Genomic DNA, 54,991 nt, shown 5'->3' on the forward strand with positions numbered 1-54,991 from the left:
ACCTCCGCATCATGCTCACCGATCCGCTCACCCAACAACGCCGCGGCCTGCGCCTCCAACACCGCGATCCGCCGCCGCACATCCACCCACTCATCCAACAGACGGCCACACTCGACCTTGTCGAGAGGGGGCGCGTCGAGAGCGGCCGTGGCGGTCGATGTCATACCCCGAGTCTAGAACATATATTCGAAACTGGGAAGGGTGAGAAATGCGCCACAAGACCACGTTCAGCCCCGCCCGGTACGCTGAAACCGTGCCCTCCCTCCTCACCGCAGGTTCGACGCGCGCTCCGCGCCGCCTGTCGTCGGCGACCCCGATGGGGGAGTGGATGCGTGTCGTGATGCACCCCGGCACCAACGGATGGACCAGCGTCTGGGGAACGATCTCGCACGGCGAGATCGCCGGCTGCCCACCGCCTCGTCGACCCTAGGCCGCGCCTCTCGAGGGGTGGCCGCGTTCGTCGACCACTCCTACTTCTCGAGGTACACCCATGTCTTCTTCCCGTCTTCGCATCCGCCCCCGCTTCGCCCCGCACGAGCTGTGGCGCGGCATCCGTTCCACCGCCCGTAGCGACGTGCTCGGCGGCGCGCTGCTGCTCGCCGCGACCGTCGCCGCGATCATCCTGGCCAACTCGCCGGCGGCCCCCTGGTACGAAGGCGTCCGTGACTTCACCTTCGGCATCCCCGAACTGCATCTCGACCTCAGCGTCGGCGCCTGGGCGGCCGACGGGCTGCTCGCGATCTTCTTCTTCGTCGTCGGTCTCGAGCTGAAGGAGGAGTTCGTCGCCGGGCGACTCCGCGACCCCCGGCGTGCGGCCCTCCCGATCGCCGCCGCTGTGGGAGGCGTCGCAGTTCCGGCAGTGTTCTTCGTGATCATCAACGCCGCGAGCGGTGCGGAGGCACTGCGCGGCTGGGCGATCCCCACCGCCACCGACATCGCCTTCGCCGTCGCGGTCATCGCCGTGGTCGGCCGCTTCCTCCCGCCCGCGCTGCGGGTGTTCCTCCTGACGCTCGCCATCGTCGACGACCTGATCGCGATCACGATCATCGCGACGTTCTACACCGAGTCGATCGACCTGCCGCTGCTCGTGCTCGCGCTCCTTCCGCTGGCCGGATTCGCGTTCGCCGTGCAGAAGGGCGTGCGCGCGTGGTGGATCCTGCTACCGCTGGCCATCGCGGTGTGGGTCTGCGTGCACGCCGCCGGGGTGCACGCGACCGTCGCCGGCGTGCTGCTCGGTTTCGTCGTGCCGGTACTGCCGACCGAGAGAGCGCGGGTGGCCGTGGGCGAAAACGACGGCGAGACGCAGTACGACGGCATGGCCGCGCACTTCGCCGATCGATGGGGAATCGTCGCGACGCTCTTCGCTGTGCCCGTGTTCGCGTTCTTCGCGGCGGGCGTGAGCATCGGCGGGATGGACGGTCTCCTCTCGGCGCTGCGTGACCCGATCACGATCGGGATCATCATCGGTCTGGTGGTCGGCAAGCCCATCGGCATCCTCCTCACGACCTTCCTGCTCAGTCGCATCCCGGCGCTGCGGCTGGAGGAATCGCTGCGCTGGCCCGATCTGGTGGGCATGTCGTTCCTGGCGGGTATCGGCTTCACGGTCTCCCTGCTCGTCGGCGAGCTCGCCTACGGCTCGGCATCCGTCGCCGATGAGCACGTCAAGATCGGGGTGTTGCTCGGATCGCTGATCGCCGCGGTCATCGGCGGTGTCGCGCTCGCGGTGCGGAACGCGCGTGCACGCGCCGCAGGGAGCGGAGACGGCCCCGATGTCCCCCGCCATCCGTAGGCTGGTCGGAAGCCACTCGACGAAAAGGACATCCTCATGGCAACGACGGCGCTCAGCAGTGCGGACTTCGCGCAGACGGTCGAGAAGGACGGCATCGTGCTCGTCGACTTCTGGGCGGAGTGGTGTGGACCCTGCCGGATGTTCGGGCCGATCTTCGAGGGGGCGTCGGAGCAGCACCCCGACATCACCTTCGCGAAGGTCGACACCGAGGCGAACCAGGACCTCTCGCGCGCCGCGGGCATCGTCTCGATCCCGACGCTGATGGCGTTCCGCGACAACATCCTCGTCTTCTCGCAGGCCGGCGCCCTGCCCGCCCCGGCCCTCGAGAACCTCATCGGCCAGGTGCGCGCCCTGGATATGGATGCCGTGCGCGCTCAGATCGCGGAGGCGGAGGCGGCTTCCGCCGAGTAGAGCCCTCACCGCACGATCGGCGTCTCCGCCGCGATCACCTCTGCCGACATCGGGAGCTCGCCCAGGATGCGGGGCGCGCCGTCGACCCAGTCGACGCGCACGCCTGCGGCCTCGAGCGCCTCGACGTCGATCACGATGTCGAGGAGCGGAAGATCGAGATCGCCGAAGCGGCGTTCGACCACCTCCGCCACGCGCCCGCCCGTGGTCGCGTGGATGAATCCCGCGTCGTCGAGGTGGATCCCGCGGGTTGAGACGACGTACTCGCCGAACCCGCGGCTCATCTCCCAGTCGTCTTGGATGGCGATGTGATGGATCTGACTGCTCAACGCTCCTCCTAAATGAAACGAATGCGTTGCATTAAACGATAGGCTACTCCCATGACCGGAAAGCGCGGGCGCCCCTCCGCCGGAGATAAGGCCGAGCGCCATGAGCGGATCGTCGATCTGGTCGTCGCGATCCTCGCATCCGAGGGATACGACTCGGTGACCTTCGACCGCATCGCCGCCGATGCGCACGTCGCCAAGCGCACCCTCTACGGCGAGTACGGCGATCGGCTCGGACTCGTGCGTGCGGCCGTCCGTCGGCAGCACGCCTACGCCGACGGCGCCTGGCAGTCGGCGAACGGTGTGCGCGCAGCATCCGTCGCCGTGGTGAGCCACCTCCTCGCCGACGAAGCCGTCGCCGTTCATCGCGCGCTGATCGGAGCGGGGGGAGCGGATGCAGCGCTCGCCGCCGAGTTCTACGACGAAGGTCCGGGGCGAGCGCAGCGCTTCCTCAGTGAGCACCTTCCGGCCGACGCGGTCGTTCCCGCCGACCTCCTGTTCGCCGCTCTCCTCGGAGAGCCGCACCGTCGGCGCCTGCTCGGACTCGATCCCGCGCCCTCGACCGAGCTCGTCGCCGCGCACGTCGATCGCACGCTGAAAGTCCTCGGACTCTGACGCGGCGCTTCGAGGATCGGCTTCGCGTCAGGCCCCGGCGCGCCCGACCGATCCGCCGAAATACACCTCGACGGCGTGCACCCGACCGCCGCGCACTTCGAGCGACTCGACGTTGCGCCACAGCACGCCGTCGACGGCATATTCGTAGCGGTGCAGGACCAACCCGTCGATCGGGATGATCTGGAGCGTGTGCGCAGGAGAACTGAAGTGCCCGGCAGTGGGGAAGCACCGCTCCAACCAGGTCGCCTTGTCGATGTGGTCGTCCTGGGGACTCGTGAACACGAAATCATCGGCCATGATGCGCTCGGCCGCCGCGCGATCCTGATCGCGGAACGCGCGCATGAACTCCTGGACGACCCCGACGGCGCTGCTCGACATGTCGCGAGCGTAAGCCGGGACGGATGCCGTGGCAAGCGGTGCCCGAACGGTCGCGACCGTGCGCCCGCTCTCAATCCAGTAGAACGTGATCGAGTGTGACCATCGCCAGAGCGTTCCGTGGGACGACAGTCGTGCACACGGAGTTGTCATCGATGCGGAAGCCGACAGCGTGCACGCAGGGATCGTCGTCGTACTGAACGCCCACGCGCTCCATGCCGTCGACCTGGACGAGCCCCTCGACGACCGCCTCCGGAGTCGGATCCAGACGACGCCTCCCGGAGTCAGGGGCGAATTCCGCTTCTCCACGACGCGTGTTGCGGAGCACATGGTCGACGTGGTCGGCGAGCACGACACGGAGGGATGACCTCGTATCGGTGGGGTTCGCGAACCAGCTCGTACGGGTCGCCTCGAACAGCATCGGATAGAGAAGCATCTTCGACAATTCCGCGACCCACGAAGGGCGGCCATGCGCGGGCTCGTCCTCGATCGCCCGGCGGGTCCGTTCGTCGATCTCGACGCGGTTGCGTGGATCCGAGCGGTCTTCGGGGTACCGCCAGAGCGTATAGCTCGACGAGGCGGCCAGGGACGACACCGCTCCGTCGAGGTGACTCTCCATGAGCGAGTTCATGGAGGATTTGGTCAGCGACGCTTGAGGTCGCAATCGGAAGGGTCGGACGGGCAACGCGCGGATTCGCGCATCGATCTCGATACGGGGATCGGGGGCATCACTGGGGAGGACTCCGTCGAACTTCATCGCGACAGTGTGCGGGAGAACACTGGGTGTCGGCTCTACGGCGCACGGCGGATGTGGTGTCTCGACGCCGCGGGGCCAACGCCGCCGTGCTCAGTCTCGCATCCGCCCCAGCAGCCACACGAAGTACGGCGCCCCGACGAGCGCGACCATCAGTCCTGCCGGCAGCTGTGACGGGGCGATGAGCGTGCGCCCGAGCGTGTCGGCGACGAGCACCATGAGGCCGCCGAGCACCATCGCGACCGGGATCACTCGCCCATTGCGCGCCCCGACCAGGGTGCGCGCGAGGTGCGGTGCCACGAGCCCGACGAACCCGACGGTGCCGATCGCCACCACGGCGACGGATGCGAGCACGGCCGCGAGAGCGAGCACCCCCAACCGTGTGCGCTCGGGCGGAACGCCGAGGATGCGCGGGGTGTCCTCGTCGATCGCGAGCAGGTCGAGCTGACGTCGCATGCCCCACAACAGCGGTGCGGCGATCGCGATCACGACGAGTACGGGCATCACGTCAGGGAGTGAGCGCCCGTAGGTCGTGCCGGAGAGCCAGGTGAGGATCCGCGGGGTCTCCCACGGGTCGGAGCGCAGCAGCAGGAACGTGGTCACGGCGCTGATGGCGTAGCCGGCTCCGATACCGATGAGCACGAACCGGTCGGGCAAGAGTCCGCCGCGCCAGGCGAGAAGAGTGATGAGAGCGAACGTCAAGAGCCCGGCCACGATGGCCATCGCGATGATCGCGGGGCGTGCGCCGCCGCCCACACTCGATGTCACGACGATGACGGCGCCGAGCCCCGCTCCGGCGGTGATGCCCAGCAACCCCGGCTCGGCGAGGGGGTTGCGCACGGTGCCCTGCACGGCGACACCCGCGAGAGCGAGGGCGGCGCCGGCGAGTACCGCGGCCGCGACACGCGGGCCGCGTTCGTCGAGCGCCCGGGTGACGAGGTCGGGGGCGGCCTGTTGCAGCCAGAGAGCGATGTCACCGAGACGCAGCCAGAGGCTGCCGGCGAGAAGGCCGATCACGATCGTGGTGACCAGCAACGCGATCGCGACCAGCGCCACCAGGATGAATCGACTACGCGTACGCAGGGTCGACCGCGCGGTGCGGATCGCCCGGGCGCTCCCCGCATCGCGCATCCGCAACGCGAGGATGATGATGACGACGCCGCCGAGGAGCGCGGTCGGGATACCGGTGGGAATCGAGGTCGCCCCCTCGGCGCCCAGGATCGCCCGCAGTACGGCATCCGCCAGCAGGATGAGGAGGGCGCCCAGCAGGCCGGAGACCGGCACCAGGAAGATGTGGCGACGCAGTGCCGTGACCCGCGTCGCGAGCAGCCGCGCGAGCACCGGAGCGCCCAGGCCGACGAAGGCGATGGGGCCGGCGAGGGTGACGGCCGTGCTGGTGAGCAGCACGGCGCAGAGGACGGCGACCGCGCGGGTCGAGCGCACGGGGACCCCGAGTGATGATGCCGTGTCCTCGCCGAGTCCGAGCACATCGAGGCGCCGCGACAGCAGCAGAGCGATCAGCAGCACGGCGACGATCATCGGTGCGGCCCGGGCGGAGGCGTCGAGGTTGAGCTGGCCGAGCGAGCCGCTGCCCCAGGCGAAGAGCCCGGTGGTGTTCTCTTTGAAGAGGATGAGCAGCATCGCGGTCCCGGAGTCGAGGGCCATCGCGATCGCGGAGCCCGCGAGGATGAGGCGAGTGGTGGTGGTACCGGCCGCGCGCCCGGTGAGGGCGAGCACGAGCGCCGCGGCGAGCAGACCGCCGACGAAGGCGACCCCGCTCGATGCCCACAGCGGCACCGAGAGACCGAATGCCGCGACGGCGGTGAGAGAGAAGTAGGCGCCGGCCGTCACCGCGAGGGTGTCGGGCGAGGCGAGGGCGTTGCGCGTGATCGACTGCAGCAGCGCGCCGGCGACGCCGAGGGCGAAGCCCACCGCGATACCCGCGAAAAGGCGCGGCAGGCGCGAGCCGGTGAAGACGTCACCGACCGGCACTCCGCCGACGCTGACGTCTTCTCCCGCAAGAGCCCGCAGCAGATCGGTCGCGCCGATCCCCGACGTTCCCTGCGTCAGATGCCACAGCCCCACGCCGACCACGGCGAAGACGAGCGCGACCAGCAGGCCGAGGCCCCCGAGCATCCCTCGGCGAGCAGCGGCCCCGCCGTCGACCGGCTCCCCGCTTTCGGGAAGCCGGCCGACGGGCGCGAAGCTGGTCGGTGCGGTCACTTGCCGGTGATGACCTCGACGAAGGCGTCGATGGCCTGCTCACCCGAACGCGGGCCGCCTGCTCCCCAGACACCCGGGGGGAACTCGAACGCGCGGCCCTCCTTCACGGCGGGGAGCGAGGTCCAGATCGAGCTCTTCTCGAGTTCGGTCACATAACTGTCGGCCGTGCCGTCGTTCGAGTAGACGAGGTTCGCCTCGCCGACCGCGGTGAGTCCCTCGATGTCGGTCTGCGCGAGACCGTACGCCGGGTCGACGCCGCCGCTGCCGTAGGAGTCGTTGATCTCGTCGGTCCAGGCGCCGGTGAGTCCCAGCTCCTCGCCGAGCTCGGTGAACAGGGCGCCCTGACCGTAGGGGCGGATGACGACGTTGCCGCCCTCGATCCAGCCGTCGAAGAAGACGAAGTCGGTGGTGGCGAGGTCGGCGTCGGCCACCTTCTCCTTAGCGTCGGCAAGGTGCCGGTCGAACTCGTCGAGCACCTGGTCGGCACGCTCGGTGCGGCCCGTCGCCTCACCGATCATCGAGAACACCTCCTTCATGTTCGCGATCTGACCGTTGCCGTCGGCGCCGATCGTCGCGAGCACGGGCACGTCGCGCTCTTCGAGCTTCTTCAGCAGCTCATCGTCGGCGCTGTACGCCTCGATGACGATGAGGTCGGGATCGGCTCCGTAGACGGCGTCGAGGTCGGGCTCGCCGCGCTCGCCGACGTTGGCCACGCCGTCGGGCAGCGTCTCGGCGCTGACGTAGGTCTCGTAGCCGTCGATGGATGCCGCGCCCACGGGCGTGACGCACAGCGAGAGCAGGTCTTCGGTCTGCTGCCACTCGAGCACGACCACGCGCTCGGCGGGCTTGTCGAGCTCGACCGTGCGGCCGAGGCTGTCGGTCATCGAGACGGCGTCGGTCGAGGTCGTCGTGGTGTCGTCGGTGCAGCTCTGCGACGACACGGCATCGGCGGTGTCGCCGCCGGCCGAGACATCGGTGGTACCACAGGCGGTCAGCGTCAGCGCGGCGATGCCGGCCACGGCGACGGCCGCGAGGCGGGTAGCGCGGGTCATGGGGTGTCCTCTCGAGAACGGTCGGTGGAAGGGGGGACGGAGGCGGCATCGTGCAGGCGCGGGGCGTGGCGGCCGACGGGGTCGATCCGCAGCCGGTGCGTGCGCGGGTCGACGCTGACCTCGACGCGGAGCTGATAGGCGGCGCCGATGTTCTCGGCTGTGAGTACCTCGCGCGCCGTGCCCGAGGCGAGCACGCGTCCCCCGGCCATGAGCAGGAGGTCGTCGGCGACGCGCGCCGCGTGATCGAGATCGTGGAGGACCACGCCGACCGCGACGCCGTGGGCGTCGGCGAGGTCGCGGATCAGGTCGAGGGTCTCGACCTGATAGCGCAGGTCGAGGTGGTTGGTGGGTTCGTCGAGCAGCACGACGCCGGTCTCCTGCGCGAGGCAGGCGGCCAGCCAGACCCGCTGCAGTTCTCCGCCGGAGAGTTCGCCGGCGGCGCGGTCGGCCATCGAGGCCACGCCGGTCGCATCCAGCGCGTGCTCGACGGCGGCGCGATCGTCGTCGCTCATCCCAGCGAAGCGGCGGCGATACGGATGCCGTCCGAAGGCGACGACTTCGCGCACGCTCAGCCCCTGCGGCGCGACGCGCGACTGGGCGAAGAGGGTGACTTGCTGGGCGAACTCGCGTGCGCTCAGAGTGGCGATCGGTCGCGCCTCGGCATCCGCTCCGTCATCACTGTCGAGCACGATCCGACCGCCGGTCACGGGGTGCAGGCGGGCGAGGCTCCGCAGCAGCGTGGACTTGCCCGAGCCATTCGGGCCCACGAGGGCGGTGACGCGACCCGGGCGCAGTGTGACGGAGACCCCGTCGACGACCGTCGTGCGCCCGAAACCGAGCGAAAGATCTTCGCCGGAGAGACGAGAGGCGACGCGCTGTCCCGCGAGGGGGGAGGGCGTGGAAGAGCGTGCGGCAGTCATGAGGGTCCTGCGTCGGAGGGGGTGGATGCAGGGTTCCTCGGTCGTCGGAGGCGACGGGCGGATGCGCGGGAAGACACGTTCTTAGGGTTACCTTGCCTCACCAGGCTAGATCGGCGCGCCCGGGTCCGCAATCGAGGTCATCCGCCACTCGATACGGCGTTCCGGACATCTCAGGCGCGGTACGTTCTTGCGGGAGTCGCCGATGTCGATGTGTAGGCACCCGGAGTCCTGCCCATGACCCGCTTGAACGAGGCGATGAACGTGCTCGGCTGCGCGTACCCCATCACCTCGGCGACCTCGTGCACCGACAACCCCTCGGCCAGCAGCGCCAGGGCCTGATGGACGCGCAGCACCTGGCGCCACTGCAAGAACGAGAGCCCCGTGTGCGCGCGGAAAAGCCGAGTGACGGTGCGTTCGCTGATGCCGAGCAGCGCTGCCCACTCGGTCAGGGTGCGGTCGTCGGTCGGATCATCGAGCAGCGCCGCCACGATCGGCCCGACGCGTTCGGCATCCGGCACGCGGAGTGACAGCTGGCCCTCGGCGGGGGCGAGTACGTCGAACACGACCGATTCGGCGCGCAGGCGCTCCTGCTCGCTGAGGTCGTCGCGCTCGAGGTGGGTCAGCAGCGAGGCGAGGATCGGAGTCACCTCGACGGCCGACGACGCGGCGAACGCCGGGGCGCCGAGGCGTGAACGCTGCGGGTCGAACAGCGCATCCGAGAGGATCGTGCGGGCGGTCGTGCGCCCCGAGTGCACGACGCCCGCCGGAATCCACAGGCCGTGCCCCTCGGGCACCGTGATGACGGCATCCGCGAGGCGCACCGTCATCGTTCCGCCGCGCACCCACACGAGTTCGTGGACGGGGTGCGCGTGCGGTTCGAACTCCAGCGGTACCGTCACGAACACGCTTTCGGTGGAGATCGCGAACGGGGGAGGCACGGCATCCGGCACCTGGATCTCGTCGAGGATGACGGTGTTGTCCTCGCGTCGCCACGCGCCGCGCGAGGGCACGGGGGCGGATGCCTGCTGCATGCTCCGAGTCTACGAAGTGACGTCTCACGAAAGATCGGGTGTTTCGACCGCGCGCGGCGGCTTCGATGTCGGCGGATCGGCTAGAGTGACCGAGCCTCTCCACTCCTCGGGCGGAGACGAGGTGATGGGGGATGTACGCCCGGTATCCGTCCGGCTTTACCCGAAGCCATGAAGGAGAACCCCGGTGGGGAACACTCGCGTCCGCGCGCGCCTTCGGCGCACCCTTTCGACTCTTGCTCTGGCCGCTGCGCTCGTCGCAGGGCCGGTGCTCGCCGCACCCGCGGAACCGGCGGCCGCAGCATCCGCGATCACCGTCGTCGACGCCGAGCGGGCACTCAGCGGTGAGACGCCGTCGCCCCGCACGGAGGTGACCGACACCACAGTGCTGACGCCCGTGCACCTCGCCATCGGCGGCGTCAGCGTTGCGTTGCTGCTCGCCGTGGTCTGGGGTCTCGTGCTCGACGTGCGTCGTCGGCTCCCGCATCGCAAGAGTCGGATGCCGGGCATCTGAGAGCCCGACGCCCACCCGGTTTCGTCCGTGCGCACGCGGCGATGTATTGGAAGCGAACCGATTCGATGCGGGATGCCGGAGGGGCCGAGGGCGTTGCGCGCGGCTACGCGCCGAACGGATGCCTGTCAACGGGCATCCCTTCGGCCGCGGTCGCGGGCACCCTGGAGTGCACCGACGACGAGAGGAGCACGACATGTCGAATCCTGAAGGTCTCATCACCTCCTTCGGCACGGAGGAGTCCGCACACCTTCCCCCTAAAGAGGACCTGGCCGAGGAGAACGCACTGCGGGAGGAAGAGCTTGCAGAGGAGGAGATGATCGCGGATCAGGACGCGGCGGGCGCCGTCACCGCCGACCCCGATTTCGGCCTCGAGAGCGCCCCGTCGGACATCACGACCGCCGACACCGGCCACGGCACCCTTTAAACGCCTCGAGCGGACTCTGTCAACGGGCATCCGCTCGGGCGAGGTCGCGGGCACTCTGGGAGCCTGACGACCGACGACGAGAGGAATCACCGTGTCGAACCCCGAAGGCATCATCAGTTCCATCGGCTCGCAGGAACCCGGCATCCTCCCCGAGGAGGAGGACCTCGTCGAAAGCGACGACTCCACCCTCCCCGACGACGACGTCTCGGCCGAGACGCGTCTTGAGGGGCAGGACGCGATCGGCGGTGCCGTGAACACCGACCCGGATCTCGGCATCGCCGACTCGCCCGACGACGTCGAGGAGGAGGGCGCGTGAGCGACGACGGCCGCGCTGGCGACACGCACATGCCCACCGGCGCCGATGCCGAGGAGCGGATCCGCGAGCTGCTCGACCAGCGGCAGCGCGACGGTGTCGGTGTGGATGACGTGCCCGCCGGCCATGCGGGTGCCGATTCGGGCTCCGCGGCGACGGTCGGCGTCGACGAAGCGACCGACGAGGCGGCCGCGGCCGAGAACGAGTCGTACAATTCCGAGCACAACGACGAACCCGGGATCGGAAACCGCGGCCGCTGACCCGCCCCGGGGAACTAGACGGTCGACGGGTTCAAGATCACCTTGATGCAGCCGTCCTCCTTCTTCTGGAACGTGCGGTACAGGTCGGGGGCGTCGTCGAGCGGAGCGCGGTGCGTCGTCATGTCCATCACACCCAGCGGATCGCTGATGTCCTCCACCAGCGGCATGATGTCGTCGATCCAGCGCTTGACGTTGCACTGCCCCATGCGCAGGCTGATCTGCTTGTCGAACAGCGTCTTCATGGGCATGATGTCGGCGTCGCCGGCGTAGACCCCGCTGATCGAGACCGTTCCGCCGCGGCGCACGGCGTCGATCGAGGCGTAAACGGCCGCGAGGCGGTCGATACCGGCCTTGTCGAGCAGCTGGCGCGCGGCTGCGTCGGGTAGCAGGCCCACCGCCTTCTGGATGAACTCGACGCCGGCGTTGCCGTGCGCCTCGAGGCCCACGGCATCCACCACGCCGTCGGCACCGCGGCCGTCGGTGCGATCGCGCAGCTCGTCGACCACGGTGTCGGTCAGGTCGAGGGTGTCGATCCCATGGCGTTCGGCCATCGCGCGCCGCTCCGGCACAGGGTCGACCGCGAGCACCCGATAGCCGCGGTGGCGACCGATGCGGGCGACGAACTGGCCGACCGGCCCGAGGCCCATCACGGCGAGCGTGCCGCCCTCGGGGACCTGCGCGTAATCGACCCCCTGCCATGCCGTGGGCAGGATGTCGCTGAGGAACAGGTAGCGCTCATCGGGGAGATCGGATGCGACCGGGATGTGGTTGTAGTCGGCGAGCGGCACACGCAGGTACTCGGCCTGCCCGCCCGGCACCTGCCCGTAGAGCTTCGTGTACCCGAAAAGCGCCGCTCCGCTTCCGTACTCGCGCACCTGCGTGGTCTCGCACTGCGACTGGAAGCCGTGGGTGCACATGAAGCACTCTCCGCACGAGATGTTGAACGGGATCACGACGCGGTCGCCGACCTTCAGCTTCGTGACGCTCGCGCCGACCTCGACGACCACGCCCATCGGCTCGTGGCCGAGGATGTCGCCGCGATCGAGGAACGGCCCGAGCAGCTCGTAGAGGTGGAGGTCCGACCCGCAGATCGCCGACGAGGTGACACGGATGACGGCATCCGTCGGTTGCTCGATGACGGGGTCTGGCACCTCCTCGACCGTCACGTTGCGGGTGCCCTGCCAAGTGAGTGCCTTCATGGTGTGCTCCGATCCGTGGGTGTCGTTCCACGGTGTGCGATCGTCACGTGCGGGCATACCGGGTTGACAGGCTCGCGGGGTGGGTGCTCGTCGCTGGGTCCCTGAGCCTGTCGAAGGGTCCCCGCCCGCAATACGCTGGTCGGGTGCTCACCGGTCTCAGTGCTTTTCCGCTCACCCCGATCCGCTACGACCGCGTCGATCTCCCCGCCTACGCCGGGCTGATCGACCGGCTCGCCGACGCGGAGGTCGACTCCATCGGCGCCCTCGGTTCGACCGGGTCGTACGCCTACCTCGACCGTGCGGAGCGCCGGGCGGTCGCCGTCGCCAGCGTCGAGCGCGCGCGAGGCATACCCGTGGTCGTCGGCGTGGGCGCGACGCGCACCTCGCACGTGCAGGCGCTCGCCGACGACGCGCAGGATGCCGGGGCATCCGCCGTTCTGCTCGCCCCCGTGAGCTACCAGCCCCTCACCGACGACGACGTCTTCGGACTGTATGCCGACGTCACCGCGGGACTCTCGGTGCCGCTCGTCGTCTACGACAACCCCGGCACGACCCGGTTCACCTTCTCACTCGAGCTGTATGCGGGGATCGCGGAGCTTCCGCGGGTGGCGGCGATCAAGATCCCGCCGGTGGGTGGAGTCGAGGCTTCGCGGGCGCGGGTCGCCGAGATCCGCGCGGTGGTGCCGGAGCACGTGCGCATCGGCATCTCGGGAGACGGTGCCGCCGCCGCCGGGCTCCTCGGCGGATGCGACACGTGGTTCACTGCCGTCGGAGGGGCCCTGCCCCGCGCGATGCAGGAGATCGCCCGGCCCGCGCTCGCCGGAGACGACGCGGCGCTCGCGGCATCCGCCCGCCTGCAGCCCCTGTGGGATCTCTTCGCCGTGCACGGGAGCGCACGCGTGACGGCGACGATCGCCGAGCATCTCGGTCTGGTCGTCGCACCCTCGCTGCCCCGCCCGCTGCGCGGACTCGGCGGGGCGGAGCGGCAGCGCGTGATCGACGTCGTCGAGCGTCTCGGCCTGCGCGACTGAGGGGGCGCCGTCGGCTGCGGGCGGGTGCTTCGACAGGCTCAGCAACCCAGTTTCTCGGCTCAACAACCCAGTTTCTCGGCTCAGCAACCCAGTGCGCGTGACTGGGTCCCTGAGCCTGTCGAAGGGTCCCCCGTGAGATGCATCCGCACGGCTTCGTCACACTTTCCGCTCCACATCGTCTTACTCAGGGGGCGGGTCCACTCGGCCGCCCGATGACTGCAGAAAGGCACCCAATGGATCTCACCTCGGCCACCGACGACCCCATCTTCCTCGCCGTCATCGGCGGGCATGTGCTCGTTCTCGTGCTGGCGGTGCTGTTCACGCTGCTCCGTCGGTACTCGGTGGGCGGGTTCTTCGCCTGGGTCGCGACGATCGCCTCGCTGCTGTTCGGTGCGTTCTGGTTCCTCGTGCTCGGAGGCGGCCGGGGCAACTCCCGGGCCGACGAGTCGGTGCAGTTCGCTCTCGACCCGAACGGTGGCCTCTGGATCACGCTGTACATCGTGGTCGCGCTCGTCATCGCGCTCGTGATGGCCGCGATCTGCCGCCGCGGGCGCGCTGCGCGCCACACCGCGGCGGGATCGCAGGCCGCGGCCTGACGTCACGGAGCCAGGCGGGGGCTCAGGGTGCCGGTCGCGCTCAGCCCAGGGCGGCCGTCACCGCCGCTTCGACGTGCAGCGCAGTCGTCGGGAACACCGGCACGGGTGCGTCGGCGGCGGTGATGAGCAGCTCGATCTCGGTGCATCCGAGAATGACACCCTCGGCACCGCGATCGACCAGGCGCTCGATCACGTCGATGTAGCGCTGCCGCGACTCGTCGCGCACGACGCCGTGCACCAGCTCGCTGTAGATGATGTCGTGCACGGTGCGGCGGTCGTCGGCATCCGGAACGATGGTGCGGATGCCGTGCTCGTCGAGCTTCTCGGCGTAGAACGGCTTCTCCATCGTGAACGCGGTGCCCAGCAGGCCGACGGTGGTGAGCCCTGCTTCGGTCACCGCATCGCCGGCGGCATCGGCGATGTGCAGGAAAGGGATGCCGACGGCATCCGTGATCCGGTCGGCGACGAGGTGCATGGTGTTCGTCGCGAGCACGAGGATCTCGGCGCCGGCGGACTCGAGCGCGCGGGCGCGATCGGCGAGGAGGGTGCCGGCGGCATCCCAGTCGTCCTGCGCCTGCAGCGCTTCGATCTCGGCGAAGTCGAGGGAATCGAGCAGGATGCGGGCCGAGTGATAGCCGCCGAGCCGTGCGGCGACCCGTTCGTTCGCCAGGCGGTACCACTCGAGGGAGGACTCCCAGCTCATGCCGCCGAGAACGCCGATCGTCTTCATCTGATCAGGGTATCCGCGCCCTTCGTCTCGCTTCGCCGGCTCAGGGACCGAGCCTCTTGTGCGGGGCCTTTCGACAGGCTCAGGGACCCAGCCTCCGCAACTGGGTCGCTGACTCCGAGACTGGGTCGATGAGCCTGTCGAAGCGTCTTGCCTCGCACTACGCCAGGGCCGAACTCCCCTGCAGGGCGTGCACGACGGGGGCGAGCTCGGGCTGCTCCATCGCGTCGCCGAGCGTGCGTTCGAGAGTCTCGTCGTGGATCGGGTGTGCCTCGTCGTAGAGCGCGCGCCCGGCGGCGGTGAGCTCGGTGTAGATGCCGCGACGATCATCCGCGCAGAGGATGCGGGTCAGGAGTCCGCGGTCCTCGAGGCGCGTGACGAGGCGGGTGGTAGCGCTGGGGCTCAGTGCCGTCGCTCGCGCGAGCTGCTGCATCCGCATGTGCCAGCCGTCCTGGCGGCTGAGCGCGTCGAGCACGGTGTACTCGACGACCGACAGCCCGACGGACGCTCCGAGTGCGCGTTCGAGCTCGGCCTCGATGATGCCGTGCAGAGCGGCGAGCGTGCGCCACCCGCGCGCGCGGATCTCGACAGCGTCGTCTGAGATGCCCATGGTGACCTCCGAAAGTCGTTGCTTGCGCAAACTACTTGCGCGTGCAATCATTGTGTTCTTGACACAATATCCCGCGTCTGCAACTAATCCTACCAGAGCACCACGGAGCACCACCATGCCACTCGGACTCATCGCACTCGCCCTCGGGGCCTTCGGGATCGGACTCACCGAGTTCGTGATCATGGGCCTGCTCCCCGAGGTCGCCGCCGACTTCGCCGTGAGCGAGGCGACGGCGGGCTGGCTCATCTCGGGCTACGCGCTGAGCGTCGCGGTCGGCGCACTCGTCGTCACCGCCGCCACGGTGCGGCTACCGCGCAAGGCCGTGCTGATCGGGCTGCTCGTGCTGTTCATCGCCGGCAATGCCCTCACCGCGATGGCCCCCGACTACACCGGCGCGATGATCGGGCGCATCGTCGCCGCCCTGTGCCACGGCGCGTTCTTCGGGATCGGGTCGGTCGTCGCCTCCGAGCTCGTCGCCCCCGACAAGAAGGCGGGCGCGATCTCGATCATGTTCACCGGCCTCACCGCCGCGAACGTGCTCGGCGTGCCCCTCGGCACCTTCATCGGCCAGCAGTTCGGATGGCGCGCGACATTCTGGGTCATCACCGTGATCGGCGTGGTCGCTCTCGTCGGCATCGCAGCGGTCGTGAAGGCCCCCCGCTCCGCCGACGCGGTCGTGAGCCTGCGAAGCGAGCTCTCAGCCTTCCGTTCCGGACAGGTGTGGCTGTCGCTCGTCGTCACCATCCTCGCCTTCGGCGGCATGTTCGGCGCCTTCACCTACATCGCCTACACCCTCACCGGCGTCGGCGGATTCGATGCGGCCGCCGTGCCGTGGCTGCTCGTGCTCTTCGGCATCGGTCTCGTCGCCGGCAACGTCATCGGCGGACGCCTCGCCGACCGCTCGATCGACCGCACCCTGCTGATCTTCATCGCTGCGCTCGTCGTGGTGCTCGTGGCCTTCGGCCTGCTCGCCTGGTCGCAGCCGGCGACGATGGTGATCCTCGTCGTGATGGGCGGATTCGGCTTCGGAACCGTGCCCGCGTTGCAGAGCCGCATCATGCAGTTCGCGGGTGGGGCACCCACGCTGGCCTCCGGTGCGAACATCGGAGCGTTCAACCTCGGCAACGCGCTCGGCGCCTGGGCCGGAGGCGTGGGCATCGCGGCCGGACTCGGCTACACCTCGCCCATCTGGATCGGCGCGGCGATCACGGCATCCGCCTTGGTGATCATGGTGTTCGCGGCGTCCGCCACGCGGCGGACGCACGGTGCGCGGCGCGCGGAGGAGAGCGAACTCGTCGGGGTCTGAGTATCTCGGGGTGGACCCTTCGACAGGCCCAGGGACCCAGTGACTGGGGCCCTTCGACAAGCTCAGGGACCCAGTGGCGGGGGCCGTTCGACAGGCCCAGGGACCCAGAGCCTGTCGAAGCGTCCCGCCACACACGCGCTACTGAGCCCGCATGAACTCCTCGGCCTGGCGCACCAGCTCGACCGACGGCCGTATCCCGGTGTACAGCACGAACTGCTCGAGCGCCTGCCGCGTCGCGACCTCCGCTCCGCTGATGACCGTCTTCCCCGCCGCACGCCCCGCCCGCACGAGCGGCGTCTCGGCCGGCAGCGCGACGACGTCAAACACGACGGATGCCGCAGCCACCGCCTCCTCCGAGAACGACAGGGTGTGCTCGTCCGCCCCGCCGGCCATGCCGATCGGGGTGATGTTCACGATGATGTCGGCGGCGGTGTCTCCGGCATCCGCCTGCCAGGCGAAGCCGTACAGCTCTGCCAGGGCGCGACCCGCCGCCTCGTTACGGGCGATGATCGTCACGTTCGCGAACCCGGCGTCGCGGAACGCGGCAGCCGTCGCCTTGGCCATGCCGCCCGATCCCTTCAACAGGACGGATGCCGCGGCATCCAGCCCGTTCTCCTCGATGAGCTGTGCGATGGCCGAGTAGTCGGTGTTGTGGGCGGTGAGCACGCCGTCGTCGTTCACGATCGTGTTGACGGAGTCGATCGCCGAGGCCGAGGCGTCCATGTGGTCGACGAGCGCGATGACGTCCTCTTTATAGGGCATCGAGATCGCGCACCCCCGGATGCCGAGGCCCCGCACGCCCGCGATCGCCTGAGCGAGGTCGGTCGGCGCGAAGGCCTTGTAGATCCAGTTGAGGTCGAGCGCCTCGTAGAGGAAGTTGTGGAAGCGCGTGCCGTTGTTGCTCGGTCGAGCAGACAGCGAGATGCACAGCGTCATGTCCTTGTTCAGCATGGTCACCCGCTCAGGCTACTCAGCTTCGAGCGACCCGCGGATTCGGGAGAGGCGGAACGCCGGAGGTGCCTCCGTGCTGTCCGCCCCGCCTCTTCCCGAAACCTGCGATCCTCCCAGGATCAATCCCCGATCTTCACCTTCACCGCCACGGTTTTCGCCGTGGCGGGATCGTTCATCCTCCCCTATGGTGAAGTTGCATGCACATGGGGATCGATCGTCTCCGTCTTTCCCCAGAAGACGGGAAGCCTTCCCCAGAGGCAAGACGATCCGTGCATGTCACTGGGTCCTCTCGAGTAGTTCAGTCCCCAATGGGCTACTCGAGAGGGCCGCTATCGACATGATTGCACTTTTTTTGAGATTTGTCCCCCAAATGGGGGACACGGATCCCAAAAAAGAGGTACAGTGGACTCTGACGCACCCTCCGGTCGTCTTCGGCCCTCATCGCTCCCCCCGCGGTGAGGGCCACACCATTTTCTGAGCGAGGGTCCGTCTTCGGGGGCGTCGCCGGGCGGCGCCCCCGCCACGACGCTCATGCAACATTTGGGTTACCTTCTGATTGCGTCTATTGCCCTCGGGGCCTCCTCCACTAGCGTTAGCGGTGTCGGTGCATCCCTGCGTCGGCTATTTTTTCCAGCAGAACAGGCAGTACATGAGCACCCAGGGCACCGTTAAGTGGTTCAACTCGGAGAAGGGCTTCGGCTTCATCTCCCCCGACGACGGAGGCGCCGACGTCTTCGCGCACTACTCCGCCATCGACTCCTCCGGCTACCGGTCTCTCGAAGAGAACCAGCGGGTCGAGTTCGACGTCGCGCAGGGCCCCAAGGGCCTGCAGGCCGAGAACATCCGCGCTCTCTGAGCGACCAGGAGCAGAACTCCCCGACCGGATCCGTCACCCTTCGGTGACATCCGGCGGGGAGTTCTGTGCTTTCCGGGTGGTGGTCGGTTCTCGACGCTGGGTCCCTGAGCCCGTCGAAGGGTCCCGCCCCGCACATTCTCCGGAGTTATGAACCGGCGGGCGTCACGCCGTGAGCAGCAGGGCCCGCAAATCGTCAACGGATGCTGCGCGGAGCGCCGCGTCGTCGCCCTCGTGCGTGTCGCTGAAGCCCCACTCGACGAAGATCACCGGCACACCGTTCGCGTTGCCGCCCTCGACGTCGTGGTGGCGATCGCCGATCAACACCGGGCGCGACACGTCGGCGCCGCGATCCTTCAACCGGCGCAGCGCCTCGGCCACGATGTCGGTCTTCGAGGCGAGGGTCGACTCGTCGGGCGTCGCGCCGACCGTGGTGACGAAGTCGGCGCGCAGATCGAAGTGGTCGACGAGGGCGTCGACCTGGTTCTCGGGCTTCGAGCTCGCCGTAGCCTGCGGGATGCCGGCGGCGTGCACGTCGTGGATCAGATCGGTCACGCCCGGGTAGGTGGTGACATCGGTCGTGTAGCCGTCGGCCTTGCCGAGCGTGCGGTAGAACGAGACGGCCTCGGCGGACTGCTCGGGCGTCATGCCCGCCTGGTCCTGGAACGACTGGAACATGGGCGGCCCGATCCAGTGCACGAGCTGCTCGCGCGTCGGCGCCGGGTGCCCGAAGTGGGTGAGGGCGACGTTCAGGCGGCGCAGAATGCCGACCGAGGCGTCGACGATCGTTCCGTCGACGTCCCACAGCACGCAGGAGTAAGGGGAGGAGGCCATGCCCTCCAGCCTATGGGCACGCGGGGTGCGTGCCGCGCGCGGTGCACGGACGTGCAGCGGTGGGTCAGAAGAGGCGGGGGATGCCTGACTCGATGCCCTTCATGTCGTCGTAGTCGAGCACGAGGCAGCGGATGCCGCGGTCTTCGGCGAGAACGCGGGCCTGGGGCTTGATCTCCTGCGCGGCGAACACGCCCTGCACGGGGGAGAGGTGCGGGTCGCGGCCCAGCAGTTCGAGGTAGCGGGTGAGCTGCTCGACGCCGTCGATGTCGCCGCGACGCTTGATCTCGACAGCGATGGCGGCGCCGTCGGCATCCCGCACCAGCAGGTCGACCGGACCGATCGCCGTCGGGTACTCGCGGCGCACGAGCGTCGCGCCCTCGGAGATGCGCTCGACCTGTTCGGCGAGAAGGCGCTGCAGGTCGGCCTCGACGCCGTCCTTCTGCAGACCGGGGTCGATGCCGAGATCGTGCGAGGTGTCGCTGAGCACATCGTAGATCTGCACGCGCAGCGCATCGCCGGTCTTCTTGTGGCTGACCCGCCACACCTCGACGACGCCGGCGGATGCCTCTTCTTCGCCGGGCTCCTCGGTGGTGAGGGTGCACGGCGGGCTCATCCAGTTCAGCGGCTTGTAGCTGCCGCCGTCGGAGTGCACGAGCAGACTTCCGTCTCCCTTGTGTACGAGCAGACGCGTAGCGAGGGGCAGGTGGGCATTGAGCCGGCCGGTGTAGTCGACCGAGCAGCGGGCGATGACGAGACGCACCCGACGAGCCTACTTCGTCGGGGCGGGGTTCTCGGCCGACGCCTTCGCGAGTCTGCGGGAGGCGCGGGTGAGACCGTTCACCTTCGTCGAAACCCACCGTCGCCGTCTCGACGCGAGTGGTGGGTTTCGACGAACGGACGGATGCTGCGCAGCCGGGCTGTCTACTTCGTCGCCGCGACTTTTTCTTTGGCGTGGTCACTCGAGGAGGCGGACGTACTGCGGACGGGCCTTCATCGCATGAATCAGTTCTTCCGTGCCGTCGTCCCAGACGAGAACCACCAACTCGAGTAGGCGGCTGTTCGTGTCGAACCCGATGCGCAACTGACGTCCGGGGTTGTCGTCGTCGAGGGAGATATGCCGACTGGCCCAGGTCGCGGCCTGAACCGCGTCGTCCTCGGAGATTCCGTGCTTGAGAGCGGACGCCCGAACGATCATGCAGCCGGGGCTGCCCACGCCGCGAGGGCAGCGCGAATCGCTTCGGAACGATTGAGATTCTCCTTCTCGGCGCGACGCATGACGGCGTCGAGCTCGGCCGTCGTCAGTCGAACGGGAACGACCTCGGATGCCACCCCTCCGCGCGAGGGGCGGCCGCCCATCCGTCGTCTCAGGTCGTCGACGTCGTAGCCCGCCTCGGCTTCGTCGACCCAGCGGTCGACCTCTGCCTCGGACACCTCGCGGCCCTGCATCTTCCTCGCCATGACAGGTATCGTAATACGAAACAGGCATGATGGGAAGGTGCGCACATTGCGCAGGAGATCTCGCTCTCCGCAGGAGCGGAAGCGGCATCCGCTCCTGCGCTGCGCGAGATCTCCTTTCGCACGGCGGACGGATGCTGCGGACGGATGCTGCGCAGCAGCGGCGTCTATTTCGTCGCCGCGACCTTCTCGTCGGCGCGGAGGGGGCGGGCGGCGCCCGAGAACAGGCCGGATGCCACGATCAGCGCGACCAGGATGTACAGCGTGTTCAGCAGCCCGATGTGCTCGCTGATGAAGCCCAGAACGGGAGGCCCGCCGAGGAAGGCGACGTAACCGATGGTCGCGGCGGCGCTCACGCGGGCAGCGGCCTTGGCGGGGTCGTCGGCCGCGGCCGACATGCCGATCGGGAAGCCGAGCGACGCGCCGATGCCCCAGAGTGCGGCGCCGAGGAGCACGAGGGGCAGGTTCGGTCCGAGGATGAACAGCAGAACACCGCTCGCCGCCGCGACCGAGAGCACGCGCAGCACCAGCACGCGGCCGAAGCGGTCGACGATCGGGCCGCCGAACAGGCGCACCACCGTCATGCCGACCGAGAAGACGGCCAGGGCGACGGCTCCGGTGCCGGTCGTGAAGCCGTGGCCCTGCTCGGCGCCGAGGGCGATCCAGTCGTTCGCGCCGCCCTCCGCGAAGGCCATGCCGAGCATGACCACGCCGAGCAGATAGGTGCGCGGCTCGCGCCAGGCCTCGAGTGCTGTGTGCATCCGCTCGCGGAAGGCGGGCTTCTCGGCGGGTTCGGGGTCGAGCGCGGCCTCGCGCACGGGAACCTGCAGGAAGGTCGCGACCGCGACGAGGGCGAGCAGCATCCCCATGATGCCGGCGTGGGTGGCAACCGTGAGCTGCAGCCAGGCGGCCAGGGCGCCGATGCCCGCGCCGATCACGGTGCCGAAGCTGAAGAACGCGTGGAACACCGGCAGCACGGTCTTGCCCATCTGCTGCTCGATCGCCGTCGCCTCGACGTTCATCATGACGTCGAGGCATCCGTTGCCGTAGCCGAACAGCACCATGCCGATCAGCACGACCGGCACCGACGCGAACATGGTCGACCCGAGACCGACGAGCGCGATGCCCGCCGAGAACATGAGCATGGTCGCGAGCATGCCGACGCGAGCGCCCGTGCGGGCCATGACGGCGGGGCTCGTCGAGATGCCGATGATCGAGGCGATGCCCATGCCGAGCAAGATGAGTCCGACCTGCGCGTTGTCGAGGCCGAGATCGGCCTTGATGCTCGGCACGCGCGACGCCCAGGTCGCGATCGAGAGGCCGCTGGCCATGAAGATCGCGAAGATCGCGGCACGCCAGCGGACGAACTGCGAACGGGTGAGGACGGCATCCATGGGCGTTATCCTATCGAATCGATTCGACGCGCGGAAAGGCGGGCGGGCTATTCTCGAAGCATGACCAGTCAGGAGCCGCCCCGGCGCGCGACCATCGCCGACGTCGCCCGTGAGGCCGGAGTCGCGACGTCGACGGCATCCGTCGTCTTCAGCGGTAAGGCCAAAGTCGCCGACGCCACCCGCGAGCGGGTACTCGCCGCCGCCGCCGAACTCGGCTACGCGGGTCCCGATCCCCGCGCCGCCTCGCTGCGGCTCGGACGCAGCGGTATCGTCGCCGTCGTCTTCGAAGGCCACCTGCGCAACGCCTTCCTCGACCCCGTGACGACCGCGATGATGGACGGTCTCGCCGACGGTCTCGCCGAGCTCAGCGCCGGCATCCTGCTCATGCGCGACGAGCCGGGCGAAGACGGGCCCGGTCTCGCGGGTGCCCCCGTCGACGCGTATGTGTTGATCGGATGGTCGGGCCGTACGCGCGAGTCGGTCGAGGTGCTGCGCGGTCGCGGCCTGCCGGTCGTCGTCATCGAGGGCGACCCGGGCGATGCGAGCATCCCGCGCATCGCGCTCGACAACGCGGATGCCGCGGCCGAGGTCGCCCAGCACGTCTACGATCTCGGGCACCGCGACGTCGCGCTCGTCACCCTCACGCTCGGCCACGACCGGGAACGCGCGATCGTCACGCCCGAGCGCCTCGCCGCCGCGACGGTCGGCGTCACGGTCGATCGGCTCGAGGGCATGCGCCGGGTGTTCCCCGATGCGCCTGCGATCTCGGCATCCGGCAGTTTCATCGACGAGGGCATCGTGATCGGGCGGATGCTGCTCGCCGACGCCGCGACCCGGCCCACCGCCGTGCTCGCGCAGAGCGACCTGCTCGCGGTCGGTGTGATCCGCGCTGCGGAGGAACTCGGGCTGCGCGTGCCGGAGGACGTCTCGGTCGCCGGGTTCGACGGCATCGCGATCGACGGTCTCGGCGGGCAGTCGCTCACCACCACCGTGCAGCCGGCCGTCGAGAAGGGGCGCGCCGCGGGAGAGCAGATCGCGCGGATGCTGCGGGGCGAGACCGGAGAGACGCAGAACCTCGTGTGCGTGTTCCGTCCGGGGACGACGACCGGGGTGCCGTCGCGCTGAGGGTTTCGCGGGGTGGGGCCCTTCGACAGGCTCAGGGACCCAGTGACGGACGGGCGCTGAGGGCGGTCTCGGGGCGGGCCCTTCGACAAGCTCAGGGACCCAGCAAAAGAAACTGGGTTGCTGAGCCTGTCGAAGCACCCACCGCGATCGGCGTCAGATCTCGGTCGGCTTCTCGTCGTTCTTCGTGACCGATACGATCGGCGGCGAAGCGAGCCGATCTCGACGTAGGGGAGTACGCGAATGGGACTATTCCGCAGGAAGAAGCGTGAGCCGGAGGCATCCGCTTCCGTTCAATCGGCACTGCAGGGACTCGTCGTTCCGCTGCTCGTCGGGCGCGAATGGTTCGCGGCGAACGAGCAGAAGTTCGCCGGCATCCCGGACTTCCCGGAGTCGGCGATGCCGTTCGCGCGGCAGATCACCGATGAGCTCTGGGCGACCTACGCGACCGATGCGCACGGCATGTGGGACGTCGTGCAGCGCGGCGGCGTCGACGCGTTCGGAGGGGCCGACGAGCTGCACCGGTCGGCGGTCGAGAACCTCGTGCGCCGGGTGTCGGGCGACCTCGACATCGGGGGAGCCGACGGTGGTTACCGGCTGCAGACGCCGGCGGAGGCCGACCTCGCGGCGTCGCTGGTGCTCGTACCCGAGCTGTGGCTCGACCGCGTGCAGATCGCCGGTGCGCCGGTGCTCGCGCTCCCGTCGCGCATCGGGCTGGTCGTGTGCGGAGCGGACGACGCAGACAACGTCGACGTACTCCGCCAGTACAGCGACTCGACGTTCGCGACGGGACCGGGCAAGCCTGTCACCACCGCCCTGCACGTGCTGACTCCCGAGGGCCTGGGCGTTCTGGGCTGAGGGTTCTCGGGGTGGGGCCCTTCGACGGGCTCAGGGACCCAGTGGCTGACACCGGGGCTGAGCCTGAAACTGGGGCACTGAGGTGTCTCGGGGTGGGCCCTTCGACAAGCTCAGGGACCCAGTGAAAGTAACTGGGTTGCTGAGCCTGTCGAAGCACCCGCCCTGCGCGAACCTCAACTGCGCTGCGGGCCCAGCGGCAGTACCGTCTCGCCGAAGTCGAGGATGCGATACCGACCGCAGTCGACGATCTCGTCGGGGATCGCCTGGATCGGCAGCTCCCACGGCACGGTCTGCGCGTCCTCGACGAGGAACGACACGTCGCCCGCATCGAAGTCGGCGCGGTTCACGAGCCACGCGTAGCCGTTGAGCTGATGGTCGACCTGCACGAGCTGCGACGGATCGTCGAGGTGCAGTTTGGGCAGTCGCACGGTCCAGAACTGGCCGGCGCCGGTGCGATCGGATGCCTCGACCCAGTCGGTCACGCAGGCGGCATCCGCATCGGGTGCGTTCGCGGCTGTGGCCAGGCGCGGGATGCTCAGGCCGCCGGCGATGAGCAGGACGACGGTCGCGACCGCGGCGAGCTGCCGCCGAGCGCGTACCGGGACGCGCAGAGGTCGCGGCAGCGCGACGAGGGCGAGCATCGGTGCGAAGGCGAGGGGCTGCAGGTAGCGGGCGGCGTGGGTGCCGAGGGCGATCGCGCCGATCACCACGAGCACGGGCGTAACCCACGCGGCGAGGGCGACGAACCGCGCGCCTGGTTCGTCGGCCCGCACGGTGCGCACGATGGCGAGGGCGAGCAGCGCGACCACCACGAGCAGAGCGATGACCCCGAGCGGCGTCGACAGCCGATCGCCGAGCAGGTCGCCGTAGTACCCGATCGACTCCTGCCAGAGGTCGGGTTGGGCGTAGCCGGCGCCGGTGTTCGCGATCCATGCCGCGAACGGAATACGTGCCGCGAAGCCGAGCAGGGTGCCGCCGAGAAGAGCGGCGAGGATCGCCAGCATCCGTCCGCGCGAGGCGACGCGTAGCGCGCCGATCGCCGTGATCGCCCCGAGTGGCACCGTCGCCCAGGCCGCGAACAGCGGGTTCGACAGCGTCGAGACCAGCGCGACGGCGCCGAGCACGAGAGACATCGGCAGCAGGCGTGCACCGTCGAGCATCCGTCGGGCGATCCCGATCGCGAGCGCCACCCCGACGACGGTCGCCGAGTAGTAGGTGGTCGTGAGTTGCAGCGACGCGAGGTCGAGCGCGTTTCGCGACGGAGACATCTCGGTCATCGCGAGCGCCCCGAACGCGGCGACGGCGATGACCGACCAGGCGACCGGAGCCCGACCCACCCGTGCTCGCCCGGCGACGAGCCGCACCGCACCGTAGAGCGCGAGCACATTGACGACGGCGCTCACCGCGAAGAGCGCGTTCACGCCCACCGGCAGCACCGCGTCGAGTGCCGTGAACACCGCGGTCTCGGGCAGGAACAGCACACTCGACATCGCCCAATCGAGCCGGTCGCCCGCGAGCAGCGAGCGCGAGAGCATCGCCACGATCACCGAGTCCCCGTCGCGGAACAGCAGCTCGGCCCGGGCCGATGAGGCGACGGATGCCGCGACGACGAGCGACACGGCGGCCGCCAGCATCCACCCCCCCAGCTCCCGCAGCCACGTCCGCATCACGGGCTTACTCTCCCACGTCGGTGGTCTCGTGGTGGACGCTTCGACAGGCTCAGCGTCCCAGTGGCGTGTGGACGGAAACTGTGTCCCTGAGCCTGTCGAAGGGCCCCTTCGCGAGAAACCGCCCGGTGGAGCCCCGGTTGTATAGTCAGCGCATGCGGAGGATCTGCGCCGGGGTCGGCCTAGCGGTTCTGCTTGCTGTTGGGCTCACAAGTTGCATGCTCCCCTTCCCCGGGGAGTACACAGATGCGCCACTGAAGTTGTCCAAGGTCGACGGAAGCCTGGCCATCGCTTACTGCGGCGATCCCGGGACACTCGTCTTCGTCGATATGTGGGTGGCGCGGCGATCGAACACCGCGCGCGGCGACGTTTCGTTCGAAGCGTCGGGCTCGGCGGAAATTGTCACCGGAATGGTCATCGAAACCGCCGCGCTCCCCGCGGGGCTGACCGTCACGGCCGACTCCGGATATCCCCCGGATCCGGACAACATCGCAGTCACTCTCGAAGTTGATGGCGTGCAGTCGTTCGCTCAGTTCTCCTTCGAGGACGACGTCGCGTCGATCGAGGACTGGCAGCCGGACGGATGGATGCGCGCGGACGGTACGTACAGCGAAGAGCCGTGTGGATGAATCCCGATGCTGGTGGCGGGGACGCTTCGACAAGCTCAGCGACCCAGTTCTGCGCTGTGGACGGAAACTGGGTCCCTGAGCCTGTCGAAGGGCCCGCCCCGAGAAACTACGAGACCTGGGCGCGGAGGTCCCAGACCTCTTCGATCGGGGTGAAGCCCTCGGTGCCGTCCGGGCCGCGGAACAGCTCGACGAAACGGCCGATGTCCTTCTGCCACTCCGCGTTCGCCGGGTCTTCGTCGAGGGCGGCGATCGCGGCATCCCAGTCGTCGCACTCGACGAGGTGGAAAAGTCGCTGTCCCGAACGCCAGATCGTCCAGTCATGGATGCCGATGCGTGCGAACGTCGCGGCGAGGGCATCCGGAATCCGGGCGTGGTGCGCGCGGTAGTCGTCGATCGCTCCGTCGCGGATCTCGGAGTGCAGGGCGATGCGCATGGGCATCCTTTCGTCGGTCGTGCGGGGTGGGCCGGGCTCATCTGCCGAACAGGCGAGCCAGTCCCTTCTTCCATCGGGGGGTCAGCGTGTACCAGTCGAGTCGGTGGCGGAGGTCGTCGCGGGTGATACCGGCGAGGCGGCAGAGGAGCTCGAGGTGGCTCGTCGTCGGGTCGGCGATCTCGTCGAAGACCTTCTCGACATCGAGCGGCACGCCCTCGTCGGAGACGACTTCACCCTCATCGAGCTGGCGATTGCGCCCGTGCTCCCCGAAAGTGTTCAGCTCGGCGGAGTCCTCGTCGATGTAAATCCACACGGCGCCCTCTGGTTTCTTCCGCAGCATCGGCGCCTCCCACAGATTGCCGAAGGAGGCGACGAACACATGCGGCCCCACCTGCGCGACCGACACCTTCGGCGAGACGATCGCCTCGTCGAACGAGATGCGGTCGTCGGCCAGGGAGCCGAAGGCGGAGGTGGTGACGTTCGGCACGAATGCCATGACGAAGGATTGCGACGAATACAACGGAGTGTTTCCCCTCGGGCGATGGAACCGACCCTCCCCAGAGCACGCTTCTCGCGACAGCCTAGAACAGGTCAGTCGCGCGGGCGGAAGGAGATCGCGACGGGGGTCGCGGCGTCCGCCACCTGCACCACAATGGCATCACCGTCGCGCGTGGCCGACAGGGGATGCCCGCCGATGCGGGCCGTCGTCTCGTCGAGCAGGCCGTCCGGGTCGGGCAGGCGGATGCTTCTGCGCTGATCGGTCACGGCGTGCACGGCGCCGTCGGTGCGGGTCCAGCGCAGCCACGGCTCGTCGGACGCCGACAGTCGCGGCTCGGGCCGAGCGCCGAACACCGCGTGCTCGTGAAGCTGGTTCCAGGCACCGAGCCCCTCGAGCGTCTCGCGCTGCGCGGCGGGAATGCGGCCGGATGCTTCGAGCCCGATGTTCAGCAGCAGGTTGCCGCCGCGCGACACGACGTCGACAAGTAGGCGCACAGCCTCGTCGGCGGTGAGCAGGTGCTCGGGCCCCTCGTTGCGGTTGTGGCCGAACGAGAGTCCGATGCCGCGGCAGTTCTCCCACGCGTCGCCGACCTCGACCGCGGTGCCGTGCACGTACTCGCTGGTGCGGAAGTCCCAGTGCGACTCTCCCCAGCGATCGTTGACGACACCCTCGGGAACGGCGTCGTAGAACTCCTGGAACGCGTGCGCGAGGCTCTTCGGCCCGGGTTCGATGCCGGCCTGCGGCCAACGGATGTCTCCCCAGAGGATGTCGGGGCGATACCGGTCGATCAGGTCGATGACGTGGTCGTGTGCGTACTCGGCGTAGGCGAGGTCGTCGGGGGCCGGGGCGTCGTCGCGGTCGATGGGCGGCAGGTCGGAGAAATGCCAGTCGAGCCCGCCGGAGTAATAGACGCCGAAGCGCAGGCCTCGTGCGCGGGTGGCCTCGGCGAACTCGGCGATGAGGTCGCGCTGCGGCCCGCGGGCGACGGTGTTGCGGCCGTCGGTGGCTGGTGCGTCCCACAGCGTGACGCCGTCGTGGTGCTTGGTGGTGGGGATGAAGTACCCGGCGCCGGTGGCGGCGACCACCGCGAGCACCTCGTCGGCGTCGAACTCCTCGGCCGTCCACTGGTCGAGGAAGTCGTCGTAGGGTGCTCCGCCGTGCGCCTCCTGCTGGTGCCGCTGCGCGGGCGAACCCTCGATGCGGATCGTGTTGGCGTACCACTCGGCATAGGGGTTGTGGGCGTACCACTCGTCGCGCGGCACGGCCCCGAGGGCGCCCGTCGGCTCGGCCCACGCCGGTACGGAGTACGGGCCCCAGTGCACGAAGATCCCGAGCGCCGAGCCGCGGAACCACTCGGGCAGAGGCCGCTCGAACGCGCGGTACTGCGCGGGGCGAACAGGGTCGGTCTTGAACATGGCCATCATCGGCACCTTTCGTCACACCCTTGTGAACTGCTTCGGTTATCCCGTATCCTATAGGAAATCTGGAACTCAACGAGGAGCTTCAATGGCACACGCAGACTTCCGACGCCCGACCTCCGTCATCCCCGGCGGTGAATGGTTCAGCGGCGCGGGCTTCGGCATCTTCGTGCACTGGGATCAGGCATCCCAGCAGGGAATCGAGATCTCGTGGCCGCTCGTCGGCCGCTCGATCATCCCGGGAGTGGATGCCGTCGACGACGCCGTGACCGTCGCCGAGTACCAGGCCACCGCACCCACCTTCGACCCGCAGAACTGGGATGCCGCCGACCTCGCGCGTCGCGTGAAAGCGGCCGGAGCGACCTACGTCGTCTTCACCGCGCGCCACCACGCCGGCTACAACATGTTCTTCACCGAGCAGTCGGACTTCGGCGTCGAGCACGGCCCGTTCGGCCGCGACATCACCCGCGAGTTCGTCGACGCCGTGCGCGCCGAGGGCCTCAAGGTCGGCATCTACTACAGCCTTCCCGACTGGAACCACGCCGACTATCCGGCCTTCCGCGACGAGGATCTGCCCTACAAGCTCGAGCACTGGCCCGCAGCCGGCATGCCCGAGTTCGCCGACACCCCGGATGCCACGGACCGCCACCGTCGCTCGAGCCCCGAGGAGTGGTCGCGGTACCTCGAGTACGTGCGGGCGCAACTGCGAGAGCTGCTGACCAACTACGGCACGATCGACTTGCTCTGGTTCGACGGCGACTGGGAGCGCTCGGCCGCCGAGTGGACCGCGCCGGGACTTCGCCGCCTGATCAAGGAACTGCAGCCCGACGTCGTCATCAACGACCGTCTGCCCGGCCAGGGCGACTACCGCACACCCGAGCAGGGCTTCCCGCTCACGGTGCCGACCGGCCCGTGGGAGCTGTGCCTCACGATCGGCGACCACTGGGCCTGGCGCAAGCATCCCGACAACGAGAAGTCCGCACGCTCGCTGCTCGTGACCCTCATCGACGTGGTCGACCGCGGCGGCAACCTGCTGCTCAACGTCGGCCCCGGCCCCGACGGCCCGCTGCCCGACATCGAGAACGAGCGCCTGCAGGAGTTCGCCGACTGGATGCAGGCGCACGCCGAGTCCGTGATCGGTGTGCAGCCCACGCAGGGCATCGACTTCCACGGACCGACCACCGCCCGCGAGGGGCGTCTGTACCTGCACCTCACCGCGATCCCGGTCGACGAGATCATCGTGCGCGGTCTGCCCGTGCGGCGGATCACCCGCGTGCACCGTCTCGCCGACGGCCTCGAGCTGCAGCACGACGCCAGCTTCGAGGTGCACGAGGCATCCACCGCCGGCGACGACTCGGGCGAGCTGCGCATCGTCGCGCCGGCATCCCCCAGCGGCGCGCTGATCGACGTCATCGCCATCGACTTCTCCACCGAGTAACCCGAGCAACACCCCCTCAACAACAACGCATCAGTTGCAGCATCCAATGAAGGAGGCAGTCAGTATGAATGCAGTCTCGAACCGGCGCGCGAAGCGCCTCGTCCTCACCGGCGTCGCCGGTCTCAGCGCCCTCGCCCTCGCGGGGTGCGCGAGCGGAGCAGGCGGAGGGGGCGGCGGCGAAGCCGGCGGCCCGCTCGTGCTCTACACCTGGGCCGCGAGCGAAGGCGACCAGGCCCAGTGGGCCGACTTCATCGACGGTGCGCAGGCCGAAGACCCCGACCTCGACATCTCGGTCGAAGGACCGAGCTTCTCCGACTACTGGACCAAGGTGAAGACCCGCCTCTCCGGCGCCAACCCGCCCTGTCTGCTCACCACCCAGGCCGCCCGCGCACAGGAGCTCGGCGACCTGCTCATGCCGCTCGACGACCTGATCGAGAAGAGCGGCTTCGACATCGAGAACATCGACGAGTCGATGCTCAGCGGTATGACGGTCGACGGCACGATCCGTGCGATCCCCTACGACGCCGAGCCCATCGTGCTCTTCTACAACGTCGAGGCGTTCCAGGCCGCCGGCCTCGACCTGCCGGGTGCGACCTACACGCGCGATCAGTTCGTGTCGGATGCCAAGGCGCTGACCAACGGCGACAAGAAGGGCCTCGCCCTCGCGCCCGGCATCTTCATCCCCAACGCCTGGTCGCTCGCCGACGGCGTTCCCGCGGTCACGGAAGACGGAGAGCTCGACCTCGAGAACCCGGAGTTCGTCGAGCAGATCCAGAGCTTCTTCGACCTCGTCGCGGTCGACGGCGTCGCGAAGGCGCCCGAGGCGGCCGACGGCTCGGAGGTCTCGCAGCAGGCGTTCACGAGCGGCGAGGTGCCGATGCTCATCGAGGGGCCGTGGATGTACGGCAGCTTCGCCGAGGCCGCGGACTTCACGCTCGGCGTCTCGATCGTTCCGTCGACCAGCGGCGAGGCCGCGGCGATGACCGCCGGTTCGGGCTTCGGCATCGCGGCGAACTGCGACCGCCCTGACGAGGCCTTCGCGGCCATCGAGGCGCTCACGTCGCTGTCGGTGCAGGAGAAGCAGGCCGAGGCCCGCGGCATCGTGCCCGCCCGCATCGAGGCGCTCCCGGCCTGGGCCGAAGGTAAGACCGAGGGGTCGTCGGAGGTCGTCGAGGCGCTGCTCTCGAACGCGACCCCGCAGCGCACCACCCCGACCTGGAACCAGGTCGAGACCCTGATGACGCAGTACGGCGTGCAGGGCTACCGGGGTGAGCTGACGGCCGAGGAGATCATGGAGACGATCACGAACTCGGTGGGCGGCTGATCCCATGGCGATCATGAGCGACCGGAGCGAGGCCACGGCCTCCTCCGCGATGCCCGGCGTGACGGGGGTGCCGATCGGCGCCCCCGCCCCGCCGGGGCCGCGGCTGCCGCGGCGGCGCGGGAACGGGTGGGTGGCGCTCGCGTTCCTCGCCCCCGGGGTGATCGGGTTCGTCCTCTTCATCCTCACGCCGCTGTTCGGGTCGGCCTTCATCAGCCTCTTCGACTGGAAGCTGTTCGGGAATCCCGACTTCATCGGCATCGACAACTACGTCAAGCTGTTCCGCGACCCGACCTTCTACACGGTTCTGGGCAACACGGTCATCTTCGCCGTCGTCTACACGGCGCTGAACCTCTTCGTCGCTCTCACGATCTCGCTGTGGCTCAACACCCGGCTGAAGGCCGCGGGCGCCTGGCGCGTGGTCTTCTTCCTCCCCGTCATCACCCCGATGGTGGCGAACGCCCTCGTCTGGCGCCTGATGCTCTCGCAGGACGGGCTCGTGAACTCGATGCTCGCGACCGTCGGCATCGACGGGCCCAACTGGCTGTCCGACTCGGCCTGGGCGCTACCCTCGGTCATCGCGATGTCGGTCTGGCAGTCGTTCGGCTACAACGTCATCGTGCTGTCGGCAGGTCTCAGCGCCATCCCGAAGGAGCTGCTCGAAGCATCCCGCATCGACGGCACCAGCGCCTGGCAGCGCCTGCGCTACATCGTGCTGCCGCTGCTGTCGCCCTCGCTCTTCTTCTGCTCGACGATGACGATGATCGGCGCCTTCCAGGTGTTCGTCCAACCGCTCTTCCTCACGCAGGGCGGGCCGGGCGAGAGCACCAACACGTTCGTGCTGTATCTCTATCGCAACGGCTTCGTCTTCGACCGGCTCGGCTATGCATCCGCCCTCGCGTGGATCCTGTTCGTCGTCGTGATGCTCATCACGGCCCTGCAGTTCGTCGGCCAGCGCAAGTGGGTGAACTATGAGTGACCAGAACCTCTCGGCGACCGCGCTGCTGATCCTCCCGCGTCGGCGCCACCAGCGCCGGGCATCCGTCAAGGAGTGGCTGAACACCGCGGCGATCGCGCTCGTCGCACTGATCTTCGCGTTCCCCTTCATCTGGATGTTCCTCACGGCGCTCAAGCCCGAGAACGAGGTCTTCACCGCGACGCCGCAGATCTTCGGCTCGGAGATCCGGTGGTCGAACTTCGTCGAGGCCTGGACGGTGGTGCCGTTCGGGCGCTTCATCCTCAACGGCCTGATCGTCGCGATCGCCGGTGCCGCCCTCTCGGTCGTCGTCGCCGTGCTCTCGGCCTACGCCTTCTCGCGGCTGCGCTTCAAGTTCCGCGACAAGCTGTTCCTGCTGTTCGTGCTCACGCTCGTGCTGCCGCAGGAAGTGCTCGTCGTACCGCTGTTCATCATGATCAACAGCTGGGGTTGGAACGACACCTACGGCGCGCTCATCATCCCGTTCGCGTTCACCGCGTTCGGCACCTTCCTCATGCGGCAGTTCTTCCTCACGATCCCGATCGAGTACGAGGAGGCGGCGCTCATCGACGGCGCTTCACGCCTGCGCACCCTGTGGTCGGTGCTGCTGCCGCAGCTGGTCGCGCCGCTGAGCGTGCTCGCCGTCTTCTCGTTCATCGGCTACTGGAACTCGTACCTGTGGCCGCTGATCATCATCAACACACAGGACATGGCCACCGTGCCGCTCGGGCTGGGGATGTTCACCGGCCAGTTCGGCACCCAGTGGTCGCTACTCATGGCGGCGTCGACGCTCGCCGTCATCCCCTCGTTGATCCTCGTGCTGCTGCTGCAACGGCAGCTCATCAAGGGGGTCACCTTGGGCGGACTCGGAGGACGATGATGAACGCATCGCAGAACACCGGCTCGAGCATCCTCGACGCCGCACCCACCGCCGGACCCCGTGCCGCCCTCGCCGACGTGACGGCGGGCAGCCGGATCGTGCACGTCGAGGCGCAGCTGGTCGACCTGCCGGTCGAGACCGTGCGCACCGACGCCCTGCAGACCTTCGTCAAGCAGGAGACGATCTTCGTGCGGATCCGCACGGCCGACGGCACCGAGGGCGTGGGCTACAGCTACACGATCGGCACCGGCGGCGGTGCCGTGCTGAGCCTGCTGCGCGAGACCCTGCTGCCGGCGCTGATCGGGCTCGAAGCCGAGCGGCCCGAGTCGGTGTGGCTGGCGCTCTTCGGCATCACCCGCGCCACCACGGTCGGGCCGATCACCGCGCTCGCGCTCGCCGCGGTCGACACGGCGGTGTGGGATGCCAAGACCCGGCGCGCGGGTCTGCCGCTCTGGGTCGCGGGCGGAGGCGCATCGCCGTCGATCCCGATGTACGACACCGAGGGCGGATGGCTGCACCTCACCACCGACGAGCTCGTCGCGCACGCGGTCACTTCGAAAGAGCGCGGCATGGGAGGGGTGAAGATCAAGGTCGGCAAGCCCCGCGGGCACCAGGACCTCGAGCGGTTGCGCGCCGTGCGCGACGCGGTCGGCGACGACCTCGACATCATGGTCGACGCGAACCAGTCGTTCACGGTGTCGGAAGCCGTGCGCCGCGCGCGCCTGTTCGAGCAGGTCGACGTGTTCTGGTTCGAGGAGCCGCTGCCCGCCGAAGACATCGAGGGCCACCGTCAGCTCGCCCGCTCGACGTCGGTGCCGATCGCGGTCGGCGAGAGCATGTACTCGATCGGTCATTTCCGCGAGCACCTGCAGCGTGGCGGTGCATCGATCGTGCAGCCTGACGTCGCGCGGGTCGGCGGCATCACGCCCTGGCTCAAGATCGCACACCTGGCCGAGTCGTTCAACGCGCCAGTCGCCCCGCACTTCCTCATGGAACTGCACGTGTCGCTCGTGTGCGCGATCCCGAACGCCCTCTACCTCGAGCACATCCCGCAGCTGCGCGCCGTCACCACCGACGAACTGCGCATCGAAGGCGGTCGCGGTTGGGCGCCGACAACGGCCGGCCTCGGCATCGCATGGGACGACGAGGCGCTCGGGCGGCTGATCGTCTCGTGACCACCCCCGATCCCGTGCGCATCGGCCGAGGCGGACTCACGGCCCCGCCGATCGGGTACGGCGCGGCCGCGCTCGGCAACCTCTACAGCGCGCTCGCCGAGGATGCCTGGCCCGAGGTGGTGCCCGCGGCGTGGGCCGGCGGCATCCGCTATTTCGACGTCGCCCCGCACTACGGTCTCGGTCTGGCCGAGCGCCGGTTGGGGGAGAGCCTGCGCGGCCTGCCGCGCGACGAGTTCGTCGTCTCGACGAAGGTCGGCCGGCTGCTGGTGCCCCAGGATGCCGCGGGCCGCACCGACATCGACGAGCTGTTCGACGTGCCCGCCGATCACCGGCGCGTGCGCGACTACTCGCGCGACGGGGTGCTGCGCTCGATCGAGGACTCGCTCACGCGGCTCGGCCTCGACCGGCTCGACCTGGTGCTCGTGCACGACCCCGACGACTTCGAGCGCGACGCCCTCGAGGGGGCGTTCCCGGCGCTCAGCGAACTGCGCCACCAGGGCGTCGTCACCTCGTTCGGCGCGGGTATGAACCACAGCGCGATGCTCGCCCGCTTCGTGCGCGAGACGGATGCCGACGTCATGATGGTCGCCGGGCGCTGGACGCTGCTCGACCAGTCGGCCGGTGACGACCTGCTGCCCCTCGCCGCAGAGCGTGACGTGTCGGTGCTGGCGGCGGCGATCTTCAACTCGGGGATCCTGGCGACGGATGCTCCGGGTGCGGGGAGCCTGTTCGACTACGGGCCAGCCGACCGAGGTGTCGTCGAGCGCGCGCAGGCGATCGCCCGGATCGCGCACCGGCACGGGAGCACCCTGCCCGAGCTCGCGGTGCAGTTCCCGCTGCGGCATCCGGCCGTCGCCGCCGCCGTACTCGGCGGCGCCAGCGCCGTGCAGCTCGCGCAGAACAGCGCGCTCGCCGACCGGCCGGTGCCGGAGGAGGTGTGGGCGGAGCTGCGCTCCGTCGGCCTGCTCGGATCGGATGCTCCCGCGCGGGAATCGCGGGCACGCGAAGGGCTCCCCGTACGATGAGACTCATGTTCAGCGACGACGACGCCCGAGGACCCCGGGCTCTGCCCGCCCGCCGCGCCCTCGTCGACGACGTCTACGATGCGGTGCTCGGGCTGCTCATGGACCGCGTGATCGAGCCGGGCGCCCGCGTGAACATCGATGCCGTCGCCCGCGACCTCGACGTCTCGCCCACCCCGGTGCGCGAGGCGCTCACGCGGCTCGAGGCGGAGGGGCTCGTGATCAAGCGGGCACTCAAGGGGTACGTCGCGACGCCGCTGCTCGACGTCGACGGGCTGCGCGACCTCTACGACATGCGTGAACTCCTCGAGCCCGAGGCCGCGCGGCGCGCGACGGCGCACATCGACGACGAGACCGAGGCCGAGCTCGCCGCATCGGTGGTGCAGATGCGCACGGCATCCGCCCCCGACGACGACGAGCACTTCGAGAACTACCGTCGCTTCATCGACGAGGACCTGCACTTCCACCACCTCATCGCCGAGCACGCGCAGAGTCCCCTGCTCTCCGAGGCGATCGTGCGGCTGCGCTCGCACATGCACCTCTACCGGCTGAACTTCCGCCACGACTTCGAAGACGACACCGTCAGCGAGCACGAGCAGATCCTCGCCGCGCTGCGCGCGCGGGATGCGGATGCCGCGGCATCCGCCATGCTCACCCACATCACCAACTCCTACGCCCGCCTCGGCCCGGTGCTCGCGGCGCGATCGGACGAGCCGGCGGAGTAGTTCCGGGGCGCCCTTCGTCTCGCTTCGCTCGTTCAGGAACCGGGGTCTTGTCGGTCCCTGAGCGAGGAGCGAAGCGACGAGACGAAGGGCCGTGGCCTAACGGTTCCCTAACGGCAGGTAGAATAGAGGAAGACACCCGCCCGCCTGTGCCGTTTTCCCCCGGCCGACGAGCCCTGAGGAGCCGCGTATATGCTGATGCTCCTCGCCGTGTTCCTCCTCGGGTCTCTCCTGATGCCCGTTCTGGTGCGCTGGCTGGGGTCTCAGGCATTCGCCGTCGCCGCTCTCATTCCCGCCGCGGCATTCGTCCACGCGCTCGTGATGACGCCGCAGGTGATCGACGGGGATTCCCCGTTCGTCTCGGTGTCGTGGATCCCGCAGCTCGGGCTGAACCTGTCGATGAACATGGACGTGCTCGGCTGGGTGATGACGCTCATCGTCACCGGCGTTGGCGCGCTCGTGCTGCTCTACTGCCGCTGGTACTTCCACGACGATTCGGCCGGGATCGGCCAGTTCGCGGGCGTGCTGCTCGGCTTCGCCGGCGCGATGTACGGCCTCGTGCTCACCGACGACCTGGTCATGCTCGTCATGTTCTGGGAAGTCACGAGCATCCTCTCCTACCTCCTCATCGGGCACTATCGCCGCCGCGCGGCCAGCCGTCGAGCCGCACTGCAGGCGCTGCTGGTCACTACCCTCGGTGGTCTCGTGATGTTCGTCGGCGTCGTGCTGCTGGTGGTGGATGCCGGCACGTCCAGCATCCGCGAGATCCTCGCCGCTGTGCCCACCGGCCCGCTGGTGGATGCCGCGATCGTCATGCTCCTGATCGGCGCGATCAGCAAGTCGGCGATCTTCCCGTTCCACTTCTGGCTGCCCGGTGCGATGGCCGCTCCCACCCCGGTGAGCGCGTACCTCCACGCCGCCGCGATGGTGAAGGCCGGTATCTACCTGATCGCGCGATTCGCGCCGATCTTCGCGCTGAGCGCCCCCTGGCGTCCGATCGTGATCAGCCTCGGCATCCTGACCATGCTGATCGGCGGGTTCCAGGCGCTGCGCGAGACCGACCTCAAGCGCATCCTCGCCTTCGGCACGGTCAGCCAGCTCGGCTTCTTCGCCGTCGTCGTCGGCTACGGCACGCAGGCCGCGGCCCTCGCCGGCCTCGCGCTCGTCATCGGCCACGCGCTGTTCAAGTCGGCGCTGTTCCTCATCGTCGGTGTGATCGACCGTCAACTCTCGACGCGTGACATCACCGAACTCTCGGGCGTGGGCCGTCAGGCCCCCGTCATGACGACTGCGGCCTTCATCTCGGTCGCGTCGATGGCGGGCATCGCCCCGACCCTCGGTTTCGTGGCGAAGGAGTCGATGCTTACCGCACTGCTCGACGACGCGATCGGCGGCTCGGTCTGGGGTCTTGTCGCGCTGATCGGTGTCATCCTCGGATCCATGCTCACCGCGGCATATGGGGTGCGCTTCCTCTGGGGAGCGTTCTTCACCAAGCGCGACGCGCAGGGCGATCGGATGCCGGACACCCTCTGGCCCGACCCGCCGGTCGGCTTCCTGTCGGCACCGATCATCCTCGCGGGCGTCACGCTCGCCGCGGGCATCGGCGCCCCCGCACTCGACGTCGCGCTGCAGGGATACGCGAAGACCGCGACAGCCGGCCTCGACGCCGAGGGCGTGGCGGTCGAAGGCCCGGGGCACCTCGCTCTCTGGCACGGTTTCGAACCCGCACTCGGCATCTCGATCCTGTCGATCCTGCTCGGCTTCGGCATCTTCGTGCTCACCCGCCGCACCGGCTGGGACCGCAAGCCCAGGCTGCTGAAGTTCACCGCGGCCGACGTCTACTACTTCGTCATGCGCGGCGTCGACCGCCTCTCGGTGCTCAGCACGACCCTCACCCAGCGCGGTTCGCTGCCGGTGTACGTCGGCACGATCTTCGTCGTGTTCGTCGCCGCCGAGGTCACGGCGCTCGTCGCGACCGACATCGACCGCTTCCAGCTGTCGGCCTGGCACACCCCCGCGCAGCTCGTGGTCGCACCGATCATGGCCGCTGCCGGTCTCTTCGCCGTGCAGGCGCAGAAGCGCTACACCGGTGTCGTGCTCGTCTCGGTCACGGGCCTCGGGATGGTCGTGCTCTTCGCGACCAGCGGCGCCCCCGACCTCGCGCTCACGCAGATCCTCGTCGAGACGGTCACGATGGTCACGTTCGCCCTCGTGCTGCGGCGGCTGCCGTCGAAGATGGGCGAGCACAATGCATCCGTCGGGCGCATTCCCCGGGCGCTCCTCGCCGTCGGCGTCGGACTCACGATGGCGCTCGTCGCCGTCGTCGCCACGCAGTCCCGCATCCATGAGCCCATCTCGACTTCGTTCGCCCAGCTCGCCTACGAGATCGGCCACGGCAAGAACGTGGTCAACGTCGCGCTCGTCGACCTCCGCGGCTGGGACACGATGGGCGAGCTGTCGGTGCTCGTGCTCGCCGCGACCGGCGTCGCCTCGCTCGTGTTCGTCACCCACCGCGCCGACCTGCTCGCCGCCACGCGCAAGCTGCCGAAGTCGAAGCGCCGCCGCACGCAGAGCCGTCCCCTCGTCGAGACGACCGAGGGCATCCGCTTCCAGACCGCCGAGAACGAGAGCAGCCCCCGCGCCTGGCTCGTCGGCGGCACGAAGATGAAGCCCGAGAACCGGTCGATCCTGCTCGAGGTCATCGTGCGGGTGCTCTTTCACACGATCATCGTGGTGTCGATCTTCCTGCTCTTCTCGGGCCACAACCTCCCGGGCGGCGGGTTCGCCGGCGGCCTCGTCGCGGGTATGGCGCTCGTCATGCGCTACATCGCGGGCGGGCGTTGGGAACTCGGGGCCGCCGCGCCCACCGACGCCGGACGACTGCTCGGCGCGGGTCTGATCCTCGCCGTCGGTTCGGCGCTGATCCCGCTGTTCTTCGGTCAGGCGCCGCTCACCAGCACGTTCTGGGAGTGGGAGATCCCCGGCTTCGGACACATGGAGTTCGTCACCTCGACCATCTTCGACGTCGGCGTGTACCTCGTCGTGATCGGACTCGTGCTCGACGTGCTGCGCAGCCTCGGCGCCGAGGTCGATCGCCAGACCCAGGCGCTGCGCGAGGCGCCCATGGTCTCCCGTGAGAAGCGGGGGGTCAGCTGATGGATGTCTCGCTCACCCTCATCGTGATCATGGCCGTGCTCTTCGCGTGCGGCGTGTACGCCATGCTCGAGCGCAGCCTGACCCGCGTGCTCATCGGGTTCCTGCTGCTCGGCAACGCGACGAACCTGCTGCTGCTGATCGTGATGGGCGTGCCCGGCCGTGCACCGTTCTATGGCGTCGACGGCGACATCAGCGACCCGCTTCCGCAGGCTCTCACCCTCACCGCCATCGTCATCACCTTCGCAGTCTCGGCGTTCCTTCTCGCCCTCATCTACCGTTCCTGGCAGCTGGGTCAGGCCGACACCGTCGAGGACGACGAGGCCGACATCGCGCTGCGCGAGCGCACCGACGCCGACGAAGACCTCATGGACGACGAGTCCGAGACCGACGACGACGAGGCCACCACCGACTTCGTCGGCGTGCAGACCGCGCCGATCACCGTGCTGCACATGCGCGACCACGCGTCGATCCTCGACGACGCCCCCGTCGATCGCGCGTACGGGTCGTACGGCTCAGAATCCTCCGATGTGCTCGACGCCGAGTCGGCGCCTCCCGACGACGAGGACGTGGAGACCGAGTCGGACGACGAAGCGGCTGCCGAGGTATCCGGTTTCCGTACGGATGCCGACACCCACGCCGCCGACGCCGACGAGACGGATGCCGCGGACGCGGCCCGTGACACGGCATTCGATCCGGCATCCGATGACAACGCCCCCGAGCACACCGATGAGGAGGACCGCCGATGAGCGTACTGGTCCCCCTTCTCGTCGGTATCCCGCTGCTGGGTGCGGCGATCACCCTCGTGTTCGGGCGCAACGCGCGGCTGCAGGTGCTCGTCACCGTGCTCGCCCTGGCTGCCGTCTCGGTGATCGCGGCCGTGCTGCTCGTCGCCGTCGACGCCGGTGACACCCCGATGGCGGTGTCGGTGGGCGGATGGCCGGTGCCGTTCGGCATCGTGCTCTACGTCGACCGGCTCGCAGCACTGCTGGTGCTCATCTCGAGCATCGTGCTGCTCGCCGTCCTCCTCTTCTCGATCGGTCAGGGTGCCGCCGACGGCACCGACGAGACACCGATCTCGATCTTCAACCCCTCGTACCTGATCCTCGCGGCGGGCATCTTCAACGCTTTCATCGCGGGCGACCTGTTCAATCTGTACGTCGGGTTCGAGATCCTGCTCGTGGCCTCGTACGTGCTGATCACGCTCGGCAGCACCGAATCGCGCATCCGCACCGGCGCCGTCTACATCGTCGTGTCGCTCGTCTCGTCGATCCTCTTCCTCGCGTCGATCGCGATGATCTACGGCGCCGTCGGCACGGTGAACATGGCGCAGATCGCCGAGCGCATGGCCGAGCTGCCGCAGGAGACGCAGCTCGTGCTGCACCTCATGCTCGTCGTGGCGTTTGGCATCAAGGCCGCCATCTTCCCGGTGTCGTTCTGGTTGCCCGACTCCTACCCGACCGCGCCGGCCCCGGTCACCGCGGTCTTCGCGGGCCTGCTGACCAAGGTCGGCGTGTACGCCCTCATCCGTACCGAGACGCAGCTGTTCGCTTCGAACAGCATCGACACGCTGCTGCTGATCATCGCTCTGGCGACCATGATCGTCGGGGTGCTCGGCGCGGTCGCGCAGGCCGAGCTCAAACGAATCCTGTCGTTCACGCTCGTCAGCCACGTCGGGTACATGATCTTCGGTCTCGCGATCGCGACGCCCGCTGCCATCGGTGCCACGGTGTACTACATCGTCCACCACATCGTCGTGCAGACGACCCTGTTCCTCGCTGTGGGGCTGATCGAACGAAGAGCCGGCAGCACCTCGATCCTCCGGGTCAAGGGGCTGCTCAAGGTCGCACCGGTGATCGCCGTGCTCTACTTCATCCCGGCGATCAACCTCGGCGGGCTGCCGCCCTTCTCGGGATTCATCGGCAAGTTCGCGCTCTTCGAGGCCGCGGCATCCGTCGGCACCCCCCTCATGATCGTGCTGATCATGGGCGGAATCCTCACGTCGCTCCTCACGCTGTACGCGCTCATGCGTGCCTGGAACCTCGCTTTCTGGCGCGAGGAGGAGGACTCCTCCGAGACCGAGGGGCGCATCTCGTACCTCGGCAACGCGCCCGCCGCCGACGAGCAGCAGGAGCGTCGCCGCATCCCCAAGATCATGACGCTCGCGACCGCCGGCATGGTCGCCGTCACCGTCGCGCTCACCGTGTTCGCCGGACCGCTCTACGAACTCTGCGACCGCATCGGTGAGACGCTGCTGCAGCCCGTCAACCTCGTGCAGCTCGAAGAGGAGGTGGGCGGATGAGTCCCGACGGCAAGCGCCACTTCTGGCGCGACCTGCGCGTGCAGCTGCCGTTCCTGGCCTGGCTGATCGTGCTGTGGATGCTGCTGTGGGGCCAGTTCACGCTGCTGGCGTTCGTCTCGGGTCTCGTTGTCGCGGTGTTCGTGACGCGAGTGTTCCGTCTGCCGACGGTCGAGCTGTCGGGGCGCGTGAACGTGTTCTACGCCGCGCTGTTCGTGGTGCAGTTCCTGTGGGCGCTGCTGCGAGGTGCCATCACGGTGGCGATCCAGGTGTTCGACTTCCGTCGGCAGCCGGGCACGGCGATCATCGCGGTTCCCCTGCGGTACGCCGATGACCTCGTCATGACGCACGTCGCCGTCGTCTCGTCGCTCGTGCCCGGCTCGCTGGTCGTCGAGGCCGATCGCGATCGCCGCGTGCTGTACATGCACGTGATCGGCGTGAACAGCATGGATGACGTCGAGAAGCAGCGACGCGTGGTGCTGCGCTGGGAGCAGCGGGTGGTGCGTGCGCTCGGCGATCCCGCGCAGTATCGTGCGCTCAAGGCCGACGAGCGGGCGGCGGCCGCCGCCGGACGACCCGGGGCGACGACGAAGGGCGGTGCCCGATGAACATCCTGCTGCTCGTGATCATGGTGGTGTTCGGCATCGCCGCGATCCTCACCGTCATCCGTATCTTCCGCGGGCCCACGATCCTCGACCGCGCCGTCGCCTCCGACGTGCTGCTCACCGAGGTGATGTGCGTGCTCGGCGCCGAGATGGCGATCAACGGTCACACCCGCAGCATCCCCGTGCTGCTCATCATCGCCGCGATCGGCGTCTTCGGATCGATCTCGGTGGCCCGCTTCGTCGCACGAAGGGACAACACGACGCCATGAACATCTTCGGTCTCGTCATCCCCGACGCCGTCATCGACGTCGCCGTCCTGGTGCTCATCCTGCTCGGCGCGCTGCTCTGCCTCTCGGCCGCGGTCGGACTGCTGCACTTCCGCGACGTTCCCTCGCGACTGCACGCCGCGACCAAGCCGCAGGTGCTCGGTCTCGTCTTCATCTGCCTCGCGGTCGCGCTGGCGCAGCGCAGCGTCGGCGGCATCCTGCTCGGAGTACTGCTGGTCGCCCCGATCGTGCTCATGCAGTTCGCGACCGCCCCCCTCTCGGCACACATGGTCGGGCGCCAGGCCTACCGCAACGGCTCCGCCGACCAGCGCCACCTCGTGGTCGACGAGCTCGCCGACGCCAAGCAGACCCCGCCCGCCGCGGGGTAGGGCCTGGCGGGGCAGCTGGGCTGCATTCGCCGCGGTCTGCTGTTTACAACTCCGGAAAATCGAGCGTTTCCCGGGTGAATCTGCTCTCACGCACAGCATCCCCGCAGCTTCTCCGGAGTTGTGAACAAGGTCGAGGGGGGCGCCACTGTTCCTGCACGCTGCGCCTGTGTACTCGGCTTGTTCCGATGACCGCGATATGCACACGCCGCGGGGCTCCTGACGCTCACACTGCTCTGGTGGGAAACATCAAGAGCACGGTCAGAGAGCGAGTCGTGGAGATGTACACCCCCTGCGTGTTCTCTCGCTCGGAGTTGCGTGCGAGCGGACTGAACGGGAGATCGATCACTCGGGCCGTCGAGGCTGGAGCATTGCTCCGGCTGCGACGAGATCGCTATGCGCATCCGGGTGTCGCGGCCGACATCGCGGAGGCCGTACGCATCGGCGGGCGACTGTCCTGCCTGTCGCTTCTCGTCGCGATCGGAATCTTCGTGCACCGGTCGTCGGGGCTCCACGTGCAACTCGCACCCGACGCGTCGCGTGTGCGAACGCCTGGTTCGGCGAGGACCCGTCTGCACTGGAGCGCACCGTCGCTCGTGGCGGCGCCCCTCCATGCGGCGGCGTTCGAGGATGTCGTCCGGCATGCGGTCAGATGTCAGACGCCCCGTGCAGCGCTGGCGACACTCGACAGCCTGATCCACCACGGGCTGCTGACCCAAGGTCAACTCGTCGACGTCTTCGGCGGCTTGCCTCAGCGCTACGCCCGCCTCCTTGCCCTCGTCGACGCGGCCGCGGAGTCGGGACCAGAGACCTTCATGCGCCTCATCCTGAAGGCGATGGGTGTGAGGTACGAGACACAGGTGCGCATAGAGGGAGTCGGGCGCGTGGACTTCGTCATCGACGGATGGCTGATCATCGAGTGCGACAGTCGCGAGTTCCACGAGGGTTGGCACGCGCAGGTCGAGGACAGACGACGCGATCTGGCCGCCGCCGCACGAGGCTTCGTGACGATCAGACCGCTCGCTGCCGACTTCATGGACAGGCCGGACGTCGTGCGAGCCGCGGTGATGGACGTATTGGTCGCTCTCGGTTCCCGTGGCAAGTGCGGTCGCCGTTCATAATTCCGGAGATCCGAGGAGCAGAGGCGCGCGTGCGGCTCGGGACGGCCGCGGTGGGGCGAGTTTCCGGAGTTGTGAACACTCCGAGACCGGCGTGCGGCTGACTCGCGGGATTTGCTGCCCGGCATGGGGGGCCGGTTGACGTTCACAACTCCGGAAGAAGTGCGAAGAGCATCCGGAATCGGGGGTTTAGGGGCGATAACTGCGGAAATCTCCGGAGTTATGAACGCCTCAACCCGGCGGCGAAGCTCTCGATCAGGCGGGCGGCGGGCTCGGAGTCGCTGATCAGGGTGCCGTGCCCGTGGTCGGGGATGACTTCGAGGCGCGCGCCGGGGATCGCGTCGAGGATCGCGCGGCACCAGCTCATCGGCGCGAGCGGGTCGCTCTCGCCACGGAGCACGAGCACCGGTGCGGTGATGCGCGCGAACGCCTTCTCGGGCTGGTGGGCGATCGTGGCCTTGATCTTGCGGATCAGGTGCGGCCCGCCGCGCAGATACTCGCGCGCACCGCGCCAGATCACCAGCGGCCGCTCGCCGATCAGGTCGCGCAGCAGGTACGAGGCCTGCGCCGCGACGTTGCGGGCCGCCTTGTCGACGGTGGGTCCGGCGAGCACGACGCCGGAGACGAGGAGCGGATGCCGTGCCGCGAGCTCCGCCGCGATCTGGCTGCCCATCGAGTGCCCGATCACCACGACCGGCTCCTCGCCGGCATGCCGGAGGTATGCCGCGACGAGGTCGGCGTGCCGCTCCATCGTGAGGGTGCGGATGGGCTCGGGCGCCTCGCCGAACCCCGGGAGGTCGAGCGCGATCACGCGACCGGGTAGCCGCCGCACGACGTCGAGGTAGACGCTGCGGCCCATGCCGATGCCGTGCAGCAGCAGGAACGTGCGCTCACCCTCGCCGAACGTCTCGGCGATCAGCGTCGACCCGGCGTGCTCGAACTCGAGGAGCGTGACGGGGGTCCCGGCGGGGGCGAGGTAGCTGGTGGGCACCGTTCCACGTTAGTCGGCCCAGGCTCCCGCCCCGCACCGGGACTCAGCCGATGAGGCTGGGCTGCAGGTCGCGCAGTGTGCGCCGGTGGGTCATGCGCGTCACGCCGATCATCGCGAACAGCAGCGCGCCCACCAACCAGATGCCGAGCACGATCAGATCGCCGCCCGCTCGGGCGAGATCGCCGCCGTACATCAACTGCCGCATCGCATCGACGACATACCCGAGCGGGAGCACGTGATGCAGCGCCGCGAGCGGGGCGGGCAGGGTCTGCCAGGGGAAGGTGCCGCCGGCGGTCACGAGCTGCAGCACCATGAGTACGAGCCCGAGGAACTGCCCCACCGAGCCCAGCCACACATTGAGAGCGAGGATGATCGCCGCGAACGTCGCCGAGGCGAACATCAGCACGCCGAGGGTGCCGAGCGGATGGTTGAAAGTGAACCCGAGGGTCAGCGCGAGGATGCCCATGAGTCCGACCATCTGCACCGCGCCGAGCGCCGCGGGCGTCAGCCACCCGGCGAGCGTGATGCGGATCGGCGAGTGCAGCGCCGTGATCGCGCGCCGCGAGATCGGCTTGACGATGAGGAACAGCGCGTAGATGCCGATCCACGCCGAGAGCGCGGCGAAGAACGGGGCGAGTCCTGCGCCGTAGTCCTCGGCCGAGGCGACCTTGTCGCTCGACACCTTCACCGGGTCGGCGATCGTGTCGGCCTGCAGGGTGCGCAGTTCGGGGGTGGATGCCGGGATCTGGTCGACACCGGATGCCAGGCCGTCACGCAGCTCGGCCGCTCCGCTCGCGAGCGTGCTCAGCCCGTCGCGCAGCTGCGCCGCACCGTCGTTGGCGGATGCCGCGCCCTCGGCGACCGTGCGCGCCCCGGTGGCGAGACTGGACGCGCCGGTCGAGAGCGTCGCCGCTCCGGACGCGACCTGCGCCGCACCATCCGCGAGCTGGTCGATCTTGCCGACATCCGCCTGCACGGTCGCGTTGCCGTCCTGCAGACGGGTCGCGAGCGGGTCGAGCTTCGCCAGAACCTGGTCGATCTGCTCGGGCGTCAGGCCCTGGTCGGTGAGGATCGTGGTGATATCGGTGCGCACCTGCGGCAGAGCATCCGTCGCCTGCTGCACGACCGAGCCCGCCCGATCGGCGATGTCGGCGAGTTGACGGTTGCCGTCGCTGACCTGCGCGGCGCCGTCGGCGAGTGACTGCGCCCCGGTCGCGAGAGTCTGCGCTCCCATGGCGAGCTGGGCGGTGCCGTCGGCGAGTTGGGCCGTGCCATCGGCGAGCGTCGCGCTGCCGGTTGCGGCGGTGTTCGCGCCGTCGGTCAACTGCGTCGCACCGTCGGTCGCGGTCACGAGGTTGTCGCGGATGTCGCTGAGTCCGGTGAGCAGACGCTCCGCGGCCTCGCTGCCGACCAGTTCGGCCACCGAACTGCGGATCTTCTCGACCGCCTGCGTGCCCATCGATGAGGCGAGGTAGTTGTTCGCGTCGTTCGTCTCGAGGTCGATCCGGGCCTGGTGCGGGTCGTCACCCGCAGCCGAGGTCAGCGCGGTCGAGAAGTCGGAGGGGATCGTCACGGTGAAGTCGACGGTGCCGTGGCGCAGGGCATCCGCGGCTTCGTCGCCCGTCATCCGCTGCCAGTCGAAGGCGTTGCCCTCGATGAGGTTGTCGGCGACGTCTTCGCCGTAGTTGACGGTGTCGCCGGCGGCGGCATCGGCTGCCGTGGACGGCGCGCCCTCGTCGTCGACGACCAGCGCCACCGGCACGTCGGGGAACTTGGCATAGGGGTCCTGGTTCGCCCAGAGGTAGAGGCCGCCGTAGAGGATCGGCACGCACACGAGCGCGACGAGCGCGATGATGCCCATCTTGCTCGCCGTCAGCCGCCGCAGCTCGGCGGCGATCATCGCGGGAACCTTCATGAGGCGGCTCCGTTCGTGTCGTCTTCGGGGTCGTGCGTGGGGGACGCTTCGACAGGCTCAGCGACCCAGCTCTCGGGGTCGGCGACCCGGCTCTCGGGGTCAGCGACCGGGTCTTCGGGGCCGGCTATCGGATTCTGGTCATCGCTGTCACTGGGTCCCTGAGCTTGTCGAAGGGTCCCGCCCGACTCGGTGTCGTCGGCGTCCGCTTCAGACTCGAGCACGAGGGGCTCGACCGGGCCGGAGGCGTTGATCGCGCCGAGCTCCTGCATTCGTTCGAGCGCGACCGCGGCCGAACCGCCGAGAATGACGAGCATCGCGAACCCGCGCTCGGCGAATTCGGCGGCGATCCGCCACCAGCCGTCGGGCGAGCCACCGTGCCGATCGGGCGACACGAGCACGACGGCATCCGTTCCATCGCGCAGCACCGCGAGTTCGCACAGGATGCGCACGCGCGCAGACGGGTCGATGTTCCCGATCGGCACGGACGCGAGTTCGGCGTATCCGAGCTGCGACAGCCAGCGCTTGGCGTGCAGGGGCGTCGCGCCGAGCCCAGCGAACATCAGCTCCTCGCCGACGACGCCCGCGAGCGAGATGTCGGGGTGCGGGTCGCTGACGTCGGGGGCGTCGACGAGGGCGACCCGGCGGCGCAGTTCTTTCGCGCTCACGCTGTCATCGATCGTGACGCGGCCGGTGTCGGGGCGCATACGTCCACTCGCGATCAGACCGAGGACCGTCGGTCGCTGTTCGGTCTCGGCGAGGGCGTAGCGCACCTCGCCGGTGTGGAACTCGAGACTCGTGGAGGGGAGGGCCTGACCGTTCCTGCCCTTGCTCACCTCGTGCAGGGTGATCCTCATGCGGGGGCCTCCGTCGGGCCGGTGACGATGTCGGGGTGGGTGGCGAGCAACTCGTCGGCTTCGCGCCACGCGAGTCCGGCGATGCTGAGCACCGCGCGCACGGCGAGGTTCGCCGCTCCCGTGCTCGCGGCATCCGTGCGGGAGATGACGGTGCGCGCGATCTCCTCGATGAGGCGGGCGAGGGTGGGGGCGGCGAGGTCGCTGCGGAAGCTGCCGTCGTCCTGGCCGCGGCGCACCAGGGCGGCGACGGTGCGGCGCAGCGGGGCGAGGGCGTCGGCGGTGTACTGCACGTGCGCCTCGTCGAGCGCAAGAGCGGCGGCGACCTGCACGTGCGCGGCCTCGTGCCAGAGGCGTGCGGCGAGGCGGGCGAGGGCGAGGCGGGCATCGGCATCGGTCACGGATTCGGCGATCGCGTTGAAGCGCTGTGCGCCGGTCGAGATGAGTTCGCGGATGAGGGCTTCGCGGTCGTCGAAGTGGCCATAGAGGGTTCGGCGCGAGAGGCCGGCGCTGCGGGCGATCACGTCGACCGAGGCGTAGGGGTCGACGGAGAGCGCGGATCGGGCGGCGTCGAGGATGCCGGCACGGTTCTCGACGGCGTCGCGGCGGGGTGCGCGGGTGGTCATGGGTTCGAGTGTAGTTAATGTGCACAGTTGTGTGCAAGATAACTCGGCGGACTCACAGTGTCGTGCCGGGCGGGGCGCTTCGACAGGCTCAGCGACCCGGTTTCGGGCAGCGACCCGATCATGGTGCGGGCGGCCGCGCACGCGAAAGGGGGGCGGATGCCGCAGCATCCGCCCCCCTTCGAAACCCGCGAGGGGTCAGTCCGTGCCGGAGTCGAAGGCTGCGCCCTCGGAGGCGGTGTCGACCGCGTCGGCGAGGTTCTCGTCGACCTCTTCGACCGCACCCGTGATCTCGCTCGACTCGCCCGCGGTCACGCGGCCGACGAGCTCGCCCGTGGCGCCGCCGACCAGACCGAGGCCCGCGTACTGCTCGAGGCGGGCGCGCGAGTCGGCGATGTCGAGGTTGCGCATCGTGAGCTGTCCGATGCGGTCGACCGGGCCGAAGGCCGCGTCGCCCACGCGCTCCATGGAGAGCTTCTCGGGGCCGTACGACAGGTTCGGCGAGACGGTGTCGAGGATCGTCCAGTCGTCGCCGCGGCGCAGACGGATCGTCACCGAACCGGTGATCGTGAGGCCGACCCAGCGCTGGATCGACTCGCGCAGCATGAGCGACTGCGGCTCGAGCCAGCGTCCCTCGTACATCAGGCGACCGAGGCGGCGACCCTGCTCGTGGTACGTCGCGAGGGTGTCTTCGTTCAGGATGCCGTTGACCAGGCGCTCATAGGCGATGAACAGCAGCGCCATGCCCGGGGCCTCGTAGATGCCGCGCGACTTCGCCTCGATGATGCGGTTCTCGATCTGGTCGCTCATGCCGAGGCCGTGGCGTCCGCCGATCGTGTTCGCCTCGCGCACGAGGGCGACCGGGTCGGAGAACTCGACGCCGTTGATGGCGACCGGGCGGCCGGCCTCGAAGGTGACGGTGACGTCTTCGCTGTCGATCGCGACCGACGGGTCCCAGAACTTGACGCCCATGATCGGGTCGACGGTCTCGAGCGAGACGTCCAGGTGCTCGAGGGTCTTGGCCTCATGCGTCGCGCCCCAGATGTTGGCGTCGGTCGAGTACGCCTTCTCGGCGGAGTCGCGGTAGGGGAAGTCGTGGGCGACGAGCCAGTCGCTCATCTCCTTGCGTCCGCCGAGCTCGGTCACGAAGTCGGCGTCGAGCCAGGGCTTGTAGACGCGCAGACGCGGGTTGGCGAGCAGGCCGTAGCGGTAGAACCGCTCGATGTCGTTGCCCTTGTAGGTGGAACCGTCGCCCCAGATGTCGACGCCGTCCTCCTTCATGGCACGCACCAGCATCGTGCCGGTCACCGCGCGGCCGAGGGGGGTGGTGTTGAAGTAGGTCTTGCCGCCCGAGCGGATGTGGAACGCACCGCAGGACAGCGCGACGAAGCCCTCTTCGACGAGTGCGGTCTTGGCGTCGACCAGGCGCGAGGCCTCGGCGCCGTACTCGAGCGCGCGGCCCGGGATCGACTCGATGTCGTCTTCGTCGTACTGCCCGAGGTCGCCGGTGTACGTGTAGGGCACGGCGCCCTTGTCGCGCATCCAGGCGACGGCGACGGAGGTGTCGAGTCCTCCGGAGAAGGCGATGCCGACGCGTTCGCCGACGGGCAGGGACTGGAGGACCTTGGACATGTCCTCCAGTCTACGGCGGGCGGCGTGTCGCTCCCGAATGCGTGACGGCATCCGCCCTGCTGGTGAACGGATGCCGCGGCACGGTCTTCCGTGCAGGAGGAGTGAAGTGCCAGAGTGTGCTCATGGGCGGAGCAGTGCTGTGGGGTGTGGTCGCGGCGGCACCGTTGTTCATCGGTGCCGTGCTCGCGATGCTGCGGACCTGGCCGCCGCGCTGGCTCGGCATCGTGCTCGGCTTCGGAGCCGGGGCGCTCATGGCGTCGATCGCCTTCGAACTCTGGGAGGAGGGGCTCGATCGCGGAGGCCCCTTCCCGCTCGTGATCGGCGTCGCCCTCGGCGCGATCAGCTATTACGTCGCCGCCCGTATCCTCGACGCGCGTGCGGCGAAGACGAAGGAGCAGGCCGGCGGCGGACAGCTCGCGGTCGGAGCGCTGCTCGACGGCATCCCCGAGCAGCTCGTGCTCGGCATCGGCCTCGCGTCCGGCGAACCGGTGAGCATCGCGCTCGTCGTCGCCATCCTCGTCTCCAACCTGCCCGAGTCCATCGGCTCCGCCGCCGACCTGCTCGACGGCGGCATGAAGCGCTCGCGCGTGCTGTTGCTGTGGGCCGGCGTCGCGGTGATCTGCGCGGCCGCCACCGTCGCGGGCTTCGGGCTCGCGAGCATCACCGGCGACGCGTTCCGCACCGCGGCCAGCGGGTTCGCGGCCGGCGCGCTGCTCGTGATGCTGGTCGACTCGATGGTGCCCGAGGCGCAGTCGAAGGCCAAGGAGTCGACGGGGCTGGCGACCGTGCTCGGGTTCGCGCTCGCAGCGGGGCTCGCGTTGGCGGGTTGAGCATCTCGGAGTGGGCGCTTCGACAGGCTCAGAGACCCAGTCCGAAGGGTCAGTAGCCGGGGTACTCCTGGAGCTTCTTCTCGAACTCGTCGCGGTCGTCGTCGCTGAGCACCGCGCTCGCGATGACGAACAGTTGCAGTCCCTCGACCGGCTCGCCGGTGCGCGCGCTCTGCGCCTCGCGTTCGGTGCGGAAGCCGCCGTCCGTGTCGTTCGACAGGTCGTTGATCGTCGCGTAGAAGCGCAGCGGGTCGGGGTAGTTCTCGGTGTACGACTCCCACGTGTGCTGGGTGCGCGGGTCGTCGCTACCGTAGAGCTTCTCGATCATCGTCGGGTCGATGCCCGAACCCGACGGGTCGTTGAACGCGTACAGCCCGTACATCCCGTGCTCCTGCACGACCTGATCGATCACGGCCATGACCTGCTGCTTGCGCGCGTAGTCCTGGATCGGTTCGTTCGTCGCCCAACCGGCCGAGCCGTACTCGTAGAGCATCGACTCCCCGCCGTAGCCGTTGCGCTCGGGGCGCAGATCCTCATCGGTGAACTGCGTCCAGGTGTACCCGAACTCGTCGGTCAGCCGCTGACGCACGTCGGCGAAGAGGCTGTCGGCCTCGGCGCGCACCTCTTCGAGCGACTGCTGGTTCAAGACGGTGGAGTTGTCGGTGCCCTTGATGCCCGGGTACGCCTCGGCGTGCTTCTGCTCGTCGCTCTTCGTGCCGTCGTAGTTGCCGCTGGCTGACGATTGCAGGGCGCTGAGCCCGCCGACGGTGGCGACGTTGAACAGCACCGTGACGACGAGGGCGATGGCGCCGAGCATCCGCCCCCGCTTGGTCACGATCGCCGCGATGATCACCGCGACGAGCACGAGCTGCAGCGCGAGCATCGTGACGCCGTAGAGGAGGTCGGTGCCGCCGGCGAGCATCGTGCCGAGAAGAACGATGGCGAACAGGATGCTGGTGAGCAACGCGATCCAGCCGATCGCGTTCGCCGATCGGCGGTCGTCGTCGCCCTCGGCGACCGACACGAACGTCGGGAACGCGGGCGCCTCCCGCGGGCCGGTGCCGCGACGCGCACCCCGGTAGCCGCCGGGCGGCGGCACGGGCGGCGCGCCCTCGGTGCCCGCGAGGTAGCGGGCGCGCTGGCTCTCGTGATCCATCACCATGGCCTGTCCGTTCCCGAGCCGGGCTCGCCGTCGCCCTGCTGCTGGTCGCGTTCCTGCGTGCCCTGATCGAGCTTGTCCTTGAGGTCCTCGAGCTTCTGCTCGTCGGGCTGCTGGGGTTGCTCCTGCTCGTCCTCGCTCTCCTGCGGATCGGGCTGCTGCTCCTGCTCCTGCTGCTGTTTCTCCTTCAGGCGCTCCTCGGAGTCGTCGAGGCTTTCACCCATGTCGCGGTCCGGATCGGACGACTGGTTCTCGGCGTCCTCGCTGTTGCACTCCTCGGGCGTCTCGACCGTGATCGTCAGCGCCTCGGCGTAGAGCTGGGCGGCGCCGGCGCCGTCCCCGCCCTCACGCGCGGCATCACCCATCCGCTCGATCACGAGCGAGAGGTTGATGCGCACGGCGCAGACCTCGAGACCGGTCGCGAGGTCGAGCGCCTCTTCGAGCTTCGCGCGCGACTCGGGCAACTGCTCGGCGCCCGCGAGCGCGGTGCCGACGTTGAAGGGGGCCTTGTACGGCTCGAACCAGTTGAGGAACTCCTGTCCCTCGGCCGCGGCCTCGGAACCGGCGTAGTCGTCGACGACGTAGGCGCTGATCGCCTGGTGGGCGAACGCGTACATGCTGAGGATCTTGCCCACGAAGAACAGCGAGACCAAGACGAGCGGGATGCTGCCGATCGCGATCCACTTGCGGATGCTGCGGCGCCGACGGTTCGATGCGAGAAGCTGCGCGGCCGCGGTCTGCGGGTCAGTCATCGGACGCCTCCGTTCTGCGGGCGGGGCGCTTCGACAGGCTCAGCGACCCAGTTTCGGCGCTCAGCGACCCAGTTTCGGCGCTCAGCGACCCAGTTTCGGCGCTCAGCGACCCAGTTTCGGCGGGGCGACCCCGGTCCGGGCTCAGCGGCCCGGTTTCGGAGCCGCTCGCCGGGGTGCGGAGGCCGCGGAGGCGCGCGATGAGCATCGCGGCACGCGTCAGTTCGATCCCGAGCAGCACGATGAGCACGAGCGCGGCGATCCAGTAGAGCTCGATCACGTTCCCCACCTCGCCGGACTCGGCGTAGTTCGTGGTGGTCGTCGGGGCCTCGGGCAGCGCCGGTTCGGCGTCGGCCGTGCGACGCTCGTACTCGACGCCGAGCTCGGTCGCCAGCGCCTGCAGGTTCTGCTCGTCGATGACCGACAGCGCGTCGGAGCCCTGGTACTGGATGTATCCGGCATCCGCTCCGTCGACCCCACCGCTGGTGATGCGCATCGGGCCGCCGTCGGCGGTGCCGTAACCGAAGACCGCACCCGCGTCGGTGTACTGCGCGCTCGCGGCGAAGGACTCCGGGTCCGACGACACGGTCTGCTCGCCGTCGCCGAAGTAGAAGACCATGCGCGAGCGGTCGGGCGACGACTCCGCTGCTGAGGCGAGCGTCTGCTCGAGCAGCGGTGCGGCGATGCCGATCGAGCTGCCGCGCGACTGGCTCGTGACCTCGGGGCGCAGCACGTCGAGGGACCCGACCAGCGCCGTGGTGTCGGTGGTCAACGGCATCCGCAGTTCGGCGGCGGCGTCGAAGGTGAGCAGCGCGAAGCGAGCGCCGGGGTACTCGGCGATGATCGTGCGCACGTCGGCGCGCACGCCGTCGAGGCGCGGTTCGCCCTCGGCCCAGTCCTCGGCGACGATGCTCGCGGTCGTGTCGACGACCAGCACGATGTCGGTGTCGGTCGCGAGCGTCTGCGTCGCGCCGCCGGGGATGCCGGGTCGCAGCAGCATCACGAAGCAGGCGAGCACCGCGCCCAGCCGCAGCGCCCAGAGCAGGCGGTGATTGCGGGTCTGCGCCGTCGACCGACCGGCATCCTTGGGCGCGCGCACGAGCACCCAGATCACGAGCGCGGCGATCGGCGCGAAGAGGAGGAACAGCAGGAAGCCGTTGATGGCGGGTTGGAAGATCACAGTCGCACCCTCCACAGCAGCACCACGAACGACAGCAGCGCGATCGAGACGATGACGATCCAGAGGTCGGGGGTGTCGGTCCAGACGACCTGAGCTTCGCCCCGCAACTCGGTGGCATCCTGCTCGCGCACCTGTTCGACGATGTCGCCGACGGTCGTCGTGTCGCGCAGCCCGTAGGCCTGACCGCCCGTCGCCTCGGCGGCCGCGGCGAGTTCGGCGCTCACATCCGCGTCCTTGCCCTCGACGGGGTTCAGTGCGAACACGCGTACGCCGTTCGAGGCGGCGTAGTTGGCGGCCTCTTCGAGCGTCACGATCGAGGCACCGTTGATCTCGTTGTCGGTCGCGAAGATGACCGAGCGCGAGCGCTCGTCGTCGGGGTGGTCGAAGCCCATCGCGCAGGCCGCCAGTCCGTCGCCGATCAGCGAGGCGCCGTCGCCGTTGAGCGTGCCCACCCAGTGCTCGGGGATCTGATCGACGTAGTCGAAGCTCTCGCGCATGCTCTCGAGGTGCGTGCGGATGAAGTCGTAGTCGTCGGTGAGCGGGAAGATCTGCACGGGCGAACTGTTGAAGATCGTCAGCCCGATGCGCTCGCCCTCGAAGCCGTCGAGCAGTTCCTCGAACACCGTCAGCACCTCGACGTCGACCTCCGACATCGACCCCGAGACGTCGAGGCACAGCATGATGTCGCGGCTCGTGTTGACCGGCTGGATCGTCTGCGACGACATCGGCCGCGCGGCTACGACGCCGGCCGCGATGACCGTGAGCGCCCCGAGAGCCAGGATGCCGCTGAGGGCGAAGATCCGGCGGGAGAGCGCTTCGCGGAATGCCGGCAACGCGCGCAGGCGCTCGGCGCGGGCGATGCGGGCGCGGTCTCCTCCGCCGGTCTGCCGGCGGCTGCGCAGGCCGAGCGCGAGCCCGATGCCGAGTGCTGCGACCACGACCGCGGCCGCGACGATGATGAGCCAGCCGTTCGCTAGTGCCATGAGCGCACCACCGTCCGTGCCGCCTCGGCGCCGGCGAGGGGATCGATCGGAGGGCCCTGACGGAAGATGCTCGGGTAGTAGTGCCGGCGGATCGCGTCGATCAGGGCGGGGTGCACGCCGCGGGCGATGAGGTCGTC

Annotated in this window: 59 protein-coding genes and 1 pseudogene (1 of these 60 cut by a window edge); 30 read left to right on the forward strand and 30 right to left on the reverse strand. The window is 69.0% G+C overall.

The features are described 5' to 3' along the window. Positions 1–253 precede the first annotated feature (253 nt). The 3 genes from ACFY9N_RS00005 to trxA are packed head-to-tail and all read left to right on the forward strand — an operon-like array spanning position 254 to position 2,200. Positions 254–430: a hypothetical protein gene (locus tag ACFY9N_RS00005; RefSeq protein WP_391476009.1), complete on the forward strand. Its 177-nt coding sequence runs from the start codon at positions 254–256 to the stop codon at positions 428–430. 60 nt (positions 431–490) lie between these two features. Beyond that, a complete protein-coding gene (nhaA, locus tag ACFY9N_RS00010) occupies positions 491–1,789 on the forward strand; it encodes a Na+/H+ antiporter NhaA (RefSeq protein WP_391476011.1) in 1,299 nt (432 codons plus the stop codon). 36 nt (positions 1,790–1,825) lie between these two features. Beyond that, positions 1,826–2,200, forward strand: a complete 375-nt coding sequence (gene trxA / locus ACFY9N_RS00015) for a thioredoxin (protein WP_391476013.1) — start codon at positions 1,826–1,828, stop codon at positions 2,198–2,200. Between the two features lie 5 nt (positions 2,201–2,205). On the opposite strand, the gene ACFY9N_RS00020 is transcribed toward trxA, so the two are convergent. Beyond that, the gene (locus ACFY9N_RS00020; protein WP_391476015.1) at positions 2,206–2,526 is read right to left on the reverse strand and encodes a DUF952 domain-containing protein; all 321 of its coding nucleotides are present in this window, start codon (positions 2,524–2,526) and stop codon (positions 2,206–2,208) included. Positions 2,527–2,577: 51 nt separating this feature from the next. On the opposite strand from ACFY9N_RS00020, the gene ACFY9N_RS00025 reads away from it, so the two are divergent. Next, positions 2,578–3,138, forward strand: a complete 561-nt coding sequence (locus tag ACFY9N_RS00025) for a TetR/AcrR family transcriptional regulator (protein ID WP_391476017.1) — start codon at positions 2,578–2,580, stop codon at positions 3,136–3,138. A 27-nt stretch (positions 3,139–3,165) separates the two neighbouring features. Here the strand turns inward: ACFY9N_RS00025 and ACFY9N_RS00030 are convergent, their stop codons facing one another. The 6 genes from ACFY9N_RS00030 to ACFY9N_RS00055 form a co-directional block, all read right to left on the reverse strand. Continuing rightward, on the reverse strand, positions 3,166–3,516 hold the full coding sequence (locus ACFY9N_RS00030; RefSeq protein WP_391476019.1) for a nuclear transport factor 2 family protein: 351 nt from the start codon (positions 3,514–3,516) through the stop codon (positions 3,166–3,168). A 70-nt stretch (positions 3,517–3,586) separates the two neighbouring features. Then, the gene (locus ACFY9N_RS00035; RefSeq protein WP_391476022.1) at positions 3,587–4,144 is read right to left on the reverse strand and encodes a hypothetical protein; all 558 of its coding nucleotides are present in this window, start codon (positions 4,142–4,144) and stop codon (positions 3,587–3,589) included. Between the two features lie 216 nt (positions 4,145–4,360). After that, positions 4,361–6,403, reverse strand: a complete 2,043-nt coding sequence (locus tag ACFY9N_RS00040) for an iron ABC transporter permease (RefSeq protein WP_391478425.1) — start codon at positions 6,401–6,403, stop codon at positions 4,361–4,363. A gap of 83 nt (positions 6,404–6,486) precedes the next feature. Beyond that, positions 6,487–7,542, reverse strand: coding sequence for an iron-siderophore ABC transporter substrate-binding protein (locus ACFY9N_RS00045; protein ID WP_391476024.1), 1,056 nt, complete (start codon positions 7,540–7,542; stop codon positions 6,487–6,489). Continuing rightward, positions 7,539–8,462 (reverse strand): ABC transporter ATP-binding protein, encoded by a 924-nt coding sequence (locus ACFY9N_RS00050; RefSeq protein ID WP_391476027.1) that lies wholly within the window; start codon positions 8,460–8,462, stop codon positions 7,539–7,541. Before ACFY9N_RS00050 ends, ACFY9N_RS00045 begins: the two co-directional genes overlap by 4 nt. Positions 8,463–8,632: 170 nt before the next feature. Beyond that, on the reverse strand, positions 8,633–9,493 hold the full coding sequence (locus ACFY9N_RS00055; RefSeq protein ID WP_391476028.1) for an AraC family transcriptional regulator: 861 nt from the start codon (positions 9,491–9,493) through the stop codon (positions 8,633–8,635). 184 nt (positions 9,494–9,677) lie between these two features. Between ACFY9N_RS00055 and ACFY9N_RS00060 the strand changes: the two genes are divergently transcribed. The 4 genes from ACFY9N_RS00060 to ACFY9N_RS00075 all read left to right on the forward strand — a co-directional run bounded on the left by ACFY9N_RS00060 (position 9,678) and on the right by ACFY9N_RS00075 (position 11,001). Continuing rightward, positions 9,678–10,004 carry a hypothetical protein gene (locus ACFY9N_RS00060; RefSeq protein WP_391476030.1) on the forward strand — a complete coding sequence of 109 codons (327 nt, stop codon included), beginning with the start codon at positions 9,678–9,680 and terminating at the stop codon, positions 10,002–10,004. 193 nt (positions 10,005–10,197) lie between these two features. Then, positions 10,198–10,428, forward strand: a complete 231-nt coding sequence (locus tag ACFY9N_RS00065) for a hypothetical protein (RefSeq protein ID WP_391476033.1) — start codon at positions 10,198–10,200, stop codon at positions 10,426–10,428. Positions 10,429–10,519: 91 nt separating this feature from the next. Then, positions 10,520–10,744: a hypothetical protein gene (locus ACFY9N_RS00070; protein ID WP_391476034.1), complete on the forward strand. Its 225-nt coding sequence runs from the start codon at positions 10,520–10,522 to the stop codon at positions 10,742–10,744. Then, complete coding sequence (locus ACFY9N_RS00075) at positions 10,741–11,001, forward strand: hypothetical protein (protein WP_391476036.1); 261 nt, start codon at positions 10,741–10,743, stop codon at positions 10,999–11,001. The genes ACFY9N_RS00070 and ACFY9N_RS00075 overlap by 4 nt, the downstream gene beginning before the upstream one ends. Before the next feature lie 14 nt (positions 11,002–11,015). On the opposite strand, the gene ACFY9N_RS00080 is transcribed toward ACFY9N_RS00075, so the two are convergent. After that, entirely contained in the window at positions 11,016–12,200 is a 1,185-nt protein-coding gene (locus ACFY9N_RS00080) for a zinc-dependent alcohol dehydrogenase (protein WP_391476037.1), read from the reverse strand. A 143-nt stretch (positions 12,201–12,343) separates the two neighbouring features. Between ACFY9N_RS00080 and ACFY9N_RS00085 the strand changes: the two genes are divergently transcribed. Both ACFY9N_RS00085 and ACFY9N_RS00090 read left to right on the forward strand, forming a co-directional pair. After that, on the forward strand, positions 12,344–13,231 hold the full coding sequence (locus ACFY9N_RS00085; protein WP_391476040.1) for a dihydrodipicolinate synthase family protein: 888 nt from the start codon (positions 12,344–12,346) through the stop codon (positions 13,229–13,231). Positions 13,232–13,464: 233 nt separating this feature from the next. Next, on the forward strand, positions 13,465–13,827 hold the full coding sequence (locus tag ACFY9N_RS00090; protein ID WP_391476042.1) for a hypothetical protein: 363 nt from the start codon (positions 13,465–13,467) through the stop codon (positions 13,825–13,827). Between the two features lie 40 nt (positions 13,828–13,867). On the opposite strand, the gene ACFY9N_RS00095 is transcribed toward ACFY9N_RS00090, so the two are convergent. Both ACFY9N_RS00095 and ACFY9N_RS00100 read right to left on the reverse strand, forming a co-directional pair. Continuing rightward, on the reverse strand, positions 13,868–14,557 hold the full coding sequence (locus ACFY9N_RS00095) for an aspartate/glutamate racemase family protein (protein WP_391476044.1): 690 nt from the start codon (positions 14,555–14,557) through the stop codon (positions 13,868–13,870). A 157-nt stretch (positions 14,558–14,714) separates the two neighbouring features. Further along, positions 14,715–15,164, reverse strand: coding sequence for a MarR family winged helix-turn-helix transcriptional regulator (locus tag ACFY9N_RS00100; protein ID WP_391476045.1), 450 nt, complete (start codon positions 15,162–15,164; stop codon positions 14,715–14,717). Between the two features lie 115 nt (positions 15,165–15,279). Between ACFY9N_RS00100 and ACFY9N_RS00105 the strand changes: the two genes are divergently transcribed. Next, the gene (locus ACFY9N_RS00105) at positions 15,280–16,470 is read left to right on the forward strand and encodes an MFS transporter (RefSeq protein WP_391476048.1); all 1,191 of its coding nucleotides are present in this window, start codon (positions 15,280–15,282) and stop codon (positions 16,468–16,470) included. A gap of 138 nt (positions 16,471–16,608) precedes the next feature. On the opposite strand, the gene ACFY9N_RS00110 is transcribed toward ACFY9N_RS00105, so the two are convergent. Then, positions 16,609–17,427: a shikimate 5-dehydrogenase gene (locus ACFY9N_RS00110; RefSeq protein ID WP_391476050.1), complete on the reverse strand. Its 819-nt coding sequence runs from the start codon at positions 17,425–17,427 to the stop codon at positions 16,609–16,611. A gap of 643 nt (positions 17,428–18,070) precedes the next feature. Between ACFY9N_RS00110 and ACFY9N_RS00115 the strand changes: the two genes are divergently transcribed. Next, positions 18,071–18,277, forward strand: a complete 207-nt coding sequence (locus tag ACFY9N_RS00115) for a cold-shock protein (RefSeq protein ID WP_247628551.1) — start codon at positions 18,071–18,073, stop codon at positions 18,275–18,277. A gap of 162 nt (positions 18,278–18,439) precedes the next feature. Here the strand turns inward: ACFY9N_RS00115 and ACFY9N_RS00120 are convergent, their stop codons facing one another. The 5 genes from ACFY9N_RS00120 to ACFY9N_RS00140 form a co-directional block, all read right to left on the reverse strand. Then, entirely contained in the window at positions 18,440–19,108 is a 669-nt protein-coding gene (locus ACFY9N_RS00120; protein ID WP_391476052.1) for an HAD hydrolase-like protein, read from the reverse strand. 64 nt (positions 19,109–19,172) lie between these two features. Then, a complete protein-coding gene (nucS, locus tag ACFY9N_RS00125) occupies positions 19,173–19,868 on the reverse strand; it encodes an endonuclease NucS (protein ID WP_391476053.1) in 696 nt (231 codons plus the stop codon). A 195-nt stretch (positions 19,869–20,063) separates the two neighbouring features. Continuing rightward, entirely contained in the window at positions 20,064–20,303 is a 240-nt protein-coding gene (locus tag ACFY9N_RS00130; protein ID WP_391476054.1) for a hypothetical protein, read from the reverse strand. Further along, positions 20,300–20,566: a ribbon-helix-helix protein, CopG family gene (locus ACFY9N_RS00135; protein ID WP_391476056.1), complete on the reverse strand. Its 267-nt coding sequence runs from the start codon at positions 20,564–20,566 to the stop codon at positions 20,300–20,302. Before ACFY9N_RS00135 ends, ACFY9N_RS00130 begins: the two co-directional genes overlap by 4 nt. A gap of 164 nt (positions 20,567–20,730) precedes the next feature. Continuing rightward, entirely contained in the window at positions 20,731–21,957 is a 1,227-nt protein-coding gene (locus ACFY9N_RS00140) for an MFS transporter (RefSeq protein WP_391476058.1), read from the reverse strand. Between the two features lie 60 nt (positions 21,958–22,017). On the opposite strand from ACFY9N_RS00140, the gene ACFY9N_RS00145 reads away from it, so the two are divergent. Then, positions 22,018–23,082: a LacI family DNA-binding transcriptional regulator gene (locus tag ACFY9N_RS00145; RefSeq protein WP_391476061.1), complete on the forward strand. Its 1,065-nt coding sequence runs from the start codon at positions 22,018–22,020 to the stop codon at positions 23,080–23,082. Between the two features lie 240 nt (positions 23,083–23,322). Beyond that, on the forward strand, positions 23,323–23,937 hold the full coding sequence (locus ACFY9N_RS00150) for a hypothetical protein (RefSeq protein ID WP_391476063.1): 615 nt from the start codon (positions 23,323–23,325) through the stop codon (positions 23,935–23,937). 173 nt (positions 23,938–24,110) lie between these two features. Here the strand turns inward: ACFY9N_RS00150 and ACFY9N_RS00155 are convergent, their stop codons facing one another. Beyond that, positions 24,111–25,604 carry a hypothetical protein gene (locus ACFY9N_RS00155; RefSeq protein ID WP_391478426.1) on the reverse strand — a complete coding sequence of 498 codons (1,494 nt, stop codon included), beginning with the start codon at positions 25,602–25,604 and terminating at the stop codon, positions 24,111–24,113. Between the two features lie 218 nt (positions 25,605–25,822). On the opposite strand from ACFY9N_RS00155, the gene ACFY9N_RS00160 reads away from it, so the two are divergent. Beyond that, positions 25,823–26,233: a hypothetical protein gene (locus tag ACFY9N_RS00160; protein ID WP_391476065.1), complete on the forward strand. Its 411-nt coding sequence runs from the start codon at positions 25,823–25,825 to the stop codon at positions 26,231–26,233. A gap of 106 nt (positions 26,234–26,339) precedes the next feature. On the opposite strand, the gene ACFY9N_RS00165 is transcribed toward ACFY9N_RS00160, so the two are convergent. The 3 genes from ACFY9N_RS00165 to ACFY9N_RS00175 form a co-directional block, all read right to left on the reverse strand. Then, a complete protein-coding gene (locus ACFY9N_RS00165; RefSeq protein ID WP_391476066.1) occupies positions 26,340–26,666 on the reverse strand; it encodes an L-rhamnose mutarotase in 327 nt (108 codons plus the stop codon). Positions 26,667–26,703: 37 nt separating this feature from the next. Next, on the reverse strand, positions 26,704–27,162 hold the full coding sequence (locus tag ACFY9N_RS00170) for a hypothetical protein (RefSeq protein ID WP_391476067.1): 459 nt from the start codon (positions 27,160–27,162) through the stop codon (positions 26,704–26,706). 95 nt (positions 27,163–27,257) lie between these two features. Next, entirely contained in the window at positions 27,258–28,586 is a 1,329-nt protein-coding gene (locus ACFY9N_RS00175) for an alpha-L-fucosidase (protein ID WP_391476068.1), read from the reverse strand. An 85-nt stretch (positions 28,587–28,671) separates the two neighbouring features. Here ACFY9N_RS00175 and ACFY9N_RS00180 point away from each other — a divergent pair, with 85 nt between their 5' ends. The 14 genes and pseudogenes from ACFY9N_RS00180 (at position 28,672) to ACFY9N_RS00245 (ending at position 43,947) form a co-directional block, all read left to right on the forward strand. Then, positions 28,672–30,021 carry an alpha-L-fucosidase gene (locus ACFY9N_RS00180; protein WP_391476071.1) on the forward strand — a complete coding sequence of 450 codons (1,350 nt, stop codon included), beginning with the start codon at positions 28,672–28,674 and terminating at the stop codon, positions 30,019–30,021. A gap of 64 nt (positions 30,022–30,085) precedes the next feature. Further along, positions 30,086–31,345 carry an ABC transporter substrate-binding protein gene (locus ACFY9N_RS00185; RefSeq protein WP_391476072.1) on the forward strand — a complete coding sequence of 420 codons (1,260 nt, stop codon included), beginning with the start codon at positions 30,086–30,088 and terminating at the stop codon, positions 31,343–31,345. 13 nt (positions 31,346–31,358) lie between these two features. Next, positions 31,359–32,321: a carbohydrate ABC transporter permease gene (locus ACFY9N_RS00190; RefSeq protein ID WP_391476075.1), complete on the forward strand. Its 963-nt coding sequence runs from the start codon at positions 31,359–31,361 to the stop codon at positions 32,319–32,321. Beyond that, a complete protein-coding gene (locus ACFY9N_RS00195; protein ID WP_391476078.1) occupies positions 32,314–33,198 on the forward strand; it encodes a carbohydrate ABC transporter permease in 885 nt (294 codons plus the stop codon). The genes ACFY9N_RS00190 and ACFY9N_RS00195 overlap by 8 nt, the downstream gene beginning before the upstream one ends. Beyond that, the gene (locus tag ACFY9N_RS00200) at positions 33,198–34,373 is read left to right on the forward strand and encodes a mandelate racemase/muconate lactonizing enzyme family protein (protein ID WP_391476080.1); all 1,176 of its coding nucleotides are present in this window, start codon (positions 33,198–33,200) and stop codon (positions 34,371–34,373) included. Before ACFY9N_RS00195 ends, ACFY9N_RS00200 begins: the two co-directional genes overlap by 1 nt. Beyond that, positions 34,370–35,398 carry an aldo/keto reductase gene (locus tag ACFY9N_RS00205; RefSeq protein WP_391476081.1) on the forward strand — a complete coding sequence of 343 codons (1,029 nt, stop codon included), beginning with the start codon at positions 34,370–34,372 and terminating at the stop codon, positions 35,396–35,398. Before ACFY9N_RS00200 ends, ACFY9N_RS00205 begins: the two co-directional genes overlap by 4 nt. A 5-nt stretch (positions 35,399–35,403) precedes the next feature. Further along, positions 35,404–36,120, forward strand: coding sequence for a GntR family transcriptional regulator (locus ACFY9N_RS00210; protein ID WP_391476083.1), 717 nt, complete (start codon positions 35,404–35,406; stop codon positions 36,118–36,120). 189 nt (positions 36,121–36,309) lie between these two features. Then, positions 36,310–39,273: a Na+/H+ antiporter subunit A gene (locus tag ACFY9N_RS00215; RefSeq protein ID WP_391476085.1), complete on the forward strand. Its 2,964-nt coding sequence runs from the start codon at positions 36,310–36,312 to the stop codon at positions 39,271–39,273. Beyond that, positions 39,273–39,776, forward strand: a pseudogene (locus ACFY9N_RS00220) (Na(+)/H(+) antiporter subunit C); the annotation flags it as partial. The gene ACFY9N_RS00215 and the pseudogene ACFY9N_RS00220, both read left to right, overlap by 1 nt. A 239-nt stretch (positions 39,777–40,015) precedes the next feature. Next, on the forward strand, positions 40,016–41,572 hold the full coding sequence (locus tag ACFY9N_RS00225) for a Na+/H+ antiporter subunit D (RefSeq protein ID WP_391476087.1): 1,557 nt from the start codon (positions 40,016–40,018) through the stop codon (positions 41,570–41,572). Then, positions 41,569–42,177, forward strand: a complete 609-nt coding sequence (locus ACFY9N_RS00230) for a Na+/H+ antiporter subunit E (RefSeq protein WP_391476089.1) — start codon at positions 41,569–41,571, stop codon at positions 42,175–42,177. The genes ACFY9N_RS00225 and ACFY9N_RS00230 overlap by 4 nt, the downstream gene beginning before the upstream one ends. Then, entirely contained in the window at positions 42,174–42,443 is a 270-nt protein-coding gene (locus tag ACFY9N_RS00235) for a monovalent cation/H+ antiporter complex subunit F (RefSeq protein ID WP_247623942.1), read from the forward strand. The genes ACFY9N_RS00230 and ACFY9N_RS00235 overlap by 4 nt, the downstream gene beginning before the upstream one ends. Beyond that, complete coding sequence (mnhG, locus tag ACFY9N_RS00240; protein ID WP_391476092.1) at positions 42,440–42,829, forward strand: monovalent cation/H(+) antiporter subunit G; 390 nt, start codon at positions 42,440–42,442, stop codon at positions 42,827–42,829. Before ACFY9N_RS00235 ends, mnhG begins: the two co-directional genes overlap by 4 nt. A 368-nt stretch (positions 42,830–43,197) precedes the next feature. Then, complete coding sequence (locus ACFY9N_RS00245) at positions 43,198–43,947, forward strand: hypothetical protein (protein ID WP_391476095.1); 750 nt, start codon at positions 43,198–43,200, stop codon at positions 43,945–43,947. Positions 43,948–44,164: 217 nt separating this feature from the next. On the opposite strand, the gene ACFY9N_RS00250 is transcribed toward ACFY9N_RS00245, so the two are convergent. The 5 genes from ACFY9N_RS00250 to argG all read right to left on the reverse strand — a co-directional run bounded on the left by ACFY9N_RS00250 (position 44,165) and on the right by argG (position 49,956). Next, positions 44,165–44,935: an alpha/beta fold hydrolase gene (locus ACFY9N_RS00250; RefSeq protein WP_391476097.1), complete on the reverse strand. Its 771-nt coding sequence runs from the start codon at positions 44,933–44,935 to the stop codon at positions 44,165–44,167. Between the two features lie 43 nt (positions 44,936–44,978). Beyond that, entirely contained in the window at positions 44,979–46,850 is a 1,872-nt protein-coding gene (locus ACFY9N_RS00255) for a YhgE/Pip family protein (RefSeq protein ID WP_391476099.1), read from the reverse strand. After that, the gene (locus tag ACFY9N_RS00260; RefSeq protein WP_391476102.1) at positions 46,847–47,704 is read right to left on the reverse strand and encodes a hypothetical protein; all 858 of its coding nucleotides are present in this window, start codon (positions 47,702–47,704) and stop codon (positions 46,847–46,849) included. Before ACFY9N_RS00260 ends, ACFY9N_RS00255 begins: the two co-directional genes overlap by 4 nt. Next, entirely contained in the window at positions 47,701–48,327 is a 627-nt protein-coding gene (locus tag ACFY9N_RS00265; RefSeq protein ID WP_391476104.1) for a TetR/AcrR family transcriptional regulator, read from the reverse strand. Before ACFY9N_RS00265 ends, ACFY9N_RS00260 begins: the two co-directional genes overlap by 4 nt. A 195-nt stretch (positions 48,328–48,522) precedes the next feature. Continuing rightward, complete coding sequence (gene argG, locus ACFY9N_RS00270) at positions 48,523–49,956, reverse strand: argininosuccinate synthase (RefSeq protein WP_391476107.1); 1,434 nt, start codon at positions 49,954–49,956, stop codon at positions 48,523–48,525. A gap of 41 nt (positions 49,957–49,997) precedes the next feature. Between argG and ACFY9N_RS00275 the strand changes: the two genes are divergently transcribed. Continuing rightward, the gene (locus tag ACFY9N_RS00275; protein ID WP_391476110.1) at positions 49,998–50,786 is read left to right on the forward strand and encodes a ZIP family metal transporter; all 789 of its coding nucleotides are present in this window, start codon (positions 49,998–50,000) and stop codon (positions 50,784–50,786) included. 49 nt (positions 50,787–50,835) lie between these two features. Here the strand turns inward: ACFY9N_RS00275 and ACFY9N_RS00280 are convergent, their stop codons facing one another. The 5 genes in view from ACFY9N_RS00280 to ACFY9N_RS00300 are tightly spaced (each overlapping or abutting the next) and all read right to left on the reverse strand, a layout consistent with a single transcriptional unit that may run on beyond the window. Continuing rightward, entirely contained in the window at positions 50,836–51,939 is a 1,104-nt protein-coding gene (locus tag ACFY9N_RS00280; protein WP_391476112.1) for a DUF4064 domain-containing protein, read from the reverse strand. Beyond that, positions 51,939–52,694: a hypothetical protein gene (locus tag ACFY9N_RS00285; RefSeq protein WP_391476115.1), complete on the reverse strand. Its 756-nt coding sequence runs from the start codon at positions 52,692–52,694 to the stop codon at positions 51,939–51,941. Before ACFY9N_RS00285 ends, ACFY9N_RS00280 begins: the two co-directional genes overlap by 1 nt. Next, entirely contained in the window at positions 52,687–53,871 is a 1,185-nt protein-coding gene (locus ACFY9N_RS00290; protein WP_391476117.1) for a VWA domain-containing protein, read from the reverse strand. The genes ACFY9N_RS00285 and ACFY9N_RS00290 overlap by 8 nt, the downstream gene beginning before the upstream one ends. Further along, on the reverse strand, positions 53,868–54,854 hold the full coding sequence (locus tag ACFY9N_RS00295) for a VWA domain-containing protein (protein WP_391476119.1): 987 nt from the start codon (positions 54,852–54,854) through the stop codon (positions 53,868–53,870). Before ACFY9N_RS00295 ends, ACFY9N_RS00290 begins: the two co-directional genes overlap by 4 nt. Continuing rightward, on the reverse strand, positions 54,845–54,991 hold the 3' end of the coding sequence (locus tag ACFY9N_RS00300) for a hypothetical protein (RefSeq protein WP_391476122.1). The gene runs 342 nt beyond the window's last position; only the last 147 of its 489 coding nucleotides appear in the window; the start codon falls outside the window, past its right edge; it ends in the stop codon at positions 54,845–54,847. Before ACFY9N_RS00300 ends, ACFY9N_RS00295 begins: the two co-directional genes overlap by 10 nt.

Source organism: Microbacterium sp. NPDC008134 (assembly GCF_042957055.1).
Classification (GTDB): domain Bacteria; phylum Actinomycetota; class Actinomycetes; order Actinomycetales; family Microbacteriaceae; genus Microbacterium.

Coding starts and splice junctions, on each gene's coding strand:
- nhaA (WP_391476011.1), top strand. CDS start 491: ATGTCTTCTTCCCGTCTTCGCATCCGCCCCCGCTTCGCCCCGCACGAG.
- trxA (WP_391476013.1), top strand. CDS start 1,826: ATGGCAACGACGGCGCTCAGCAGTGCGGACTTCGCGCAGACGGTCGAG.
- ACFY9N_RS00025 (WP_391476017.1), top strand. CDS start 2,578: ATGACCGGAAAGCGCGGGCGCCCCTCCGCCGGAGATAAGGCCGAGCGC.
- ACFY9N_RS00030 (WP_391476019.1), bottom strand. CDS start 3,516: ATGTCGAGCAGCGCCGTCGGGGTCGTCCAGGAGTTCATGCGCGCGTTC.
- ACFY9N_RS00035 (WP_391476022.1), bottom strand. CDS start 4,144: ATGAACTCGCTCATGGAGAGTCACCTCGACGGAGCGGTGTCGTCCCTG.
- ACFY9N_RS00040 (WP_391478425.1), bottom strand. CDS start 6,403: ATGCTCGGGGGCCTCGGCCTGCTGGTCGCGCTCGTCTTCGCCGTGGTC.
- ACFY9N_RS00045 (WP_391476024.1), bottom strand. CDS start 7,542: ATGACCCGCGCTACCCGCCTCGCGGCCGTCGCCGTGGCCGGCATCGCC.
- ACFY9N_RS00050 (WP_391476027.1), bottom strand. CDS start 8,462: ATGACTGCCGCACGCTCTTCCACGCCCTCCCCCCTCGCGGGACAGCGC.
- ACFY9N_RS00055 (WP_391476028.1), bottom strand. CDS start 9,493: ATGCAGCAGGCATCCGCCCCCGTGCCCTCGCGCGGCGCGTGGCGACGC.
- ACFY9N_RS00065 (WP_391476033.1), top strand. CDS start 10,198: ATGTCGAATCCTGAAGGTCTCATCACCTCCTTCGGCACGGAGGAGTCC.
- ACFY9N_RS00080 (WP_391476037.1), bottom strand. CDS start 12,200: ATGAAGGCACTCACTTGGCAGGGCACCCGCAACGTGACGGTCGAGGAG.
- ACFY9N_RS00090 (WP_391476042.1), top strand. CDS start 13,465: ATGGATCTCACCTCGGCCACCGACGACCCCATCTTCCTCGCCGTCATC.
- ACFY9N_RS00095 (WP_391476044.1), bottom strand. CDS start 14,557: ATGAAGACGATCGGCGTTCTCGGCGGCATGAGCTGGGAGTCCTCCCTC.
- ACFY9N_RS00100 (WP_391476045.1), bottom strand. CDS start 15,164: ATGGGCATCTCAGACGACGCTGTCGAGATCCGCGCGCGCGGGTGGCGC.
- ACFY9N_RS00105 (WP_391476048.1), top strand. CDS start 15,280: ATGCCACTCGGACTCATCGCACTCGCCCTCGGGGCCTTCGGGATCGGA.
- ACFY9N_RS00115 (WP_247628551.1), top strand. CDS start 18,071: ATGAGCACCCAGGGCACCGTTAAGTGGTTCAACTCGGAGAAGGGCTTC.
- ACFY9N_RS00120 (WP_391476052.1), bottom strand. CDS start 19,108: ATGGCCTCCTCCCCTTACTCCTGCGTGCTGTGGGACGTCGACGGAACG.
- ACFY9N_RS00130 (WP_391476054.1), bottom strand. CDS start 20,303: ATGATCGTTCGGGCGTCCGCTCTCAAGCACGGAATCTCCGAGGACGAC.
- ACFY9N_RS00135 (WP_391476056.1), bottom strand. CDS start 20,566: ATGGCGAGGAAGATGCAGGGCCGCGAGGTGTCCGAGGCAGAGGTCGAC.
- ACFY9N_RS00140 (WP_391476058.1), bottom strand. CDS start 21,957: ATGGATGCCGTCCTCACCCGTTCGCAGTTCGTCCGCTGGCGTGCCGCG.
- ACFY9N_RS00145 (WP_391476061.1), top strand. CDS start 22,018: ATGACCAGTCAGGAGCCGCCCCGGCGCGCGACCATCGCCGACGTCGCC.
- ACFY9N_RS00150 (WP_391476063.1), top strand. CDS start 23,323: ATGGGACTATTCCGCAGGAAGAAGCGTGAGCCGGAGGCATCCGCTTCC.
- ACFY9N_RS00155 (WP_391478426.1), bottom strand. CDS start 25,604: ATGCGGACGTGGCTGCGGGAGCTGGGGGGGTGGATGCTGGCGGCCGCC.
- ACFY9N_RS00160 (WP_391476065.1), top strand. CDS start 25,823: ATGCTCCCCTTCCCCGGGGAGTACACAGATGCGCCACTGAAGTTGTCC.
- ACFY9N_RS00165 (WP_391476066.1), bottom strand. CDS start 26,666: ATGCGCATCGCCCTGCACTCCGAGATCCGCGACGGAGCGATCGACGAC.
- ACFY9N_RS00170 (WP_391476067.1), bottom strand. CDS start 27,162: ATGGCATTCGTGCCGAACGTCACCACCTCCGCCTTCGGCTCCCTGGCC.
- ACFY9N_RS00175 (WP_391476068.1), bottom strand. CDS start 28,586: ATGGCCATGTTCAAGACCGACCCTGTTCGCCCCGCGCAGTACCGCGCG.
- ACFY9N_RS00180 (WP_391476071.1), top strand. CDS start 28,672: ATGGCACACGCAGACTTCCGACGCCCGACCTCCGTCATCCCCGGCGGT.
- ACFY9N_RS00185 (WP_391476072.1), top strand. CDS start 30,086: ATGAATGCAGTCTCGAACCGGCGCGCGAAGCGCCTCGTCCTCACCGGC.
- ACFY9N_RS00190 (WP_391476075.1), top strand. CDS start 31,359: ATGAGCGACCGGAGCGAGGCCACGGCCTCCTCCGCGATGCCCGGCGTG.
- ACFY9N_RS00195 (WP_391476078.1), top strand. CDS start 32,314: ATGAGTGACCAGAACCTCTCGGCGACCGCGCTGCTGATCCTCCCGCGT.
- ACFY9N_RS00200 (WP_391476080.1), top strand. CDS start 33,198: ATGAACGCATCGCAGAACACCGGCTCGAGCATCCTCGACGCCGCACCC.
- ACFY9N_RS00210 (WP_391476083.1), top strand. CDS start 35,404: ATGTTCAGCGACGACGACGCCCGAGGACCCCGGGCTCTGCCCGCCCGC.
- ACFY9N_RS00215 (WP_391476085.1), top strand. CDS start 36,310: ATGCTGATGCTCCTCGCCGTGTTCCTCCTCGGGTCTCTCCTGATGCCC.
- ACFY9N_RS00225 (WP_391476087.1), top strand. CDS start 40,016: ATGAGCGTACTGGTCCCCCTTCTCGTCGGTATCCCGCTGCTGGGTGCG.
- ACFY9N_RS00230 (WP_391476089.1), top strand. CDS start 41,569: ATGAGTCCCGACGGCAAGCGCCACTTCTGGCGCGACCTGCGCGTGCAG.
- ACFY9N_RS00235 (WP_247623942.1), top strand. CDS start 42,174: ATGAACATCCTGCTGCTCGTGATCATGGTGGTGTTCGGCATCGCCGCG.
- mnhG (WP_391476092.1), top strand. CDS start 42,440: ATGAACATCTTCGGTCTCGTCATCCCCGACGCCGTCATCGACGTCGCC.
- ACFY9N_RS00255 (WP_391476099.1), bottom strand. CDS start 46,850: ATGAAGGTTCCCGCGATGATCGCCGCCGAGCTGCGGCGGCTGACGGCG.
- ACFY9N_RS00260 (WP_391476102.1), bottom strand. CDS start 47,704: ATGAGGATCACCCTGCACGAGGTGAGCAAGGGCAGGAACGGTCAGGCC.
- ACFY9N_RS00265 (WP_391476104.1), bottom strand. CDS start 48,327: ATGACCACCCGCGCACCCCGCCGCGACGCCGTCGAGAACCGTGCCGGC.
- argG (WP_391476107.1), bottom strand. CDS start 49,956: ATGTCCAAGGTCCTCCAGTCCCTGCCCGTCGGCGAACGCGTCGGCATC.
- ACFY9N_RS00280 (WP_391476112.1), bottom strand. CDS start 51,939: ATGGATCACGAGAGCCAGCGCGCCCGCTACCTCGCGGGCACCGAGGGC.
- ACFY9N_RS00285 (WP_391476115.1), bottom strand. CDS start 52,694: ATGACTGACCCGCAGACCGCGGCCGCGCAGCTTCTCGCATCGAACCGT.
- ACFY9N_RS00295 (WP_391476119.1), bottom strand. CDS start 54,854: ATGGCACTAGCGAACGGCTGGCTCATCATCGTCGCGGCCGCGGTCGTG.